A 56,685-nucleotide genomic window follows, 5' to 3' on the forward strand; every position below is an offset into this window, starting at 1 on the left:
TAGGCGAGCGCGACTTGTCCCGCTCGTATCGGTAACCCTGTTCCACCTTGTAGTCCGGCACGACCGGCTTCCCGGTGGTGAGTGCGATCCGGTCAACGGCGTCGACCATCGCCGAGAAGGGCAGGTTGAGCACGCTCGTTGACGCCTTCGAGGCCGAGCGCCGTCGTATCGAGCGCGACCTGCACGACGGCGCTCAACAGCGGCTCGTCAGCCTCACCTTGCAGCTCGGCCTCGCCCGGCTCGATGTCCCGCCCGGGTCGCCCGCGAGCCGTAGTGTCACGGACGCCCACGAACAGGCGAAACAGCTCATGATCGAGTTACGGGAGCTCATTCGTGGTATTCACCCCCGGGTCCTCACCGACCGAGGGCTGTCGGTGGCGATCAGAGAGATCACCGACCAGTTCCATCTCCCGGTGACGGTGAGCGTCGACGTACCCGAACGGCCTGTCGGCCACATTGAGGGAACGGCCTACTTCGTGATCTGAGGCGCTAACGAACGTCACCAAGCACAGCGGAGCGACCTCGGCGAGCGTCACCGTCCGCCACGAGAGCGAACTACTCATCGTGGAAGTCGAGGACAACGGGACGGGCGGGGCGGACCCACAGCGCGGTACCGGCCTGACCGGCCTGGCCGACAGGGTGGCCGTCATGGACGGAAGAATGCTCCTGTCGAGCCCGGTCGGCGGTCCGACGACCCTACGTGTGGAGCTTCCGTGCCAGCTGAACGAACCATGATCCGGGTAGTGCTTGCCGAGGACGGCGTACTGCTCCGGGAAAGGCTCTCAGGACTGCTCCGCAGGTTCGGGTTCGAGGTCGTCGCCGCAGTCGACAACGCCGCGGCGCTCAAGACGGCCGTCTCCGAGCATGCGCCGGATCTTGTGTTGACCGACATCCGGATGCCTCCCGGGTACACGGACGAAGGGCTGCGCGCCGCCGTCGAGCTCCGCCGCGCCGACCCGTCACTGGCCGTGGTCGCGCTCAGTCAGTACGTCGAGCTGAGCTACGCCTCCGACCTCCTCGACTCCGGCGATGGCAAAGGAGTCGGCTATCTCCTCAAGGACCGGGTGGTCGATGTCGAGGAGTTCGTTGCCCTGCTGCGTCAAGTGGTCAGTGGAGAGACGGTGGTTGATCCACAGGTCGTACGCCAGCTACTACGGCGCCAACGTGCCCCGTTGTCCAGACTCTCCGCCCGGGAACGCGAGGTCCTCGGATTCATCGCCGAGGGACACTCCAACACCGCGATCGCGCGCATGCTCGTCGTCTCCGAAGCCACGGTGAGCAAACACGTCGGCAGCATTCTCGCCAAACTCGACCTGCCTCCGGACGACGACACCAGCCGTAGAGTCCTTGCGGTACTGACGTATCTGCAGGACCGCTCTGACCGGTAGCTGAACGCCGTCGACATTCGACCAGAGCGAGAGGTGCGCCGCGTGATGCCCCTGGGGCATCACGCGGCGCACCGATCGCCGATCACGAAACGGCAGGTCAGCCAGGAAGATCCCCGGTGTAACGGTAGATGTTCCCGTTGGCGTTGACGCCCCAGACGGTGCCGTCGACGCCTGCCCCGATGTCGGTGAGCCCCCCGGGGATCTGCACCCACGGACTGCCGTCGTTGTTGGTGTAGCGGTAGATGTTCGCGCCCGCGTTCACGCCCCACACCGCTGTGCGGGAGCCCGCCGAGATCGCCTTCAGTCCACCGCTGACCTGCTTCCAGGGGCCGCCTTCCTGGTCACCGGTGTAACGGTAGATGTTCCCGGCGGAGTTGACGTGCCAGACGGTGCCGTCCGCGGCGGCGCCGATGTCGGTGCCCGCCCCCGGGATCTGCACCCACGGATTGCCGTCGTTGTTGGTGTAACGGTAGATGTTCCCGGCCGCGTTGACTCCCCACACGTTGGTCCTGGACCCCACCGAGATCCGTACCAACGCGCCGCTGATCTGCTTCCAGGGACCGCCTTCCTGGTCACCGATGTAGCGGTAGATATTGCCGTTGGCGTTGACACCCCAGACGGTGCCGTCGGCGCCGGCTCCGATGTCGGTGAGGCCACCGGGGATCTGCACCCACGGGCTGGCGTCGTTGTTGGTGTAGCGGTAGATGTTCCCGGCCGCGTTGACTCCCCACACGTTGGTCCTCGACCCCGCCGAGATCCGTACCAACGCGCCGCTGATGAGCTTCCAGTCAGCCATTCCGCGATTCCTCTCCGTTTGGGAACGCTGCACGCGAAAGCTGCCCAAATGGGCGGTTCTTCCTGTAAGCGAACTGCCCCGTGATCACACTTCTCGTCCGGAAAGCTACGTTTGCGGAAGTTGCCATGGCCCCAGGACTGGGACGGTATCGGCGCACCGGGCCGTGGAGACGACGCGAAACATGGTCGCCTCTGTGAGTCACGCGCGGACGGCACATTGACGTGCCGTCCGCGCAGGCGTTACGCGAACTACCCCTGACGTACGCGCAGCGCTCTGGTGAGGGCAGCCGCCATCTCCGTGCGGGCGCGGCGGGAGATCTCGGCGTCCGGGGCCACGTGGTCGAAGACGTGGAACGTCCCCGGGAAGTGGTGCAGTTCGACGGGTACGCCCGCGTCCAGCAGCCGCAAGGCATACTCGTTGCCCTCGTCGCGCAGGGGGTCGTGTTCGGCGGTGACGATGTAGGCGGGCGGCAGGCCGGAGAGGTCCTCGGCGCGGGCGGGTGCGGCGTATACCGACTCTGCGGTCGACTCGATGCCCGCTGGGATGTACAGGGGCCACATCTGGGCCGCGGCAGCCGCGTCGAAGGCGGGTACATCGGTGAAGGTGGCCGCCGAGCGGGTGCGCATACGGTCGTCCAGGGCCGGGCAGATGAGGAGTTGGAACGCGATGGACGGGCCACCTCGGTCGCGGGACAGCAGAGTCAGAGCGGCGGCGAGCCCACCGCCCGCGCTGCCGCCGACGACGGCGAGGCGGTCGGGGTCGACACCCAGCTCGGTGGCGTTCTTCACCGTCCAGCGCAGGACCTCGTAGCAGTCCTCCAGACCGGCGGGGAAGGGGTGTTCGGGGGCCAGCCGGTAGTCGACCGAGATCACGACGAAGCCGGTCCGCCGGGCGAGATCGAGGGCGCGCCGGTGTTCGCTGTCGACGCTGCCCATGACGAACCCACCACCATGCATGTCCACCAGAACCGGCGCGGGAACGGGGGCGGTTGCCGGGCGGTACAGGCGGACGCGCGGGCCGCTGGTCGCCAAGTCGGTGATCTGGACGGTGTCGTCGACCGGGAGCGTGGCGACTGCGGCTCGTGCGGCGGTGAGTGCGGCCTCGCGGACGGCAAGCGGGTCGGTGAAGTCGGTACGCGGCAACTGCGCGGCGATCTCGGTGAGTTCGGGGTCAAGCAGCATGATGTGCCTCCAAGCTTCGGTCTCGGTGGGTGCGACAAGCGGTCAGCGGGTTCAGCGGTTGCGAACGAGCAGGCCGGTGGCGAGTGTCAGGGCCAGGGCAGCCGCGGTCGTGAGGGCGGTGGCGTGGGTGTACGTGGTGAACGAAACGCCGGGCGAACCAGGGGCGTTGCCCAGTGCGCGGGCGAACAGTCCGCCGATCAGGGCGACGCCCGCGGCGTTGGCGGTCTGCGTGGCGGTGAGCAGCACACCGCTGGCTGCTCCGGCGTCGGCCGGGTCCACGCCGGCCAGTACCGTGCCGATCAGCGGCGCGGCGACCAACCCCTGCCCGGCACCCACCAGCGTCAACACCGGGAGCAACCAGGTGACTTGGGCTCCCTGGGGAACCGTCGGTACGACCACCAGTACCCCGGCTAGGCCGATCGCCATGAGGATCGTTCCGGTGCCCAGCGCGCCGAACCTCCGGCCCGTGAGGCTGGCCACCGCGAAGGCGATGCCCAGCGGGGCGAAGATCAGGCCGCTGCTCAACGGGCTCCGGCCGAGCCCGGACTGCAGGTGGTAGGCGAGCAGCAGGAAGAACCCGGCGTTGCCCGCGTAGAAGGCGAGTACGGTCAACAGGCCACGGAGAACGCTCCGTTGGGTGAGCAGTCGCATCGGGATCAGCGGGTTGCCCTGCCGCCGTTCGACCCGTACGAACACCGTCAGCAGGACTACTGCCGCTGCGAGACCGGCGGCGACGGTCGGCCAGCCCTGGTCCAGTACCGGCGGGAGGAGCAAGGCAACGAGCGCGAGCGCCAGCAGCCCGGCTCCGGGCAGGTCGAGCCGGGCTCGCGCGCCCCGGCTCTCCGGGACCGTGCGGGAGGCGACCACCAGCGCCACGGCCCCGATCGGGACGTTCACCACGAACGCCGAACGCCAGCCCAGATCAAGGGGGTTCCAGGAGAGCAGCGCGCCGCCGACGATCTGCCCGGCGATGGTGGCCACCCCGATCGTCGCTCCGTAGAGACCGAGCGCGGTCGCGCGCGCCGGGCCGGTGAAGGCGTGCTGGACGATCGACAGCACCTGCGGCAGCATCACGGCCGCGGCCAGCCCCTGCGCCACCCGGGTGGCGATCAGTACGCTCGCGGACGGCGCCGCCGCGCACGCCACCGAGGCGAGTACGAACAGGACGACGCCCACCAGGAACATCCGGCGGCGGCCGTACCGATCACCGAGCCGTCCGCCGGTCACCAGCCCGACCGCGTACGCGAGGGTGTACCCGGCCGACACGAACTGCACCTCGCCGAACGAGGCGTGGAGATCCTGCTGGATCGACGGCACCGACACGGTGACGACGCTGGCGTCCAACAGGCCCATGAACGTGGCGAGAAGCACCGCGGCGAGGGCGACCCAGCGTCGTGTCGAGGAGGCGTCGGCCGTGGTCGAGCAGGCGTCGTCCATGCGGGGAGGTTGTGTGGTCACTGCGGTCATGTGTCCATTCGGCCACCGCTGCCGCGGACGCGTCCAAGTCCGGGATCTTCGCCTGTGATAATCCACGGTGATCACAGGCGGCAGGAGTCCGCGGTGATCACAGAGAGCAGGAGGAGACGACATGGAACTGCGCCATCTCCGCTACTTCGTCGCGGTCGCCGAGGAGTTGCACTACGGGCGCGCGGCGCGGCGGCTCTACGTGGCCCAACCGGGGCTCAGTCAGCAGATCATGGCGTTCGAGAAGGAGTTGGGCACCGCGCTGTTCACACGCAACCGGCGCGGCGTGGCGCTCACCGATGCCGGGGCCGCGCTGCTGCCCGCCGCCCGGGACATCCTCGCCCGCGCCGAGGCCGCCGTGCAGATGACCCGTCGCTACGGCGCCGGGGAAGCGGGGCAGTTGACGATCAGCCTGACCCGTTCCGCGCCGCGCGGTATCGTCACCGAACTCCTGGACACCTTCCGCGCCGCCCACCCGGCCATAGAGGTGCGGGTCACCAGCGGCTTCACCGCGCATGACGAACAGCGGCTGAGGGAGCGCTCGATCGACGCGGCGCTGGTGCGGATGCTGGACGATCCGCGCGGCGACCTGGCCGATCGTACGGTCGGTGAGGAGGCGATCGTGGCGGCCGTCCCCAGCGCCGACCCACTGGCACGCAAGCGCCGCGTGCGCCGGGCCGATGTGACGGACCGCCCTCTGGTGTGGTGGCCGCGCGAGCACGGTCCGCGCATGTGGGACCGCATGCTCGACGAGGTGTTCGGGGAAGGTGTCCGTCCGCCCGTCGCCCGCTGGGAGCCGGAGGAGGAGCACATGCTCCATGCCGTCGCGCAAGGGCACGGCATCACCTTCATCACCGAGGGCAGGGCTGCCGCGCTCCACGTCCCGGGCATCGCGGTCAGGCGCTTCACCGACCCCGCCCCGACGGTGCCGATCACCCTGGCCTGGTCCCGCGACAACCCCAATCCCGCACTGCACCGCTTCCTGGAGCACACCGCCGACGACGACACCTGACACCCCATCGGCCGCGCGGCCACTCACCCCTCTCAGTGCACCAAGTCACCATCGCGGTACGGCTGTTCGGCCGGCGGATCGGTGAGGTGGTGTCCCTGCTCGCGGCGCGGGCGCAGGGGCCACCAGATGCCTCGGCCGAGGAGTGCGGCGAGTGCCGGTACCAGCAGCAGGGAGAGGACGAACGCCGAGAGCAGGATGCCGAGCGCTGTCGCGAAGCCGATCTGCTGGGTCGAGGGGTCCGCGTTGACGCCGAGGCTGCCGAAGGAGGCGGCGAGGACGATGCCCGCCGTCATGATGGCCGGGGCGGTGTGCCGTACGGCGCGGGCGACGGCGGCGCGGGCCGGGCCGGGATGTTCCATCTCCTCGCGGATACGGTCGCTGATCAGGATGTTGTAGTCCGTGCCGAGGGCGACGACGAAGAGGAACAGCACCAGAGGCAGAACGAAGTTGACGCCGGGCTTGTCGAGGAGGTGCTGGAAGAAGAACGTGGAGGCGCCGAGGGTGGCGGCGAAGCCGAGGCTGACGGCGATCATCAGGACGGCCGGGGCGAGGAGGCTGCGCAGCAACGCGAGCAGGATGAGGGCGATCAGCACGGCCGCGACGGGGAACACGATGGCCAGGTCGTGGTCGACGGCGGTGGACACATCCGCGAAGATCGCTGCCGTGCCGCCGACATGGGCTTCGGTGCCCGCGGGTGTGTGACGGGCGACGGTGTCACGGACTGGTCCTGCCACCAGGTGGCGGGCCTGTGCGCTCTGGGAGTCCGCGGTGAGGTAGAGGTCGATGCGGGCGGCGGTGCGGTCGTCGTTGAGCACGGTCGTGCCGACCTTCCCGACGCCCTTGACCTCGGCGAGCGCCGTGGGCAGGGCCGCCAGTCGCCCGGTGGTGAGGGGGCGATGGTCGGTGGCCTGGACGTAGACGGTGGCCGGGTCGGAGACCCCGGCGGGCAGGGCGCGGGTGATCTCGGCGGCGGTGGAGGCGGCGGCCGTCTTGTGGGCCCCGCCGCCCTGGCCGAAGTCCATCCGGATGCCGGTCAGTCCGGCGGTCAGCGCACCGAGCAGGGCGAGGCTCGCCACGATGACGGCCAGCGGGCGGCGGGCGACGAGGTCGCCCACGCGGGCGGACATGCCGGGGCGCGGCTCGTGCGCGAGGGCGCGGGAGGGCCAGAACATCTTGCGCCCGGTGACGGCGAGCAGCGCGGGCATCAGAGTCAGGCTGGACAGCAGCATCACGAGGACCGACACGGCGACGGCGGGGCCGAGCACCCGGAACTGCCCGAAGGTCGCGATGCCGAGGGTGGCGAAGGCGGCCACGATCGTCAGGGCGGCCGAGGTGATCGCGATGCCGACCCGAGCACTGACCTCGCCGGACACGGTACGGGCCGGCAGGTCCGGGCGTGCCCGGAGCTGTTCACGGAAGCGGAAGAGAAGGAAGAGGAAGTAGTCGACGCCGATGCCGATCAGGACGACGTTGATGATGCTCGGTGTGCCGGGGTCGAGCTTGATTCCGGTGAGCATCGCGACGCCGACGACGGCTCCCGACGCCGCGCCGCCGACCAGGGCGACCGCGAGGAGCGGCACGAAGGCCGCGAGCACACTGCGGAACACCAGGATGTTGATCAGTACGATCAACCCGATCATGAGGATCCCGACGACCATCGTGGTCGTCTCCTCGGCGTCAACCGTGTCGACCATGTCGGCCAGGCCACCGGTGAACCCGGTACGCAGGTCCTCCTCGGCGAACGCCTGTCGCGTGTCGTCGCGGACGGTCCGGTAGAGGTTCTGGAGGCCGGGGTCCGTGACGTTGCCGGTCAACTGGACGGACAGCAGCTCGAAGCTGCGGTCGGGCGCGACCATGGCGGGGCTGAACCGCGGGGTCTGGGAGTAGTCCTTGGCCAGGAAGGCGGGCCCGCCCTCGTCGGACTCGGGCATCGTCACGTGCCGTCGGCCCAGCTTCTCGGCGACGGCGCCGATCGTGCGCTCGTCCCCTCCGGTGAGGGGCTTGCCGTCGGTGCGGGCGACGAGGACGGTCACCGCGTTGGCGTCGGGATCGACCCCGAAGCGTTCCTCGGCGATCTTCAGCGCGGCGGCGGAGTCGTAGGTCGAGGGCAGGAAGTCCCCGGCCTGGCTCTGGGTGGCGCGGAACAGCAGCGCCTGGCCGAGGCCGCTGAGGAAGATGCCCACCACCGCCCACAGGGCGATGACCTTCCAGGGGTTCCGGGTGGAGAACCCGGTCAGGGCGCGGATCACATTGTCCTCCGGCAGTGAGTGGAGCGCCGCGATTGCGGCCATGTCCAGCTCATCAGCGGGTCGCGCGGGAATCGTCCGAGCGACGGACGAGAAGCGGCGTGGGAGCGGGGTCCGGGCCGCGGCGCCGACCAGGACCCTGGTCCCAGACCGGGGTCGGCTCCTGGTCCTGGGAGCGGGGGCGGGTGGACCCGATGGGAGACTGGTGCCCGAAAGGCGACGTTCGCCCATCACGGCATTGCCCATCAGGCATTGACCATCACGGCATTGACCATCACGGCGGTGCCCATCACGGCGTCGCCCGTCGAGGCACGTACCGGTGCCGTCACCGGCACCGTTCGAGGAGGACCGTCATGCCGACACAGGGCCGCCCTGACCCCGCCGGGACACCCGAGGGCCGACCCGGCGATGACGCGCTGCCGTGGACGCGTAACGACGCGCTGGTCGCGGTCGGCTCGGCGGCTGTGGACCTGGTCGCCTTCGGCCTCGGCGCCCACACCTTGTTGGGGCGTGTCCCCGCTGTCGGGTACGTACCCCTGATCCTGTCCGCTCTGCCCCTGCTTTTCCGGCGTCGGGCCCCGGTGGCGGTGCTCGCGGCCGTCCTGCTGCTCGGACTGGTCCAGAACCTGAGCGTGCCCATGCCGCAGCACTTCAACGCCGCGCTGGTGGTGGCGCTCTACACGGTCGCACGCACGCGGGGCCCTCGCGTGACGGCGGGGGCGTCGCTCGCCTCGCTCGTGCTGCCGCTGGTGGCGCTGTCCTCCTGGCCCCTCCCGTCGATGCCCGAGATGATCGGCGCGGTGTCCGCCGTCGCGCTGGTGGTGGGCACCGCGCTGCTGATGAACCGCTGGCAGCGGGACAACGAAGCCAAACGGCAGTTGCTGGCCGACCGGGCGGTGGCCGCCGAACGGCGGCGTATCGCACGGGAGTTGCACGACATCGTGGCGCACCACATCACCACCATGCAGCTCATGGCCGGAGGTGCGCGGGCCAATCTGACGGCGGCCCCCGACCAGGCCAGGGACGCGCTGGTGACGCTGGAGGGGTCCGGCCGCATGGCCCTGCGCGAGATGCGTCAACTGCTGGACGTCCTGCGGGCCGGAGACGAGGCGGAGGAGGAACCGACCGCCCCGCAACCGGGCATCGCGGACCTGGAACGCCTCGTCGGCGAGTCCTGCCGCTCCGGCGTACCCACGGAGTTCGAGGTGCGGGGCGAACCGCGTACGGTGCCGTCGAGCGCCGGACTGACCGTGTTCCGGGTGGTGCAGGAGGCGCTGACGAACGCGCGTAAGTACGCGGCCGGGGCGCGGGCGGTCGTACGGCTGACGCGGCCCCGTCGACGTGACGGTGGAGGTGGCGGACGAGGGGCCGGGCGAGGGCTTCACCGGTGGCTCGGGATACGGTCTGGTCGGGATGCGGGAGCGGGTCGTCCTGCACGGGGGAACGCTGGAGGCGGGTCCGTCGGACGAGGGCGGGTTCCGGGTGCGGGCCCGACTGCCGTTGCCGGTGAGCGAGGGGGCGCTGCGATGAGGGGGGCACTGCGATGACAGGTACGGCGACGACGGATACGGCGGGCGGTGCGGAACCGATCCGGGTCCTGATCGCGGACGACCAGCCCCTGGTACGCCGCGGACTGGCGCTGATCCTCACGCCCGACCCCGCCTTCGAGGTGGTCGGCGAGGCGGAGAACGGCGCACAGGCGGTCGAGTCGGCGCACCGGCTGCGGCCCGACGTGGTCGTGATGGACATCCGTATGCCCGTACTGGACGGGGTCGCCGCGACCGACCGTCTCACGCGGGAGCTGCCCGGCTGCCGGGTCCTGGCGTTGAGCACGTTCGACATGGACGAGTACGTGGTGGCGGCGCTGCGCGCGGGCGCCTGCGGGTTCCTGCCCAAGGACATCTCCCCGGAGGAACTGGTCACGGCCGTGCGGGTGGTGCACACCGGGGAGGCCGCCGTCGCGCCCCGGCTGCTGACCCGGCTGATCTCCACGTACGTCAGGGCCCCGCAGCGCCCCGCACCGCCCTCCGCGACCCCCGACCTGCTCACACCGCGCGAGGTCGAGGTGTGGCGGCTGATGGCCACGGGGCTGGACAACGCGGAGCTCGCGGAGGCGCTGGACATCAGCGTCTCGACGGTGAAGAACCACATCACCGCCGTCTTCGGGAAGCTGGGGGTCCGCGACCGGGCGCAGGCGGTGATCGCCGCGTACGAGACGGGGTTGGTCGAGGTGGGACGGCGCGAGGGATGAACGCCGCCTGCGCGCGGTACGGAACCGGGGCGGAATCACCCCGGCCCGGGAACACCGCGGCGGCCCGCGGCGTTGATCTCGTCGGTAGAACGGAGGCCGTATCAGTGCACGGTGAGTACAAGGTCCCGGGCGGCAAGCTCGTCGTCGTGGACGCGGAGGTCGAGGACGGCGCGCTGCGCCACGTGCGCGTGGCGGGCGACTTCTTCCTGGAGCCGGACGAGGCGCTCGACGCCGTGAACCGCGCGCTGGAGGGCGCCCCTGCGGACACCGACGCGGCGGGGCTGGCCGCCCGCATCGACGCGTCGCTGCCCGAGGGCACGGTGATGTACGGGCTGACCTCGGAGGGCATCGGCATCGCGGTGCGCCGCGCCCTCGCACACGCCACCGACTGGACGGACTACGACTGGCAGTTGATCCACGAGGGCCCCCAGCCACCCGCGCTGCACATGGCGCTGGACGAGGTGCTGACCGCCGAGGTCGCGGCCGGGCGGCGCCCGCCGACGCTGCGCGTGTGGGAGTGGGGCGCCCCGGCGGTGATCATCGGCAGCTTCCAGTCGCTGCGCAACGAGGTGGATCCGCAGGGCGCGGCGCGCCACGGCATCGAGGTCGTGCGCCGGATCTCCGGGGGCGGCGCCATGTTCGTGGAGCCGGGCAACACGATCACGTACTCACTGTCCGTGCCCGAGGCGCTCGTGCACGGCCTGTCCTTCCAGGACAGTTACGCCTATCTCGACGACTGGGTGCTGGGCGCGCTGGGCGACATGGGGATCAAGGCCTGGTACCAGCCGCTGAACGACATCGCCACGGACCAGGGCAAGATCGCGGGCGCGGCCCAGAAGCGCGTCGTGGGACCGGGCGGCGGGCCCGGCGCGGTGCTGCACCATGTGACGATGTCGTACGACATCGACGCGGACAAGATGCTCGAAGTCCTGCGCATCGGGCGGGAGAAGCTGTCCGACAAGGGCACCAAGAGCGCGAAGAAGCGGGTGGATCCGCTGCGTCGGCAGACCGGCTTGGCGCGCGAGGCGGTCATCGGCCGGATGATCGAGTCGTTCCGCGGCCGGTACGGCCTCGCGCACGGCAAGGTGACGGACGCGGAACTGGCCCGCGCGCAGGAGTTGGCGCGCACGAAGTTCGGCTCGGCCGAGTGGACGGCCCGCGTGCCCTGATCACGGCCGCCGCCGGGTGAGGCCCGGCGGTTCCGGCTGGTGAAACAGGGCCGGATGCCGGGGAGTTGGGGCCGAGTGTCGCGAAGTCGGGCAGAGGAACTGGCGTACGATGCGCAGTGCGGGCTTCCACCGCACCATCCCCCATCGAGAAGTGCGCCGTGCGTTCTCTTCCTCTGCCACTCGCTGTGACCGTGCGTGTTCTGCCGGTTGTCGTCCTCGCTGTCTCGGGCTGGGCCCTGTCCTCGGAGACACCCGACCCGGCCCCGGCACCGCCCCCCGTCGGCGCGTCCGGACAGCAGCCCCAGAACACCCCGGCCGCCCCCGATCCGACGGTCTCGGCTTCGGCCGCGGCCAAGACGTACACCGTCGCCCCGGCCCCGTGCTCCGGGCTGTCCGAGAAGACGATCTCCTCCCTGGTCCCCGGCGCCAAGCCGGCCGGGAAGGAGATCCCTTCGACGGACAAGTCGCTGCGCCGCACCTGCTCCTGGCACGCGCTCAAGGGCTACGACTACCGCTGGCTCGACGTCTCCTTCGAGGTCATGGGCTCGGACGCGCAGGCACGGCAGTCCTACGAGGAGCGCACGGCGCGGAAGAGCGGCGGAGGGGCCGTGCCCGGTCTCGGTGACACGGCCTACTCCGTCGTGGATCTCACCACCGAGGACAAGCAGGAGACCCGCGAGGGGATGGTGCTGGCGCGCGCCTCCAACGCGCTCGTGGTCGTCACCTACAACGGCAGTGACTTCGAGACGAAGAAGGCGCCGGGTACGGACGAAATCAACAGGGGGGCCATCAAGGCCGCCAAGGACGCGGTGGCCGCGCTCGGGGACGGCCGGAAGAGCTGACCGCCGCCCCCACACCCCGTCAGACCGTGGTCCGCTCCCGGCCGCGCAGCGGCATCAGCGCCAGGTAGAGCACCATCGACGTGCCCAGGCCCACCGCCCAGCCGTAGTCCGCCAGCGACTTGAGGGCGGGGACGGGGCGGCCGTCGATCAGCGGATGGAAGTCCGCGCCGCCGATGGCGAGTACGCCGCCCACCACGAAGGCCGCGACGGCGCACCAGTTCCAGCCGCCGTCGTACCAGTAACGGCCGCCCGCGCGGTACAGGTCGGTGAGGTCGAGGCGGGTGCGGCGCAGGATCCAGTAGTCGGCGATGAGGATGCCGGCGACCGTGCCGAGCAGGCCTCCCACCAGGCCGAGCCAGGTGAAGATGTAGCCCTGCGGGTCGGAGTACAGCTTCCACGGGCAGATGAGCACGGCCAGGACCGAGGTGATCAGGGCTCCGGCGCGGAAACTGACCTTCCTGGGCGCGACGTTGGAGAAGTCGAACGCGGGCGAGACGAGGTTGGCCGCGATGTTCACGGACAGGGTCGCGATCAGGACGGTGACCAGCGCGTAGAGCAGGCCGACCGTGTTGTCCGTCTTGGCGGCCAGTTGCACCGGGTCCCACACCGGCTCGCCGTACACGGCCTGGGAGCCGGAGGTGACCAGCACCGACAGGAACGCGAACAGGGTCATGGTGGTCGGCAGGCCGAGGGCCTGGCCCCAGGTCTGGGCGCGCTGGCTTCTGCCGTAGCGGGTGAAGTCCGGGATGTTGAGCGCCAGGGTGGACCAGAAGCCGATCATGCCCATGAGTGAGGGCGCGAACAGCTTCCAGAAGTCGGCGCCCCAGCCCAGCTTGGAGGGCTGGTCGAACAACGGGCCGAAGCCACCTGCCTTGTTGCTCATCCAGCCCAGCATCACGAAGGCGCCTACGAGCACGAAGGGCGCCGCCCAGTTCTCGAAGCGGCGGATGGTCTCCATGCCCCGGTAGATGATGGCGACCTGGATCGCCCAGAAGATCACGAAGGACAGCCACATGGTCCAGGCGTGGCCACCGATCTTCGAGGCGTTCGCCCAACTGTCGCCGATGAGCTTCCCGGCGAGGAAGTAGATCGCCTCACCGCCGATCCAGGTCTGGATGCCGAACCAGCCGCAGGCCACCAACGCCCGTACGACAGCGGGGAGGTTGGCGCCGCGCACGCCGAAGGAGGCGCGGACGAAGACAGGGAAGGGGATGCCGTACTTGGGCCCCGCGTGCCCGGTGAGCAGCATCGGCACCAGCACGATCAGATTGGCCAGGGCGATGACGAGCACCGCCTGCTTCCAGTCCATGCCGACGGCGATCAGTCCGGAGGCCAGGGTCCAGGAAGCCGTGTTGTGGGCCATGCCGACCCACAGCGCGGAGAAGTTGTAGGTGGTCCAGGTGCGCTTCCGTGCGGGGACGGGGAGCAGGTCCTCGTTGGCGTACGGGCCGGTCGGCGCGGCGGAGTCCGGGGCGATCTCCACGCGGCCGTCGGGGAGGGTGACCTGTGCGGACGGCGTGGAAGCCGTGGGTGCGGTGTCGGTCATGGGCAGGCCAATCAGGAGGCGGGGGTCGGGAATGGCCGTGCGGGTGGGGCCGATGGCCGGGTGCGCGGGAAGCGCCCTGGGGGACTCTCGTGAAGGCCCCCGGTCCCCTTCCCGGGGGAGCGGGAAGGGGACGAACGGGTGAGCGACGGGGTCTGAAGTTCCCTGTGCGGACTAGCCGTTGACGGCGGGGATGACCTGCGTCCCGTAGGCGTCGATGACGGCTTCCTGTGCGTCGTGCATGTCGTAGAGGGCGAACTGGTCGACGCCCAGCGCACGCAGTGCGGTCAGCTTCTCGATGTGCCGCTCGACGGGGCCGATGAGGCAGAACCGGTCGACGATCTCGTCGGGCACGAACGCGGTGTCGGGGTTGCCGCTGCGCCCGTGGTGGGCGTAGTCGTAGCCCTCACGGGCCTTGATGTAGTCGGTGAGTTCCTCGGGGACGGACGCGGAGTGCGCTCCGTACTTGCCGACCAGGTCGGCGACGTGGTTGCCGACCATGCCGCCGAACCAGCGGCACTGCTCGCGCGCGTGGGCGAGCGCCTCGGGCGAGTCGTCCTCGGTGACATAGGCCGGGGCGGCGACGCAGATCTTCACCTCGTCCGGGTCACGTCCGGCGGCCACAGCCGCCTCCTTGACGGCCTTGACCATGTATTCGGTCAGATACAGGTCGGCGAGTTGGAGGATGAAGCCGTCGGCCTCCTCGCCGGTCATCTTCAGGGCCTTGGGGCCGTACGCGGCCATCCAGACGGGGAGTTGGGCGCCCGGCTTGACCCAGGGGAACCTGACGACCGTACCGCCGAGGTCGGCCTCCTCGCCGCGGCCGAGCGCCCGGATGACCTTCATGGCCTCGCTGATACGGGCCAGGGTGTTGGGCTTGCGTCCGGCCACGCGCATCGCCGAGTCACCGCGGCCGATGCCGCACACCGTGCGGTTGCCGAACATGTCGTTGAGTGTGGCGAACGTGGAGGCCGTGACCTCCCAGGTGCGGGTGCCCGGGTTCGTCACCATGGGGCCGATGGTCAACTTCTCGGTGTGGGCGAGGATCTGACTGTAGATCACGAAGGGTTCCTGCCACAGCACACTGGAGTCGAAGGTCCAGCCGTAGCGGAAGCCGTTGCGCTCGGCGCGCTGCATCAGGTCGATGACCCGTGAGGCGGGCGGGTCGGTCTGGAGGACGAGTCCGAAGTCCATGGGCACCGCTCCTAGTTGAGGTACTGACAGGTGGAACGGGGGGTGTAGACACCGTGGCCCGCGCGTCCGGTGTACTCCCGCTCGGTGATGACGGGCTCGCCGCGCGAGAGGACCGTCTCGACCCGGCCCGTCGTGCGCTTGCCCTCGTACGCCGAGTAGTCGACGTTCATGTGGTGGGTGTCGGCGGACATGATCTGCTCGGCGTGCGGGTCGTAGATGACGACGTCGGCGTCCGCGCCGGGGGCGATGGTGCCCTTCTTCGGGTACATGCCGAACATCCGGGCCGGAGTGGCGCAGGCGATCTCGATCCAGCGGCGGCGCGAGATGTGTCCGTCGACCACGGCCTGGTGGAGCAGGTCCATACGGTTCTCGACGCCCGGCATCCCGTTGGGGATCTTCGAGAAGTCGCCCCGGCCCAGCTCCTTCTGACCCGAGAAGCAGAAGGGGCAGTGGTCGGTGGAGACCACCTGGAGGTCGTTGGTGCGCAGCCCCTTCCACAGCGCGGCCTGGTGCTCCTTGGGCCGCAGCGGGGTCGAGCACACGTACTTGGCGCCTTCGAAGTCCGGCTCGGCGAGGTTGTCGGTGGACAGGAAGAGGTACTGGGGGCAGGTCTCGCCGAAGACGTTCAGTCCCTCGTCGCGGGCTCTGGCCAACTCGGCGAGCGCCTCCTGCGCCGAGACATGCACCACGTACAGCGGGGCCCCGGCGACCTGCGCGAGCCTGATGGCGCGGTGGGTGGCCTCGGCCTCCAGCAGGGCCTTGCGGACCTCGCCGTGGTAGCGCGGGTCCCGCTCGCCGCGCGCCAGTGCCTGCTCGACGAGGACGTCGATCGCGATGCCGTTCTCGGCGTGCATCATGATCAGGCCGCCGTTCTCGGCGGAGCGCTGCATGGCGCGCAGGATCTGACCGTCGTCGCTGTAGAAGACCCCGGGGTAGGCCATGAACTGCTTGAAGGAGGTGACCCCCTCCTCGATCAGCAGGTCCATCTCCTTGAGGGTCTCCGGGTTCACATCGGAGACGATCATGTGGAAGGCGTAGTCGATCGCGCAGTTGCCCTCCGCCTTGTCGTGCCAGGCGTCCAGGCCCTCACGCAGGGTGCGGCCCACGCTCTGCACGGCGAAGTCGACGATCGTGGTCGTCCCGCCCCAGGCGGCGGCCCGGGTGCCGGTCTCGAAGGTGTCGGCGGCGAAGGTGCCGCCGAACGGCATCTCCATATGGGTGTGGGCGTCGACACCGCCCGGGATCACGTACTTGCCGGTGGCGTCGATGATCCTCCCCCACCCTTCGGGCGGGGGTGCCCCCATCTCGCTTCGCTCGGCCGTGAAGGCCTCGGCGGCCGGTGTGCCGGAGGCGGCGAGGGCGGCGATGCGGCCGTCCTCGATCAGGACGTCGGCGTGGATCTCGTCGGACGCGGTGATGACGAGGCCACCGCGAATGACCGTACGGCTGCTCATACGTGCACGCTCCGCTGGGTTGTAGTCAAGAGTGCGGGTCGTCTGTGGCTGGTCGCGCCGTTCCCCGCGCCCCTGCGAGGGCTTCGCCCTTGCAGGGGCGCGGAGCCTCCTATGTCTACGGTGCGGTCAGCGGGGAGTACGCGCCCGGCGCGCGGTCGCGGTAGAACTGCCACCGGTCGCGTACCTCGCGGAGCTTGGCCAAGTCCAGGTCGCGGACGAGGAGTTCGCTCTCCTTGTCGCCGGCCACCTCGCCGACGAACTGCGCTTCCGGGTCCACGAAGTACGAGGTGCCGTAGAAGTCGTTGTCGCCGAGTTCCTCGACACCCACGCGGTTGATCGCGCCGACGAAGTACTCGTTGGCCACGGCCGCGGCCGGCTGCTCCAACTGCCAGAGATAGCCGGACAGTCCGCGCGAGGTGGCCGACGGGTTGAAGACGATCTCCGCGCCCGCGAGACCGAGGGCGCGCCAGCCCTCGGGGAAGTGGCGGTCGTAGCAGATGTAGACGCCGATCCGCCCGGCCTTGGTGTCGAAGACGGGCCAACCGCTGTTGCCGGGACGGAAGTAGAACTTCTCCCAGAACCCCTTGACCTGGGGGATGTGGGTCTTGCGGTACTTGCCGAGGTAGGAGCCGTCCGCGTCGATCACCGCGGCGGTGTTGTAGAGGACGCCGGGCTGCTCCTCCTCGTACATGGGCAGCACGAGCACGATGCCGTGCTCCTTCGCCAGCGCCTGGAAGCGCTTGACGGTGGGGCCGTCCGGGATCTGCTCGGCGTACTCGTAGAACGCCGGGTCCTGGACCTGGCAGAAGTACGGCCCGTAGAACAGCTCCTGGAAGCACAGGACATGAGCGCCTTGGGCCGCCGCGTCGCGGACCGCCTGCTCGTGAACCTGGATCATCGATTCCTTGTCGCCGGTCCAGGCAGTCTGGAAGACGGCGGCACGAACCACTCTGCTCATCGGGACCTCCGGTAGCTCGGTGTGTCGTGAGAGCCTGGCTACGACCCAGCGTCGGATCAGCCCGTGGCGTCTGGTGCGTGCGATCGCAAGGCGCCGAGCCGCCCTCGTGGCGGCGCCACGTGGGCGGCTCGGCAACGCGGCTGGGGGTCCCCCCCTGCTCGCAGAGCTTGGGGGAGTGCGTGCCAGACGCCACGGGCCCGGCGGGGGGTCGTAGCCAGGCTCTGAGCTTAGGAAGTCCGCCTGCCTGCTGTGAGTTGCACCGTGTCACGTCTGCGGGCCGTTGCCGTTCCACGGTGTCACCCCTGTTGGGCGTCGTGGGCGAGGAGCGCGATGTGGACGGAGGCGGCCTGTTCGAAGTCGTCGAGGTCGACGCCGAGACGGGTGCGGATGGCCTCCAGACGGCGGTAGAGGGCGGGCCTGCTGACGTGATGGAGCTGGGCGGTACGGGACTTGTTGCGGCCGGTGGCCAGGTAGGTCCGCAGCACGGCCAGCAGGTCCGGCTCCGCGTCGGATCCGCACAGCAGTCCGTCCAACTCCCGCTCGGCGAAGGCCTGGACATGCGGGTCGTCGCGCAACAGCCGGATCAGACCGCGCAGATGGACGTCCCTGAGGCGTACGACGACGGGCAGGTCCAGGGCGGCGCCGTGCTCGGCGACGGCGTCGGCCACATGCCGCGCCTCGCGCAGCCCGGCGGGGACGTCCTCCCAGACGGTGCGCGCGTCCGCGGCGGCGACCACCGGCGTGCCTTTCGCCGTCTCCTTCCGCAGCCGGGTGGCGAAGTGCGCGGCCAGCGCCTGCGCGTCCTGGTCGCGGGCGAGGCTGAGCAGCAACGCCGTCGCCCTGTCGTCGAGTTGGGCCACGAGTCCGGGCAGTCCGAGCAGGCGCAGGACGCGGTCGAGGACGACCGGGTCGCCGTCGCGTACGACGAGGGGGACGAAGGCACGGCGGTTCACGGGAAGCCCGGCCGCGCGGACCCGCGGCAGCAGTCGGCGGGCCGGGACGACCCCGGTGACGAGGTCGGTCAGCAGGCTCTGTGCGGACTGCTCCTCCCAGGAGTGCACCGCGGTGCCGAGCATCCGGTGCAACACGAGGGCCTCGGCGGCGCGTTCGGCGAGCAGCCGTCCGACGGGGCTGTCGCCGCGGTAGCCGCACAGCACGATCCGGCCCCAGTGCTCGCCGCGTCCGCCCAGTTCGGCACGGACCCAGCCGTCGCCCTCGCCACCGCCCGCCTGCCGGGCGATGCGCTCCCAGTCACGCAGCACGTCGTCGACCGCGGGCCGCTCCCCCGCCGTGGCGAGCACCCGGTGGGCCAGGTTGGTGAGGATCACGGGACAGCCGGCGTGCACGGCGATCTCGTCGAGCAGTCGCTGGAGCGGGGCGCCCGCGGTGATGATCCCGGTCAGCGCGGTGCGTACGGACTCCGACAGGCTCACCGTCGCGAACTTCCGCCGTACGAGCCGGGATTGGACCTCCTCGGTCAGCTCGGCGAAGGGGAAGGGCCGGTGCAGGACCACCATGGGAAGGCCGTAGCGCTCGGCGGCCCGGCGCATCACGTCGGGGGGTGCGGGGAAGGCGCGGCCGAGCCCGAGGACGACGGCCGCGGCCTCCGCGCGGTGCAGGGAGCGGATGTACTCGGCCTGCTTGTCCTCGTCGCCCGCGAGCAGCACCCCGGTGGTGAGGACCATCTCGCCGCCGCTGAGCATCACGCCGACATCGGCGGCCTCGGCGACGTGCACCCAGCGCACGGGCCGGTCGAGATGTCCCGCCCCAGCCACCACCTCGGGCTCTCCGGCGAGCACCCGCTCCAGGGTGAGGACCTGGCGTATCGACAGGGCGGGTTCCAAGGCGGTGGTCATGGCTAACGTCCCCTCTGCTCGGGTCAGACAGGCCTTAGGACACCTCGGGTCGGAGCTGCTCGCGGCTTGGACACTCGTGTCGCTACTGGACGCTTCTGAGGGCGTGTTCGAGGATCGCGGCGCCTTCCTCGGCCTCCGCGACGGTGAGCGTGAGCGGTGGGGCGATGCGCAGCGCGCTGGTGTCGTGGCCGCCGCCCTTGCCGATCAGCAGCCCTCCCGCACGGGCGGCCTCGATCACGGCGGACGCCGCCTCCGGGTGGGCCTGGTCGGTGCCGGGACGCACCAGTTCGATGCCGATCATCAGGCCGCGCCCGCGTACTTCGCGTACGACGGGGAGCTGGGCGGCGACGGCGCGCAGCCGTTCGATGAGCAGTCCGCCGACGCGGCGCGCGTTGCCCTGAAGGTCGTGTTCGAGGAGGTAGGTGAGGTTGGCGAGGCCCGCCGCCATCGTGATCTGGGTGCCGCCGAAGGTCGAAATGCTGTTGGCGTCCAGGCAGTTCATGATGTCCGCGCGGGCGACGACACCGCCGATGGACATGCCGTTGCCGATGCCCTTGGCGAAGGTGAGGATGTCGGGCGGGCCCGAGGCGCCGTGTGCCTGCCAGCCCCAGAAGTGGTCGCCGGTCCGACCCCAGCCGGTCTGCACCTCGTCCGAGATCCACAGGATGCCGCGGTCCTGGAGGACGTCGTGGAAGGCCGCGTACAGCCCGTCGGGCGGCGAGGTGAAGCCGCCGACGCCCTGGATGGGCTCGGCGATCAGCGCGGCGGGCGGGCGGACGTGCCCGAGCAAGTCGGTGAGGTCCTCGACGCAGGACGAGATGAACTCGTCGTCGTCGAGGTGCGCGAACGGGCCCCGGGTGCGGACGCCACCGTGGACGTACAGGGTCTGCAGCGGGGACAGGGAGGTCGGGGACCAACTGCGGTTGCCGGTGATGCCGACGGCGCTGAAGGAGCGGCCGTGGTAGCTGTTGCGCATCGCCAGGATCTGGTTGCTGCGCCGGTACGTCGTCGCCAGCAGCAGCGCGGTGTCGTTGGCCTCGGTGCCGGAGGTCGTGAAGAAGACGCGGGCGTCGGGGATGTTGCTCAACCGGGCGATGCGCTCGGCGAGTTCGACCATGGTCCGGTTGAGGTAGAGGGTCGAGGTGTGCAGGATGCGTCCGGCCTGCTCGGTCACGGCCTTGGTGACCTCGGGCAGGGCGTGCGCGGTCATCGTGGTGAGGATCCCGCCGAAGAAGTCCAGGTACTTGTTGCCGTCGGCGTCCCAGACATGGCGGCCCTCGCCGTGGGTGATCTCGATGGGGTTCTCGTAGTACAGGGCGAGCCAGTCGGGCAGGACGGCCCGGTGGCGGGCGTGCAGATCGCTCACGGCTTCACCAGTCCTTCGTACGCGTCGGGGCGGCGGTCGCGGTAGAACGCCCACTGCTGCCGCACTTCTTCGATGAGGTCGAAGTCGAGGTCGCGGACGAGGAGTTCCTCCTCCTTGTCGGCCGCCACCTCCCCCACGAACTGTCCGCGGGGGTCGACGAAGTAGCTCGTGCCGTAGAAGTCGTTGTCGCCGTACTCCTCGCGGCCCACGCGGTTGATCGCGGCGATGAAGTACTCGTTGGCGACGGCCGCTGCGGGCTGCTCCAGTTGCCAGAGGTAGGCGGACAGACCACGTGAGGTGGCCGACGGGTTGTAGACCAACTGTGCTCCGTTCAGACCCAGTTGCCGCCAGCCCTCCGGGAAGTGGCGGTCGTAGCAGATGTAGACGCCGACCTTGCCGACCGCGGTGTCGAAGACCGGCCAGCCGAGGTTGCCCGGTTTGAAGTAGTACTTCTCCCAGAACCCCTTGAGCTGGGGGATGTGATGCTTGCGGTACTTGCCGAGGTAGCCGCCGTCGGCGTCGATCACGGCGGCGGTGTTGTAGTAGAAGCCGGACTGCTCGACCTCGAAGACCGGGACGACGATCACCATGCCGGTCTCGCGCGCCAGTTCCCGCATGCGGGTGACCGTGGGGCCGTCGGGCACGGGCTCGGCCCAGCGGTAGTGCTCGGGCTCCTGGACCTGACAGAAGTAGGGGGCGTTGAAGACTTCCTGGAAGCCGATGATCCTCGCGCCCTGCCGGGCCGCCTCGCGGGCGTGCTCCACATGCTTGGCGATCATGGATTCGCTGTCGCCGGTCCAGGTCGCCTGGACCAGCGCGGCGCGTACGACATGGGCCATGGTGCCGCTCCTTTGCCTGGTGTCCCTGGCAGGGGACGTCAGAGAGCCTCTACACCCATAGACACGGGCCAGAGAAGGCACGAACGTAAGCCCCCGGGGCGGCCTTGCCAAGACCATCGTCGGCAACCGGCGGAGTCGATCATGTTTCGTACCCCGGTGGACGAGTGGTCCGATGGGACGAGTGGTCCGATTGTCGGCGGGGCATGTCGGGTTGCCGACGGGTCACGTCCGCTTACGGACGAGTCACGTCCACTTGTCGGCGGGCCGCGACCGCGTGCGCGGAGCGGCCTCGGCTCACGCCGCGATCGGGGCGGTTGGTGCAGTCGGCGCAGTCGGCGCAGTCGGCGCGCACCGTCCGGCGAGTTCGTCCATGGACAGGCCGAGCGCCCGCGCCAGCGCGGCGACCGTGAAGAACGCCGGGGTGGGCGCGCGTCCGGTCTCGATCTTGCGGAGCGTCTCGGCGGAGATACCGGCACTCGCGGCGACGTCGGCCATGCTGCGGGCGCCGCGCGCCTCGCGCAGGCAGCGCCCGAGACGCTCGCCGCGTTCATGCTCTTCGGGGGTCAGCGGGGTGCGCACCATGCGCCCATTCTAATACCGGAGCCCGACCGGGGGCCCGGTATAGTAATTGGCGAATGAGCGGTATAGTAATTGGCATGGTGAAACTGAAGACGGACACGTCGATCGATGCGATGTACACGGCGGGCCAGGTGGTCGCCCAGGCCCTCACGGCGGTACGGAAGAGTGCGGACGTAGGCGTCTCGCTGCGCGAACTGGACGAGGTGGCACACCAGGTGCTGCGCGACGCGGACGCGGAGTCGCCGTTCCTCGGCTACCGCCCGAGCTTCGCCCCGTCGCCCTTCCCCGCGGTCATCTGCGCCTCGGTCAACGACGCGATCGTGCACGGCATCCCGGACGGCTACCGACTGCGCGAGGGCGACCTGGTCTCCATCGACTGCGGCGCCCAACTCGGCGGCTGGGCGGGCGACTCGGCGATCAGCTTCCTCGTCGGCCGAGCGAGCGCCGCCGATCTGCGGCTGGTCGAGACCGCGGAGCGGGCGCTCGCGGCGGGCATCGAGGCGGCCGTCGTCGGCAACCGCATCGGGGACATCGCGCACGCGATCGGCTCGGTGTGCCGGACCGCGGGGTACGGCATCATGGAGGACTTCGGCGGGCACGGCGTGGGCCGCCGTATGCACGAGGACCCGCCCGTCCCGAACGAGGGCCGCCCCGGACGCGGCCTCCGGCTGCGGCACGGCATGGTCCTGGCGATCGAGCCCATGCTCATCGGAGGCGGCACCGACGGGTACCACGCGGACGCCGATGGCTGGACCCTCCGTACGAACGACGGCTCCCGCGCGGCCCACACGGAACACACCGTGGCGATCACGGATTCGGGGCCGCGCATCCTGACGGAACGGCGCTGAGGTTCTTCAGAACCTGGATCAGAACCCGGATCAAGCCCCGGCTGAGGCTCTTCAGAGCCAGAAGACGACCGCGAGGGCGACCAGCACCCCGAGGGCGACGAGCCCGCCGAAGATCCCGGCGCCCGCGGCGATCTTCACACTGGTGGGCCGCTCCTCCCGCCAGCCCGCCTCCCGAGCGGCGCCCCGGATCAGCCGGTGGCCCTCGGCGGAGGAGAAGGTGTACTGCTCGCCGCCGACCGGGGTCCGGTACGACGTGGTGTACACGCTCCGGCCCGTGGACAGCGTCCTCCCCAGCCGCACCCCGCCGAGGCCCGCCTCGTACTCGACGGCACGGACGACATCCGTCAGCGTGAACACCCGTTCCTCCGGGCGCAGTTCGACGCGGTAGGTGTGCATCTGGGTGATCCGGCTGCGCGTCAACCGCTCCTGCCACTGCGGGACATCGATGTCCACGGTCAGCTCGAGCCCCCACTCCGTACGGCGCGTCCGATACGGCGTGCCCGCGGCGGCGGCCTCGATGCGGGCGGACAACTCCTCGGCGGCATCTGGGCCGTTGGATCCCCTCACAGGCACGCAGGGTAACAGCGTGGAGGTGGAGCGGCGCGACGGTCGGTGATCCCGGCCACGGGTCGCGGGCTGTGCCGGTGAGCGGCGGCCGACCGGCCGCCGCCCCCAGGGGCCCTCCTGAAGGTGCCCCCGGCAGGGGATCGTGCCATCGTGGTCTACGGGCGCCGCGCTCCCAGGGCCGCCTGTCCGGAGCTGCCCGGCCGGGAGATGTAACCGGGCCCGTCCGGGCTGCCCCCGCGTCGCGCCGGTACGTCGATCAGCGGAACGGATTGCCATGACCAGCGGGTTCAACGGTCCGCAGGGCTACGGCTCGGACCCCTTCGCAGAGTTCTTCTCCCGTATCTTCGGCACCGGGCCCCGTCCCGGTCCCCGCCAGATCGATCTCGGACGGCTGCTCAGCGAGCCGGCCCGGCAGCTCGTCGCCGGAGCTGCGCGGTACGCCATGGAGCACGGCAGCCGCGACCTCGACACCCAGCATCTGCTGCGCGCCGCGCTCTCCGCCGAACCGACCCGGAGCCTGCTCAGCCGCGCCGGAGCGGACCCCGACTCGATGGCGACGGAGATCGACGAGCGTTCCGGGCCGCCCCAGACCCCGCACCATCCGAGCGAGGCGCCGCAGCCGTCCTCGCTCTCGCTGACGCCCGCGGTCAAGCGCGCGCTGCTGGACGCGCACGAACTGGCCCGCGCGAGCGGCACCGGCTACATCGGCCCCGAGCATGTGCTCACCGCCCTGGCCGCGAACCCCGACTCCGCCGCCGGGCACATCCTGCACTCGGCCCACTTCGCGCCGCCCGCGAGGCCGCCCGAGGCGGGCGTTCACCCGGAGGCGCGTCCGGAGCGGGCACGTCCGCCGACGACCCCGACCCTGGACAAGTACGGCCGTGATCTGACCGACCTCGCGCGCCAGGGCCGGATCGACCCGGTGATCGGGCGGGACGACGAGATCGAGCAGACCATCGAGGTGCTGTCGCGCCGGGGCAAGAACAACCCGGTCCTGATCGGTGACGCGGGCGTCGGCAAGACCGCCATCGTGGAGGGGCTCGCGCAGCGCATCGCCGACGGCGACGTGCCCGACATCCTGCTGGGCCGCCGGGTCGTCGCGCTGGACCTGACGGGCGTGGTCGCCGGGACCCGTTACCGCGGGGACTTCGAGGAGCGGCTGAACAACATCGTCGGCGAGATCCGCGCCCACTCGGACGAGCTGATCGTCTTCATCGACGAGCTGCACACCGTCGTCGGCGCGGGCGGCGGCGGCACCGAGGGCGGGTCCATGGACGCGGGCAACATCCTCAAGCCCGCCCTGGCCCGCGGCGAACTGCACATCGTGGGCGCCACCACGCTGGTGGAGTACCGCCGTATCGAGAAGGACGCGGCGCTGGCCCGCCGCTTCCAGCCGATCCTGGTGCCCGAACCGACGGTCCCGGACGCCGTCGAGATCCTGCACGGACTGCGCGACCGCTACGAGGCCCACCACCAGGTGCGCTACACCGACGAGGCGCTCGTGGCCGCCGTGGAGCTGTCCGACCGCTATCTCACCGACCGGCATCTGCCGGACAAGGCGATCGACCTGATCGACCAGGCCGGGGCGCGGGTACGGCTGCGGGCGCGGACGAAGGGCACGGACGTACGGGCCATGGAGCGCGAGGTCGAGCAGCTCACCCGGGACAAGGACCAGGCGGTCACCGACGAGCAGTACGAGCAGGCCACCCAGTTGCGGGACCGCATCACCGAGCTGAAGACGCGGATCGAGCAGGCCTCCGGGGACACCGAGGCCGACGAGGGGCAGCACCTGATGGTCACCGCCGAGGCCGTCGCCGAGGTGGTGTCCCGGCTCACCGGCATCCCGGTCAGCCGCCTCACCGAGGAGGAGAAGAAGCGGCTGCTCGCCCTCGAGGAGCATCTGCGTCAGCGGGTCGTCGGACAGGAGGAGGCGGTCAGCGCGGTCGCCGACGCGGTACTGCGCTCGCGCGCCGGGCTCGGCAGTCCGGACCGGCCGATCGGCAGCTTCCTCTTCCTCGGTCCGACCGGCGTCGGCAAGACGGAACTGGCGCGCGCGCTCGCGGAGGTGCTGTTCGGCAGCGAGGAGCGCATGGTCCGGCTCGACATGAGCGAGTACCAGGAGCGGCACACCGTCAGCCGTCTCGTGGGCGCCCCGCCCGGATACGTCGGCCATGAGGAGGCCGGTCAGCTCACCGAGGTCGTACGACGGCATCCGTACTCGCTGCTGCTGCTCGACGAGGTCGAGAAGGCGCACCCCGATGTCTTCAACATCCTGCTCCAGGTCCTCGACGACGGTCGGCTCACCGACTCCCAGGGCCGGACGGTGGACTTCACCAGCACGGTCGTGGTGATGACGAGCAACCTCGGCTCCGAGGCGATCACCCGGCGCGGGGCGGGTATCGGGTTCGGGCCGGGCGGCGCGGAGGCGAACGAGGAGGCGCGGCGCGAGCAGATCCTGCGTCCGCTGCGCGAGCACTTCCGGCCCGAGTTCCTCAACCGCATCGACGAGATCGTGGTGTTCAGGCAACTGACGGCCGAGCAACTACGGCGTATCACCGATCTGTTGCTCGACCGGACGCGGCGGCGGCTGCATGCGCAGAACATCGACGTCACGTTCACCGAGGAGGCCGTCGACTGGCTGGCGCAGCGCGGCTTCCAACCGGAGTACGGCGCCCGTCCGCTGCGCCGCACCATTCAGCGGGAGGTCGACAACCAGCTCTCCCGGCTGCTGCTGGACGGCCGGATCGAGCGGCACAGCCGGATCGTGGTGGACGCCAAGGGTGGTCAACTGGCCTTCCGTACACAGCCGTCGGCGGCTGCGGAGGCGGGTGACGAGGCCGCCGCACCGGCCGAGCCGGGTGGTACCGCGTAGCCGGGTACGGACGGCCAGCGCACCGTCAGGACCACCGACTCCTCCTCCGCGATCCAGGAGTGGTCGACGCCGCGGCCCCACACGACGTAGTCGCCCTGCTGCTCCAAGAGGACGCTGCGGCCCGGGAGTTCGACGCGGAACCGGCCGCTGATGAGGACCAGGAGGGCGGTGCGCTCCTCGCCCCTCACCCACTGCGCGCGCTCGTCACCGGCGGGGTGGACACCCCACTTGATCTCCACGGCTTCGCTGTGGCGCGGATCGCCGGCGTCCTTGAAGTGACCGAGCAGCCAGCCCCGGTCCAGTGCCGCGTCCTTGCCCGCGTTGCCTACGTACACCGTGTCGTTCACGTCGTTCACGTCGTTCACGTCCTGGGACGCTAGCAGCCGCCCCGGTGGGCGCCGACGACGCCCGCCTCGTAGGCGACGATCACCGCCTGGGTCCGGTCCCGGGCGCCGGTCTTCGCCAGTACCGCCGCCACATGGGTCTTCACCGTGGCGGGGCCGACCTGCAGGCGCCGGGCGATCTCCGCGTTGGTCAGCCCGGCCGCCATGAGCCGCAGCACCTCGCCCTCGCGGCCGGTGAGCCGCGCCACCCAGGGCGGCGGCGCGGCGTGGGTGCGCGCATGTTTCTCGGCCAACGTCCGTACGGCGGAAGGGAAGAGCAGGGTGTCGCTGTGGGCGACCAGCCGTACGGACCGGACCAGTGTGTCGGCGTCCGTCCGCTTCAGCAGGAAGCCCGCGGCTCCGGCGCGCAGCGCGTCGTAGACGTAGGAGTCGTTCTCGAAGGTGGTGACGACGACGATCCGGGGCACCGGGTCGATGCGGGTGGCCAGGATCTGCTCGGTGGCCCGGATGCCGTCGATCTCGGGCATGCGGACGTCCATGAGGACCACGTCGGGCCGTGTCTCCCGGGTGACGGACACCGCCTCGGCCCCGGTCGCAGCCTCGCCGACGACGTCGATTCCGGGCTCGGCACGGAGGATGGCGCGCAAGGCGGTACGGACCATGCGCTCGTCGTCGGCGAGCACGATCCGGATGGGCGGTGAACTGCTCATACTGATCCCTCTGATCCCTCTGGTCCTTCTCGTCCCTCTGGTCCTTCTCGTCCCTCTGGTCCTTCTGGTCCCTTCATGGGCAGCCGTACGGACAGGCGCCATACCCCGTCGACGGGCCCCGCGTGCGTGATGCCGCCCAGCAGTCGGGCGCGGTCGGCGATGCCGCGCAGCCCGTGGCCGCCGCCGGGCCGGGCGCCGGGCGCGGCGGGCGCCGCCTCCATCGGGTTCTCGACAGTGATCTCCAACTGGCCTTCTGCGGCGACGAGTTGGACTGTGATCGGGACCTGTCCGCCCGCGCCCGCGTGCTTGAGCGCGTTGCTCAGCCCTTCCTGGACGATGCGGTAGGCCTCGCGAGAGATCATCGGCGGGAGGGACTCGGAATCGACTTCTATGCCGACGGTGATGTGCGCGCCGCTCGCGCGGGTGCGGCGCAGCAATCCGTCGAGGTCGGCCGCGAGCGTGGGCGCGGGGGCCTTGCCCGGCGTGTCGTCTGCGCGCAACACACCAAGTACGGCGTCGAGTTCGCCGACCGTGCGCCGGGTGGTGTCCTCGATCGCGGCGAGTGCCTCGCGTACGAACTCGGGATCGCTGTCGAGGACCCTGCGGGCGGCGCTCGCCTGGAGGGTGACGGCGCTGAGCGCATGGCCGACGGAGTCGTGCAGTTCACGGGCGAGCCGGTTGCGTACGGCGAGATCGGCGGCACGGGCCTCGGCGGCGGCCAGCCGGTCCTCGGGGCCGGGCCCGAGCAGGGCGGGCGCGCACCGGGCGAGCAGCGCACCGCAGCCCGCGGCGCAGGCGGCGAGCACGACCAGCATCATGGCACCCGCGACCGGCGCGAGCGCCAACGCCCAGGGTTCCTGGAGGACTTGGAGCAAGTCACGGCGCATGTCGCGCAGTCCGGGGAAGACCGGGATCACGATCAGTACCGCCGCGAACGGTGGCAGCGACAAGGTCATGCCCGAGACGATCCCGCCGAGGCCGAGGTGCAACGTGAACCAGGCCGCACACCGCCCCTTCGCGGCCCGGGTCCGCGCGGGCCCGTCGGCCAGGCCGTCGCCGTCCACACCGCACAGCGCACGCACCGCCGCCACCGACATGGGACGGGTCAGCGGGAAGGGAGAGGTGAGCGCGGCGAGCGGCAACGCTACGGCGAACGAGGCGAGTTGGAGAGGGAAGGTGGTGAACACGTCCTCTGAACCCTGCACCGCGCCGACGATCACCGTACCGACGAGGAAGTACGGCATGGCGAGCGCGCCGCCCAGGATCAGATGGACCCAGCGGCGGCGTGCCACGTGGCCGAAGAGCGGCCGGAGCAGTCGCTTCACGCGGCCCGCTTCGTCGCAAGGTCCTCGGTCGCACGCCCGGCCGAGACCCCGGCCGAGGCCCCGGTCGAGCTCCCGGCTGAGCGCCCGGCGGCGAAGCGGGCGACCAGGGCGGCCACGAGGAAGCCGACGAGCATCTGACCGGCATAGGTGAGGTGCATCAGCGTCGTGGGCCGGTCTGCGGAGTCCGCCACGGCGGTCAGCGAGGCCAGTACGAGCCAGCCGCCCCAGCAGGCCAGGACACCCGAGCCGACCCACGCGAGTGCGAGCGCCGCCGCCACCGGCACCCTGCGCGCACGGCGGAAGGCGAGCAGACAGGCGCCGAGCACGGCGGCCAGGGCGAAGCAGACGAAGGTGGCTTCGAGGACGTAGAAGTCGGTGTCCCGGTCGGCCACGCGGCCCGCGTTGAGTCCGGCGGTGCTGCCGCACGCCCACATCATGTGTGTCACGAGGGGGAACAGGGCGAGGACGCATGCCGTGACGGCGCCCGTCTGCCGCGCCGACGCACCCGATTCATCCGGCAGTTCCCCCATCCGCCCCCGCCACACGTGTCCCCAGCGGTCACGGGCGTAGAGCAGGAACAGCGTACCGAGGGCCAGTCCTTGCACGATGAAGCCGGTGTAGACGACCCCGAACACCCACGCGTGGAGGAACGGTTCGCTGCCGCTCCCGGACGGCTCGCTCACCGTACCGTCGAGGCCGCGCAGGAGCAGATGGAGCGGGAAGCCGGTCATGATCGGCACGAGCAGCCCGGTGGCCACCCACACCGGGAACACCAAGGTCCAGGCGGGCACGCGCAGCCCCCAGGGGCGGGTGAGCAGCACCGCCAGCAGGATCACGGCGGCGTCCATCAGCACGGTGAGGCTGTTGACGGCGGCCATCCTCGCCCGGTGCTCCAGCAGCGGGCTGCCGGACGGGATACCGACGTGACTGCCGGAGATCCAGGCGACCTTGAGGCCGAGGTACGGCAGACAGGAGGCGACAGCCACGGAACACAGCACACGGCGGGGCGACTTGATCATGCCACCACGCTCCCCGGCGAGCGCCCGCGGGACATCCTGCACCGTGATGAGCCGTCTCCGCCGCGCGGCGGAGACAGGTGTCCGACTAGGTGGCCTGGAGGAACCTGCGCAGGATGAGGCGGAGGGTGGCCACCTGCTCGGTCGGGTCGAATCCCGGGGTCGTGGCCGCGCTGGTGTAGAGCGTGGCGATCAGGGCCAGGACCCAGGTCGCGGTGTCGTTCGGGTCCAGGCCGGGGTCGATCTGACCGGCGTCGGCGGCCTTCGTCAGGAGGGCGGCGATGGCCGCGTGCTCGTCGGCGTTGCCTCGGCTGAGCAGCGCGTCGAGTTCGGCGTCGCGGTACGCCTGGACCATCGCCTCCATCACCAGCGGTGGGGCCAGGGGCTCCGCCGCCGGGGCGGCGAGGAAGTCCACGAGTTCCATCAGCGCGTCCCAGGGGTCGTCGGCGGCCAGCGCCTGCGCCAGGCGTTCGGCCTTGTCCTCTCCGTCGTCCTCGAACACGGCGAAGAAGATGGCCCGCTTGTTGGGGAAGTAGTGGAAGAGGTTGCCCGCGCTCATGCCCGCGGCCTTGCAGATCTCGGCGGTCGTGGTGCGCTCGAAGCCCTTCTCGGCGAACAGGGATGCCGCGACGCCGAGGATGTGCCGTCGACGTGCCTGATGCTTGGCCGGGTCGACCGTCCTCATGGCGTCCTTCCTGACTGAGCCCCGACTGAGTTCTGCCTGACCGGGCCCTGCCTGACTGGATCCTGCCTGACCGGGTCCTGAGGACATCACCTTACCCAACCACCTCCATTAATAGACCGAGCACTCGGTTTATGGTTAGCCTCGTAGTCATGACCCACCCTCCTAGGGAAGGAACAGCCATGCCCCCTGCCCGAAAGCACCCACTGCCGCGCAGACTCGCCCCGGTAGTGGGCCTGTTCGTGCTGTCGCCGATCTGCGCCGAGTACCTCATCGGCTACGACCAGATCGTCGGCCACCCCTGGGAGCTGCTGACCGGTCTGCTCTTACTCGCCCCGCTCTACGGCGCACCCGCGCTGCTGATCCGCGAGTTCACCCGCCGAACCGGGCGCGGCTGGCCGACGATGCTGCTGCTGAGCGCGGCATTCGGCCTGATCCTGGCGGGACTTGTCGATCAGAGCCTGTTCAACCCGGACTTCTTCGATGACCCGTCCTGGGCCCAGGAGCGCACACCCACCCTCGTCCCCGCCCTGGGCATCAGCGTCGGCCACGTACTGAACTTCCTTGCCGGGCACGTGATCTGGAGCTTCGCCGCACCGATCGCGGTGGTCGAGGCATGTGCCCCGGACCGGGCGGACGAGCCGTGGCTGGGCAAGGTCGGTACGAGCGTGGTCGTCGTGCTGTATCTGTCGGCGGCCCTGGTGTTCCACCACGAACTCACCCGCAACTTCTCCGCTTCCCCGGCGCAGTTGGGTATCACGGCTGCGATCGTGCTCGCTCTGGCCGTGGCCGCCTTCGCCCTACCGCGCCACCGCTCGCCCCTCGCCGAGCGGGCACCCTCCCCCTGGTTGCTTGCAGGCGCCGCTGTCATCCTCCTGACGGCCCATCAACTGGTGCCGTCCACCTGGCTGGGCAGCGCCATGGACGTACTCGTGCTCGTCTCACTCGGCGGCCTGCTGTGGTGGTGGTCGGCCCGGAAGCAGTGGAACCGCCTGCACACCCTGGCCGTGGGCGGCGCCGCCCTGGTGGTCAACGCCGCGCTGTCCTTCGTCGTCGACCCCCTCGGTCAGGTGTCCTACACCGCCAAGTACGCCGCCAACACGGTCCTGATGCTGATGGTTCTGGCCCTGCTCGCATGGGCCCGACACCGCGTACGCGCGGCGGCGTCCACCACACCCGCCCCACAGCCGCTCCGCTAGCCTTGCTGCCACGTGCCGACTCGTTCCGGAACGGCCGGAACTGCCGGAACTGCCGGAACGGCCGGGAAGAGATACCGGGAAGAGATACATCGTGACTGTTCTGATCGCCGGTGGAGCCGGTTACATCGGAAGTACCGTGGCCTCGGCCTGTATGGACGAGGGGATCACCCCGGTGATCCTCGACAGCCTCGTCAGCGGCCGTAGAGAGTTCACCGACGGGCGGGCCTTCTACGAGGGTGACATCCGCGACGGCGCCCTGATCGACCGGATCTTCTCCGAACACCCGGACATCTCCGCCGTGGTGCACTGCGCGGCGCTGATCGTGGTTCCGGAGTCCGTCGCGGACCCCATCGGCTACTACGAGGCGAACGTCACCAAGAGCCTGGACTTCGTCCGGCATCTCCGCAGGAACGGCTGCGACCGCCTCGTCTTCAGTTCCTCGGCCTCCATCTACCGGGCCGACGACGGCTCCTCGGTCGACGAGGACTCACCCCTGGGACCGCAGAGCCCGTACGCCCGGACCAAGGCCATGTGCGAGGAGATGTTCGCGGACATCGCCGCGGCCGGACAGATGCGCGTACTGTCGCTGCGCTACTTCAACCCCATCGGGGCGGACCCGAAGATGCGTACGGGGCTTCAACTCAAGCGCCCGAGCCATGCGTTGGGGAAGATGATCCAGGCGTACCAGGAGGGCACGGCCTTCCCCGTCACCGGGACCCACTACCCCACACGCGACGGCACGGGCATCCGGGACTACGTGCACGTCTGGGATCTGGCCGCGGCCCATCTCGCGGCGATCGACCGCTTCGACGCCCTTCTCACGGAGGCGCGGCCGTCGCTGGCGATCAACCTGGGCACGGGCTCGGGCACGACCGTACGGGAGTTGTGCGCGGCCTTCGACCGGGTCGCCGACACCCCGCTCGTCACCGTGGACGCGGAGCCGCGCCCCGGTGACGTCGCCGGCGCCTGCACCAAGAGCGACCGGGCCCGGCAACTCCTCGGCTGGACCCCGAAGTTCTCCCTTGAGGAGGGCATCCGGGCCTCCCTGGACTGGATCCGGGTACGCGACGAGATGCTGAAGGACTGACTCCCTTCCTGCACCCTGCCCTCGACGCGAGGTCGCTCACGTAGGAATGAACCCCGGCCACCAGGCCGGGACATTCCCCGGACACACGGGTGCGGGACAGGAGTCCACCGTGGGAATCCCCAGGAGCGCCCCCGCGCGGAAGTCCGTCCGCCAGAGTCCGGGCTTCCGCACCTCCGGTACCGGGCTACCCCCTCTCAGCCCGTCAGCCCGTCGGATCCACGACCATCGCCGAGCCACCGCCACGGCGTACCGTCTCGGCTGCCGCCAGCCACTTGCCGTTCGGGAGTCGCTGGACGCCGGTGGTCGCGCCGATCTCGGGGTTCGGGGTGAAGGAGTGGCCGATCGCCTCCAGTCGGCCGCGGAGCGCGCTGTCGTAGAGGGCGGGTTCGAGTTCTGTCTTCGCCGCGTTGCGCTGGCTGGCGCGGGGCGCGGCGATCGCGTCGACCAGGGGCAGATGCCGGTCGAGGAAGCCGGTCAGGGTCTGGAGCACGGTGGTGATGATGGTCGCGCCGCCGGGCGAACCGAGCGCGACGACCGGGCGGCCCTGCTGGTCGAGGACGATCGTCGGGGAGATCGAGGAGCGCGGGCGCTTGCCCGGACCGGGCAGGTTCGGGTCGTGGACGGCCGGGTTCGCGGGGGCGAAGGAGAAGTCCGTCAGCTCGTTGTTGAGCAGGAAGCCACGGCCCGGGACGGTGATGCCGCTGCCGCCGGTCTGCTCGATGGTGAGCGTGTAGGAGACGATGTCGCCCCACTTGTCGGCGACCGTCAGATGCGTGGTGTTCTCGCCCTCGTACGTAGTCGGGGCCGCCGTGCCCCCGGTGCCGCAGCGCACCGGATGGCGCGGGTCGCCCGGCGCCAGCGGACTGGTCAGTACCGCGTCGTTCTTGATCAGGCAGGCGCGTGAGTCGGCGAACTTCTGCGACAGCAGTTCCTTCGCCGGTACGTCCTCGAAGGCCGGGTCGCCCACCCAGCGCCCGCGGTCCGCGAACGCGATACGGCCGGCCTCGATGAAGTGGTGCAGGTACTGCGCCTCGCTCGCCTTCGAAAGGTCGGTCTTCTCCAGGATGTTGAGCGCCTCACCGACGGTCGTACCGCCGGACGAGGAGGGGGCTATGGAGTAGACGTCGAGACCGCGGTAGGACGTCTTCGTGGGCGCCTGGAGCTTGGCCCGGTAGGCCGCGAGGTCGCGTGCGGACAGCTTGCCGGGGCGGGCGTTCCAGCCCGAACGCGGGTCCACCGGCGGCTTGTTCACGGTGGCGACGATGTCCTTGCCGAGGTCGCCGTGGTAGATCGCGCCGATGCCCTTCTTGCCCAGCTCCTCGTAACTGCGGGCGAGATCGGGGTTCTTGAAGGTCGAGCCGACGACCGGGAGCGCGCCGTGGGGCAGGAAGAGCTTGGCGGTGTCCGGGAAGGAGCGGAAGCGGGTCTCGTTGGCGGCGGTCTGCGAGCGGAAGGTGTCGTCGACGGTGAACCCGTCGCGCGCGAGCCGCTCGGCCGGCTTGAGGACCGTGCCCAGCCGCTTGCTGCCCCACGCGTCCAGGGCCTTCTGCCAGGTGGCGGGCGTGCCCGGGGTGCCGACGCTCAGCCCGCTGGTGACGGCGTCGTCGAAGGCGAGGGGCTTGCCGTTCTCCAGGAACAGCCCGGAGTCCGCGGTCAGCGGCGCGGTCTCGCGGCCGTCGATGGTGCGCACCGTACGGGACTTGGCGTCGTAGTAGACGAAGTAGCCGCCCCCGCCGATGCCGGAGGAGTACGGCTCGGTGACGCCGAGCGCGGCGGCCGTGGCGACGGCCGCGTCCACCGCGTTGCCGCCCTTCTTCAGTACCTCGATACCGGCGGCGGTGGCGTCCGCGTCGACGCTCGCCACGGCGCCGCCGTATCCGACGGCCACCGGCGCCTTCGCCGGGGTCCGGGCGGACGACGGCGGCGCCGCTCCCACCGACACCACGGCGGTCGTGACCGCCAGCACCGCGAGACTCCGTGCGACAGGGTGACGCATTCGTACCTCCAGTCGACGTCCGTCCACGCAGCGTAACCGCATTGCCGGGGTCACGACAGTCCGTGCCGAACAGAGGCCGCACAGAGGCAGCACAGAGGTGCACTAGCATGCGCGCCCATGAACGACGACGTACTCAACATCATCCTGGGTCTGGTGGCCACGGGCATCAGCGCCGGGCTGGGCTGGATATCCCGGACCTACCTGTGGAACCGCAAGCTCCGCCGTCAGCAGGCGTTCCTCGGACTGCCGGAGAACGCGGAGTCCCTGCTCGTCGTCAACCGCGACCCGTCCACCTCCGAACCGGCCGTGCACCGCTTCGATGTGTTCGCCCTGCTGGAACTGGCCGCACTGATCAAGGACTGCGGGGCCCATATGCAGATGGTGACCCAGGACAACGTCCAGCAGAGCTTCGGGGAGCGCACCGAGTTCTGTGTGGGCGGGCCCGGTTCGAACCGGCGCATGCTGGCCCATATGGCGGCGATGCTGCCCGGTGTGCGGGTCAACGTCGCCCCGGATCCGGGTCCTGACCAGGGCGCCTTCCAGATCGGCAGTGAGCGCTATCGCATGGAGCCCGGTGTCGCGGAGTACGTGATGCTGGCCCGGCTCACCGCGGGCGAGCGGCGCGAGGCGCGCCCGGTGTTCCTCTTCTGCGGGCAGCGGGCGATCACCAACCAGGCGGCGACGCGCTATCTCGCCCGCAACCATGAGCGGTTGGCCCGCAAGTACGGCGCCAACTCCTTCGTGCTGCTGCTGAAGGTCGTCAACTCGCAGGCGTACGGGCCCGATGTGGTCGAGCTGGTCTCGGATGTGACACGGGCGGCACAGGCGCCGCTGCCGACCGCCACTTCCCGCACGTCGCACCGCGCACCCTGAACTCCCCCTCTCCTTCCTTCCTCTCACACGGGTGTCGTGCGGGGTGCCGCATCCCGGATGTCGGCTCGCGTAGACGTCGCTGATGCCGTGCTCGGCCATGAGACCGACCGCCCAGCGCGCTGGTGGTCAGGCGGTGTCGGACTGGTCCTGCGCCAGGTAGGCCGGGAGGTCCACCCGCCGGGTCACGTTCAACTTCCGGTAGACGCGGGTCAGATGCTGTTCGACCGTGCTGACAGTAACGCAGAGCCGACGCGCTACCTGACGGTTGGTCAACCCACGGGCGGCCAGCGCCGCGACCCGCCGCTCGGCGTCGGACAGCCGGGCGACGTCCTCGCCGCCCGGCAGTTCCAGTTCGGGGGGAACCGGCTTGGCCTTGAGCCTGCTGCGTCCGGGCAGGCTCTCCTCGGCCAACGGGTACGCGCCGCAGGCCCAGGCCATGTCACTGGCGAGGCGCGCGGTCATCCTGGCCCGGTCGTTCTCGCCCATGGACTGCTGGTGGCGGCTCATGCAAGCCAGGGCGCGGGCGTGTTCGAGCCGGTCGCCGCTCTCGTGCAGCAGGTCGACCGCCTCCGCGTGGAAGCGTTCGGCCTGCTGCCCGTCCACGGCCTCGGCCAGCACGCGCAGGGTCAGCCCCCGGGTGCGGATGTGCCCGGGGCGCAGCAGGGCGAGCTGCGACTCGGCGAGCACCCGGGCCTTCTGCCGGTTGCCAAGCCGCAGGTAGACCTCGGCGGCGGAGGTGCGCCAGGGCACGATGGAGGGCTGGTCGAGGTTCCAGCTCCCCAGCAGTTCGCCGCAGAGCATGAACTCGCCGAGCGCGGCGTGCAGTCGGCCGGTGGCCAGCCAGTAGCGGCCCCTGGCGTGCATGTACTCCACGCCGGGCCGGGAGTCGAACATCGTGTCCGGCACAGGCTGCCGCAGCACCCGCTCGGCCTGTTCGTAGGCGCCGACCTCGGTGCAGGCGAGCAGCAGGGAGGAGAGCGGTGCGCCGACGACGAGCCCCCAGCTCTCCGGCTGGGCGTGGGAGAGCGCCCGTTCGGTCCGGGAGCGGGCCGTGGGCAGGTCGCCGCAGCGCAGCGCGACCAGCCCCCGGATGGCGGCGAAGACGGCCTCCCAGCCGGGTGACCGGCGTTCCACCGCTGCGGCCAGCAGCTCGTCCGACCAGCGCAGGGCGCGGTCCAGCCGATCGGCGTAGACGAGGGCGAGCAGGGCCGCCTCCACCGCCTCGTACGTCTCCTCCGACAGCCGACTGCTCTGGAGGATCTGCTCGGCCTGCGCGACGCTCGCGTCGTCGGGGCCGCGGTGCAGCACCCGACTCTGGGCCTGGAGGGCGGTGTAGCGGGCGGCGAGGCGGACCTGGACGGGGCCGCGGTCGATGTCGGCCTCCGGAGGCAGGGACTCCAGGAGCGGGGGGCAGAGTCCGGCCAACCACATCCGGGTCATGGCCAGCTCCAGGTTCTCGGACTCGGAGCCGACCCGCAGTTTGGAGAGCGCGTCGGCCGCCTCGGGCAGCCGCCCGTACCAGACCAGGCAGCGGATGAGCGGGAGGACGGGCTGGCCGGGTTCCAGGCCGCTGCCGAGGAGCTGGTCGAAGAGCGTGAGAGCCCGGGTGGTCATGTTCGGGTTGCGCCGCCAGGACGCCGCCACCAGGTGAGGGGCGAGGCGGGCCAGTTCGGCGTTGTCGGTACTGGAGCGCACGGCGAGTTCCAGGAACCGGAAGGCGTCGTCGAGCCGGTCTTCGAAGAGGGCCTGCTGCGCTCCGCGCTCCAGCAGGGGCAGCGTCCAGGTGCCGTTGGTGAGGTCGCCCGCGAGGAGGTGGCGGGCCACCACGTGCTCCTCCGCACCGGCCTGGTACAGCAGCTCGGCTGCGGCGCCGTGCATGGCGGCCAGGTCGGCGGTCGGCAGCTCCTGGAGGGCGGCTTCGCCGATCGCCGGATGCCGCAGGGCGCCGTCGCCGTCCAGCAGGCCGATGGCGGCCAGTTCCTGAAGGTCGCGTTCGACGGTCTGGCCGGTGGCCCCGGTGAGCCGTTCGAGTAAGGCCGGGTCGGCGTGGCCGAGGACCGCCAGCCAGCGCGCGGTCTCCAGGACGCCGCCCTCGGTGCGGTGCAGGCAGTCGAGGACGGCGTGGGCGAAGGCGCCGCCAGGTATCGGCGCGTCGTCGTCAAGGGCGGGGAAGCTCGCGCTGCGGGCGGCGTCCCGGTCCTGGATGAGGGCGCGGACCAGGAGCGGATTTCCACCGGTCGCCGCGTGGTAGGCCGGGGCCAGGCGTCGGGCGCTCGCCGATTCGTAGTGGGCGGTGAGGACGCTCTCGATGCCGCTGGGAGGCAGCCCGGCCAGCCACATGTTCCGGCAGTGCCGCTGGCGTATCAGTTCGGCTCTGAAGGAGCGGTAGTCGGCGTGGTCGGCGCGCGTGTAAGAGCGTTCGGTGACGACGAACCCGGTGCCGTCCTGGTCGGAGTGGGCGACGCAGTGCCGCAGGAAACGCAGGGACGCGGTGTCGGCCAGCATCACGTCGTCGATGACGAGCAGCGGTTTCCGGCGCACCGCACCACGCAGCCAGTCGTGGAGGGTGTACGTCTCGTCCGCCTCCAGGGTGACGCGGCCGTGCGCGGCCCGCTCCGTCACGGCGTCCAGCACCGCCCGCGCGGGGGCGGTGTCGACGTCGCCGCCCTCGGCACTGCGCACCAATTGACCCACCACCCCCAGCGGCAGGTCTCGCTCGCCTGGCAGGGCGCGCGCCGCCCATACCGGGACGTTCCGCTCGGCCGCGAGCCGTAGGAGTTCCCTCAGCAGTTCCGTCTTCCCGCTGCCGGCCGGCCCCGAGATCACGGCCAGCGCGCCCTCCCTGGCGGAGGAAGCGTCAAGTACCGCCCTTAAATGGGCTGTTTCCGTCTCGCGCTCCACCAGATACAAATCCGAGCACCCCCACTCGTCCAGGTGCCGACCTCTTCGGCGCTCCCGTTGATCACTCTAACCAGCTCTTGTGACAACGCAGAGTGCCGATTCAGTCTCCGAGTGACCGCCTCCGATCGAAAGTCACCGACCTGGCCTGGCGTTTCGGTGGGTGCGGGGCCCGTCTGCGGGGCGCGTTCAGTAGGGCCCGACGAACCCCTTCATGACGTGTTCCATCCGGGGCCCGTTTCCGGGCTCCTCACCCAGGAGTTCGAGACAGGCGTGGAGCACGGACTCGGCCCCGGGGTTGAACGCCTCCTCCAGCGGCCAGGACACCGGCGCCGGGCAATCGGCCAGGGTGACGCGGCGTACCGGGGCGCGCAGCATCCCGGGGTCGTGTTCGGCGACCACCGCCGCCACTTCGGCCGCGAGCCCGTACCGGGCCCAGCTGGTGTCGGCGACCACCAGGCGTCCCGTGCGGGCGACGGACTCCAGGATCAGGGCGTCGTCCAGCGGGCGGATGCTGCGCACGTCGACCACTTCGGCGCGCACCCCGCGCAGTGCCAGCGCGTCGGCGGCCCGCTCGGCCTCGTGGACCATCAGCGAAGCGGCGACGACGGTGACGTCGGTGCCGGCGCGGGCGATCCGGCCCTTGCCGAAGGGCACGGTGAAGGGTTCCTCGGACACCTCGCCGGTCAGCTCGTACAGGCCCCGGTTCTCCAGGATGACGACCGGGTCCTCGGACCGCAGGGCGTTCATCAGCAGTCCCTTGGCGTCGGACGGGGAGGCCGGGGTGACGACGTACAGGCCGGGGAAGTGGCCGAAGAGGGACTGAAGGCTCTGCGAGTGGGTGGCGCCCTGGCCCCAGCCGCGGCCCACGATGCCGCGCATGACCACCGGCGCGCCGCCCCGGTCGCCGAACATGTAGCGCCACTTGGCGGCCAGATTGAAGATGCCGTCCATGGCCAGGAACATGAAGTCGTCGCGGGTGTGGACGACCAAGGGGCGCATGCCCGTGGTGGCGGCGCCCACGGCAATGCCCGCGAAGGCGTTCTCGCCGTTGGGGATGTCCCTGACCCTGGCGGGTCCGAAACGGGCGAAGGCGTCCGTGGTGGTGCCGTAGACGCCCTTGTGGTCGTCGACACCCTGGCCCGCGACCACGATGCGGGGGTCCGCCTCCATGGCCTGGACGGTGGCCTCGCCGATGGCCTGAAAGTAGGCGATCTTGCGCATTGGCTGTTTCTCTCTCCTGGCCTGCGGCCGGTTCGGTCAGGTGGCGTAGGTGCCGGTGAGCAGGTCGGAGACGGCGGGGAAGGGGCTCGCCTTCGCCGCGTCGATCGCCGCGTTCACCTCGGCGCGGGCCTGTCGGGTCCAGGTCGCGACCCGGGCGTCGATGCCGGGGTCGGTGGCGCGCAGTGCCTCGGTGGCGCGGCGGACGGGGCAGCGCCGCATCCAGGACTCCACGTCGGCGGCGGGGCGCACGCCCTGTTCGTGGTCCCGGTTCGGGCCGACGTGCTCGCGCCAGCGGTAGGTGTCCAGTTCCAGGAAGTACGGCCCCCGGCCCTCGCGGCAGTGGCGCACCGCCTCGCGTGCGGCCTCGTGGACGGCGACGACGTCGTTGCCGTCGAGGCGGCGGGCGGTGATGCCGTAGCCGCGGGCCCGGTCGGTGATGCTGTGGCCCGCGGGCTGCCGGGCGGCGAGCCCGGAGGAGAGGGAGTACTGGTTGTTCTCACATACGTAGAGCACCGGGAGCCGGTGCAGGGAGGCGAAGTTGAGCGACTCGTGGAAGACGCCCTCCTCGGAGGCGCCGTCGCCGAAGAAGGTGACGGCGATCCGGCCCAGCCGTCCCTCGGTGCGGTCGAAGGGTTCGGCGAAGGTCCAGGCGGCGCCGGTGGCGACGGCGATCATCTCGCCGAGGATCGCGGAGGACGCGCCGAACCCGGCCTCGAGGTCGGTGAGGTGGACCGAGCCTCCGCGACCGGCCGCGCATCCGGTCCGCCGTCCGTAGAGTTCGGCGACCATGGCGTCGAGGTCGCCGCCCTTGGCGAGGTACTGGGCGTGGCAGCGGTGACCGCCGTAGACGAGGTCCTCGCGGCGCAGCGCGGCGCACACACCCACGGCGGTCGCCTCCTGGCCGATGGAGAAGTGCACGGGGGTGCGCATCTCCTGCTCGTCGCGGTAGACGTCGCCGATGGTCTCCTCGGCGACGCGGATGCGCACCATGGCGTGCAGCAGGTCGGCGAGGTCGGCCGGGCCGTCGTCCTGGCGCGGCGTCCGGGGCTGTTCCACGGGGCTCATACGGCGGGCTCCTGCGCGGCGGCGCGTGCCGTGCTCCACTGCACGGGCAGCGCCTTGAGACCGCGGATCATCATGTTGGGGTACCAGACCAGGGCGTCCGGGTCCGCGCCGAGCCCGAGGTCGGGGAAGCGCTCCAACAGGGAGCCGACGGCGATCTGGGCCTCCAGGCGGGCCAGCGGGGCGCCGGCGCAGTGGTGCAGACCGTACCCGAAGGCGAGGTGCCCGCGGGCGTCGCGGCGGACGTCGAAGCGGCTCGGTTCGGGGAAGCGCGCGGGGCAGCGGTCGGCGTCGGCGAGGACGACGAGCACGGAGTCGCCCGCGGGGACGACGGTGCCGCCCAGGTCCACGGGCTCGGTCGGGAAGCGGTAGGTGGCGGTCTCCACCGGGCCCTCATAGCGCAGCATCTCCTCGACGGCGCCCTCCAGGAGCGTCATGTCGGAGCGCAGGGCGCCCAGTTGATCGGGGTGAGTGAGCAGGGCGTGCACACCGTTGCCGATCAGGTTGACGGTGGTCTCGTGCCCGGCGATCAGCAGGATGAAGGCCATGCCGACCAATTCCTCGGACGACAGTTTCGAGCCGTCCTCCTCACTGGTGCGCACGAGTGCGCTGAGCAGGTCGTCGTCCGGCTGCCGGCGCTTGTCGGCGATGAGTCCGGTGAGGTACTCCGTCATCCCGGTGAGGGCGCGGTCCCGGTCGTCGGCGCCCTCGGGGAAGACCAGTGTGTCGGTCCAGCCGCGGAAGGCCGAGCGGTCCTGCTCGGGCACGCCGAGCAGTTCGCAGATCACCGTGATCGGCAGGGGCCAGGCCAGGGCCTCGATCAGGTCGGCCCGGCCGTCGGGGCTCAGACTCATCGCGTCCAGGAGATCGTCGACGATCTGCTGGATGCGCGGGCGCATCCGTTCGATACGGCGCGCGGTGAACTCGCGGGCCACGAGCTTGCGAAGCCGGGTGTGACGCGGCGGGTCGGACTCCAGCATGTTGCCCGCGACCTCGGCCTCGGCGTCGTTCAGCATGGTGGAGGAGTTCACCCAGTCCTTGCTGAAGCGGGGGTCGGTGAGCACCGCGCGGGCCTGCTCGTGCCCCACCACCAGCCAGACGTCCTCCCCGTCGGGCGTGTGCACCTTGTGCACGGGGCCCTGGGACCGCATGCGGGCGTACGTCGGGTAGGGGTCGAGGGTGAACCGGTCACCCAGGGCGGCCAGATCGAGCACCGGGGCAGGCACCGCCGCCCCCTCTCCAGCATTCACTGTGCACTCCTATGGTGGGAGTTCTTCTGGAAACGTCACGCATTCGCTCGCCGGGTGCGGACCTTGGAGCAGACCGGCAACTCCCGTATTCCCGGGCGGCATTCAAGCATCATCACAAGGCGACTCCGGAAGGAATACTTTGCGGCCGGATGTGATCTGAAGCACACAGGGCTCTCTTGTCGGGCCGTGGGACGCGGATTAGAGTCCCTCGGGAATCGACCGCCACGTCCTGACGTCACGGTGGAGCAACAGAGACCTCGTTCGGGGCTCCCGGACCGGCAAGCAATTCGTGACGGCGGCCCGGAGGGAATATCCTTGAAAAGCGATTTAGCCGACCTCGCGTTCTTCGGCGGCCCTGCCGCTTTCGACCGGCCGCTCCTCGTGGGGCGGCCCAACCGCATCGACCGGGCGAAGCTCTACGAACGGCTCGACCGCGCCCTGGACAGCGGGTGGCTGTCCAACGGTGGTCCGCTGGTGCAGGAGTTCGAGCAGCGGGTGGCGGAGCTGGCCGGCGTACGGCACGCCGTGGCCACCTGTAACGCCACCGTCGCCCTCCAACTGCTGGTGCACGGCGCGGGGCTGACCGGCGAAGTGATCATGCCGTCGATGACGTTCGCCGCCACCGCGCACGCGGTGAGCTGGCTCGGCCTCACCCCGGTCTTCGCGGACATCGACCCGCACACCGGCACTCTCGACCCGGAGCGGGCGGCGGCTGCCGTCACCTCCCGCACCTCGGCGCTGCTCGGCGTGCACCTGTGGGGCCGGCCCTGCGCGCCCGACGGCCTGCGCAAGGTCGCCGACGAGCATGGGCTGCCCCTGTTCTTCGACGCCGCACACGCCCTGGGCTGCGCGGTGGACGGCAGGCCGGCGGGCAGCCTCGGCGACGCGGAGGTCTTCAGCTTCCACGCCACCAAGGCGGTCAACGCCTTCGAGGGCGGCGCGGTGGTGACCGACGACGCCGAGTTCGCCGCCCGGGTGCGCGCCCTGCACAACTTCGGCGCGGGGCTGTCCGGCGCCGGCCCCGCAGGCGGCACCAACGCCAAGATGAGCGAGGCCGCCGCCGCGATGGGCCTGACCTCGCTGGAGGCGTTCCCTGAGGTCGTCGTGTGCAACCGGCGCAACCACGCGGCCTACCGGGCGGAACTGGCGGACCTGCCCGGTGTCCGGGTGGCCGACCACGACAGCCACGGCATCAACAACCACCAGTACGTCGTCATCGAGATCGACGCCGAGACCGCCGGGTTCCACCGCGACGTGCTGCGGGACGTGCTGCTCGCCGAGCATGTGCACACCCGGGCCTACTTCTCCCCTGCCTGCCACCAGTTGGAGCCCTACCGGCGGTCGCGGCACGCGCCGCTCCCGCACACCGAGCACATGGCCGAGCGGGTGCTCGCCCTGCCGACCGGCACCTCGGTCGGCGACGACGAGATCCGCCGGATCGGCGAGGTCATACGGCTTTGCGCGCGCCAGGGGCCCGACCTGACCGCCCGGTACCGCGCCACGCCCCCGTCCCCCGCCGTCGCGACGCCCACGATTGGACGCACCCGATGACCGCCCCCGCCCCCGTCCCGACCGCTGCGCTCCAGAGCTGCGCGCACCCCGGCGCCGATCTGGCGGCAGCGGCCCACGCCGTCCGGCATGCCCTGGCCTCCAACGCACTCATCCCGGTCGACGAAGCCGACGACGCCGCCCGCCACCTGCTGAAACTCGCCGTCCGCTACGGCAACGAGCCGTTCACCCCGCTGGAGCGGGCGCGCGCGGAACTGGGCGTCGACCGGGAGGCGTTCAGTCGTCTGCTGGGCCTGTTCGGCCGGCTGCCCGAGCTGCGCGCCGCCGTCGAGTCGGGGCCCGCCGGAAAGTACTGGCAGAACACCGTGCTGCCGCTGGAGCGGCGTGGCATCTTCGACGCCGCCCTGGAGCGCAGGCCCGTCTTCCCGTACAGCGTCGGCCTGTACCCGGGCCCCACCTGTATGTTCCGCTGCCACTTCTGTGTGCGGGTGACCGGCGCCCGCTACGATCCGTCCACGCTGGAGTCCGGCAACCGGATGTTCCGTTCGGTGCTGGACGAGATACCGCCGGGCAACCCGTACGCCATGTACTTCTCCGGTGGCCTGGAGCCCCTGACCAACCCCGGTCTGGGCGGTCTGGTCTCCCACGCCACCGGCCGCGGCCTGCGGCCCACGGTGTACACCAACTCCTTCGCGCTCACCGAGCCGACCCTGAAGCGGCAGCCGGGGCTGTGGGACCTGCACGCCGTGCGCACATCGCTGTACGGGCTCGACGACGAGGAGTACGAGCAGACCACGGGCAAGCGGAACGCCTTCGGCCGGGTGCGTGCCAACCTCGCGCGCTTCCAGCGGCTGCGGGCGGAGCGGGAGTCGCAGGTCCGGCTGGGGTTCAGCTACATCGTGCTGCCCGGCCGGGCCCGCAGGCTGCTCGACCTGGTCGACTTCATCGCCGAGCTCGACGAGGCGGGCGACGGCCGGTCGGTGGACTTCGTCAACATCCGTGAGGACTACAGCGGCCGGGAGGACGGCCGGCTGCCGCAGGCCGAGCGGGCCGAACTCCAGGAGGCGCTGGCCGCCTTCGAAAAGCGGGTGCGCGCCCGCACCCCCGGGCTCGACGTGGACTACGGCTACGCGCTGGAGAGCCTGCGGGCGGGGGCCGACGCGGAACTCCTGCGGATCAGGCCCGCCACCATGCGGCCCACCGCGCACCCGCAGGTGTCGGTGCAGGTCGACCTGCTGGGCGACGTCTATCTGTATCGGGAGGCGGGCTTCCCCGACCTGCACGGCGCGCACCGCTACATCGCGGGCCGGGTCGGTCCTGGCACCACGCTGGAGCAGGTCGTCACCGAGTTCGTACAGAAGGGCGGCGAGGTGGCGGCGGCCGAGGGCGACGAGTACTTCATGGACGGCTTCGACCAGGTGGTGACCGCCCGGCTGAACCAGTTGGAGCAGGACACCGCGGACGGCTGGCAGAAGGCGCGGGGCTTCCTGCGCTGATCCGTACGCACACCGAGGGCCCGGCCGTACGGCCGGGCCCTCGGTGTTCTCCGCATCCCGTCCCCACGCTCGCCCACCCCTTGCAGGCGGAGTGGCACGCTCCCCCTGTACGGCCCCTAGCGACCCCTATTTCTGAAGTGCGACCCGTAATCCGGTCACCCACCCTGCTAAATTCCGGGAATGAAGGGAATAGTCCTGGCCGGTGGAAGCGGAACTCGACTGCATCCGGCGACCTCGGTAATCTCGAAACAGATTCTTCCGGTCTACAACAAGCCGATGATCTATTACCCGCTGTCCGTTCTGATGCTCAGCGGAATCCGGGAAATCCAAATCATCTCCACCCCCCAGCACATCGAACTCTTCACTTCCCTGCTCGGCGACGGAAGCTCCCTCGGCATCACGCTCGACTACGCCGTACAGAAGGAGCCCAAGGGAATCGCAGAAGCGTTCCTGGTGGGGTCCGACCACATCGGCGACGACCCCTGCGCGCTGATCCTGGGCGACAACATCTTCCACGGCCCCGGCCTGTACGCGCTCCTGCGCCGCAGCATCGCCCGCCTCGACGGCTGTGTGCTCTTCGGCTACCCGGTCAAGGACCCCGAGCGGTACGGGGTGGCCGAGGTGGATGCCGAGGGCAGGCTGACCGGCCTGACCGAGAAGCCGTCCGCGCCTCGCTCCGGCCTCGCCGTCACCGGCCTGTACTTCTACGACAACGAAGTCGTCGACATCGCCAAGAACATCCGGCCGTCGCCGCGCGGCGAACTGGAGATCACCGACGTCAACCGCGTCTACCTGGAGCAGGGCCGCGCCCATCTGGTCGATCTCGGCCGAGGCTTCGCCTGGCTGGACACCGGCACCCACGACTCGCTGCTCAAGGCGAGCCAGTACGTGCAGGTGCTGGAGGAGCGCCAGGGCGTGTGGATCGCGGGTCTGGAGGAGATCGCGTTCCGGATGGGCTTCATCGACGCCGACGCCTGCCACCGCTTGGGGCTGGGCCTGTCCCACACCGACTACGGCACGTACCTGATGGAGATCGCGGGCCGGGCCGCCCCGTGACCCGCCTGCCTCCACGACCGAACCCCCTCGACAGAAAAGGATGGCAGCAGTGCGGCTTCTGGTGACCGGAGGTGCGGGCTTCATCGGCTCACACTTCGTGCGGCAGCTACTCGCCGGGGCGTACCCGGATCTGGCGGCCGAGGAGGTGATCGTCGTGGACAGCCTCACCTATGCGGGCAGCAGGACCAACCTCGCTCCGGTGTCCGGCGACCCCCGTCTGCGCTTCGTGCACGGCGACGTCTGCGACGCGGACCTGCTGGCGCGCGCACTGCGCGGGGTGGAGGCCGTTGTGCACTTCGCGGCCGAGAGCCATGTGGACCGCTCCATCGCGGGCGCGTCCGTGTTCACCCGTACCAACGTGCTGGGCACACAGACCCTGTTGCAGTGCGCGCTGGACGCCGGAGTGGACCGGATGGTGCACGTCTCCACGGACGAGGTGTACGGGTCGATCGACACCGGCTCCTGGACCGAGGACTGCCCGCTGGAGCCCAACTCCCCCTACGCCGCCTCGAAGGCGGGCTCCGACCTGCTCGCCCGCGCCTACCACCGCACTCACGGCCTCGACGTGCGGGTGACCCGCTGCTGCAACAACTACGGACCCTACCAGCATCCGGAGAAGCTGATCCCGCTGTTCGTGACGAACCTGCTGGAGGGCGAGAAGCTGCCCCTGTACGGCGACGGCGGAAACGTCCGCGAGTGGGTGCACACGGACGACCACTGCCGCGGCATCGCGCTGGTGCTCGCCGGAGGCAGAGCGGGCGAGGTGTACCACATCGGCGGTGGCCGCGAGCTGAGCAACCGCGAACTGACCGGCCTGCTGCTGGAGTTCTTCGAGGCGGACTGGTCGTCGGTGCGTCCGGTGGCCGACCGCAAGGGGCACGACCTGCGCTACTCGCTGGACGGCGGGAAGATCGCGCGCGAGCTCGGCTACCGCCCGCGGGTGGACTTCGCCGAGGGCCTGGCGCGCACCGTGCGCTGGTACCGGGACAACCGGAACTGGTGGAAGCCGCTGAAGCCCGCGTCCCGGGCGGCCGGAGTCGGCTCGTGAGCCCCCGGGTGCCGTTCCTCGACCTCAGGGCCGCCCACGACGAGCTGCGGGCAGAGACGGACGCGGCCGTGGCCCGCGCGCTGAACTCGGGACGCTATCTACTCGGGCCCGAACTGGAGGCATTCGAGGGCGAGTTCGCCACTTACTGCGAGACCGCCCACTGCGTCGGCGTCAACAGTGGCCTTGACGCGCTGCATCTGGCGCTGCGAGGCCTGGGCATCGGGCCGGGCGACGAGGTGATCGTCCCCTCCCACACGTTCATCGCGAGCTGGCTGGCGGTCTCGGCGACGGGGGCCACCCCGGTTCCGGTGGAGCCGCACGAGAACCACCCCACGCTGAACCCGGTGCTGGTCGAGAAGGCGATCACGCCGCGCACCCGGGCCCTTCTGCCGGTGCACCTCTACGGCCACCCGGCGGACCTGGACGCCCTCGGCGAACTCGCCCGCCGACACGGCCTGCACCTGGTGGAGGACGCGGCGCAGGCGCACGGCGCCCGCTACCGGGGCAGGCGGGTCGGCGCGGGCTCCTCGGTGGTCGCCTTCAGCTTCTACCCGGGCAAGAACCTGGGCGCCTTCGGCGACGGCGGAGCGGTGGTGACCGGGGATCCGGAACTCGCCGAACGGCTGCGGATGCTGCGCAACTACGGCTCGCGGCAGAAGTACGCCCACGAGATCCAGGGCGGCAACTCCCGGCTGGACGAGGTCCAGGCGGCTGTGCTCCGGGTCCGGCTGACGCGCCTGGACGAGTGGAACGCGCGCCGGGCGACGCTCGCGGACATCTATCTCACAGAGCTTCGCGACGCCCCGGGCCTCACCCTGCCGGCGACCGCGCCGGACACGGAACCGGTCTGGCACCTGTTCACCGTGCGCACGCCGCGCCGCGACGCGCTGCGGGACCATCTGGCACGGTGCGGCATCGAGACGCTGACGCACTACCCGGTGCCGGTGCACCTCTCCCCCGCGTACGCCACTGCGGGCCACGAGGCCGGTTCGCTGCCGCTGGCCGAGAGAGTCGCCCGAGAGGTGCTGAGCCTGCCGATCGGCCCACATCTGGGCGCGGCACGGGCCCGGGAGGTGAGCGCGGCGGTGCGCGACTGGGCGGAGCACGCGGACTGATCCGTGGCCTCCGGCCGCCGCGCGACGGGCGGTGCCCGCCGCCTCGGTTCGAGGTGGCGGGCACCGCCTTTCGTCTGCCGGCAGGGACAACTGCCCTGCGTGGGCTGCTACTCGGCGATGTTCACCGTCACGCTGCCCTTGAGGTCGGCGGAGGACGTGCCGACCTGGAGGAGCCGGTCGCCGGTGCCGGTACGCCAGGCGTGCGAGGCGGTGTCCCAGTACTGGAGCTGGCGGCGGTCCACCTTCAGGGTCACCTGCTTCTGCTCACCGGGGGCGAGCGCGACCTTGGAGTAGCCGACCAGCTTCTTGACGGCCTGCGGCGCGGTCACGTCGGGACTGGCGCCGAGGTATGCCTGGACGACCTCCTGCCCGGCGCGCTGTCCGGTATTGCGCACGGTGAGCGTGACCTGGAGCCCGCCGTCGGCGGAGGGCTCCACGGTCGGCGCGCCGTACGTGTACGAGGTGTAGGAGAGCCCGTGCCCGAACGGGAACAGCGGGCGCACCTTCTCCTTGTCGAACCAGCGGTAGCCGACGTGGATGCCCTCGGTGTACTCCTGCTGGTTGTCGACGCCCGGGTAGCGCTTGGGGTCACCCGCGACCGCGTGCTGGTCCTCCCGGGCCGGGAAGCTCTGGGTGAGCTTGCCGCTCGGGTTGACGTCGCCGTACAGCAGGGCCGCGGTCGCCTCGGCGCCCGCCTGGCCCGGGTACCACATGTCCAGGACGGCCCGGGTCTTGTCCAGCCAGGGCATCAGCACGGACGAGCCGGCGTTCAGCACCACGACCGTGTTCGGGTTGGCGTCGGCGACCGCCGAGATCAGCTTGTCCTGGGTACCGGGCAGGGACAGCGAGGGGCGGTCGACGCCCTCGGTGCCGTCGTCGTAGGCGAAGACGACGGCGGTCTTCGCGTTCTTCGCGGCCGTGACGGCGCGCGCGATGCTCGCGTCGGCCGCCTCCGGGGTCACCCAGCCGAGGTCGACCGAGAGCGGCGTCGCGCTCATGGCGAAGCCCGTCATGCTGAGCTTGTGGGTGCCCTTGGCGAGCTTGAGCAGCGGACTGCTGACCTTGCCGTAGACCTGTCCGGCCTCGATGACGTGGTCGTCGAGGGTGACGGTGGCGTAGCCGCCGGTGGCACGGACGGCGATGCGGTACTCGCCGTCGGCGGGCACGGTCAGCGTGCCATCGTACAGGGTGCCGTTCTCCCCTGGTTCGAGCTGCTTGCCCTGCTTGAAGGCGGGGCTGAGGGCAGTGTCCGGGATCAGCGACCCGAAGATCTGCTCACCGGCCTCGTACGACACCTGGGCACCTGCGCCGGCGCGCCGGCGCAGGGTGTCCAGGGGCGCGGCAGCCGAGTCGGGCACCACATGGGCGCTGCCCAGTCCGGTGACCTTGGGGTCCTGGGCGGTGGGGCCGATGACGGCGAGGCTCGTGCCCGCGTCGCCGGTGAGCGGGAGCGCACCGTCCTGGTTGCGCAGGAGGACGGCGCCGTTCTCGGCGACCTTCTGCGAGACGGCCTGGGCGCCGGTCCGGTCGCGTTCGGGGCGGGCCGGGACGGTGCCGCCTACGAGTCCGAAGCGCTCCATCTGGCCGACGATGCGCTCCACCGAACGGTCGAGGACCGTCACCGGGATGGTGCCGTCCTGGACGGCCTTCTTCAGGGCCGCGCCGAAGTACGCGGGCTCGGGCTCGGGCGCGCCAGGCGGGATGTCGCCCGGTAGTTCGAGCCCCATCTCCATGTCGAGGCCCTTGGTGATGGAGTCGGTGCTCTGGGTGGCGAGCCAGTCGGACATCACCCAGCCCTGGAAGCCCCATTGGGCGCGGAGCACTCCGTTGAGAAGTTCGTCGTTGCCGCAGGACGGCTTGCCGTTGAGACCGTTGTAGGCGCACATGAAGGAGGCGGCCCCGGCCTTCGTGGAGGCCTCGAAGGCGGGCAACTCGATCTCGTGGAGCGTCTGTTCGTCGACCTTCGCGTTGACGCCGAAGCGGTTGTTCTCCTGGTTGTTGGCCGCGAAGTGCTTGGCCGTCGTCATCAGACCTTGGCTCTGGATGCCCTTGATCTGCGCGGCGGCGGTCCGCGAGGACACCAGGGGGTCCTCGCTGAAGGTCTCATAGTTCCTGCCGCCGTGCGGGACGCGGATGTTGTTCATCATGGGGCCGAGCACCATGTCCTGGCCCAGTGCGCGGCCATCGCGGCCCATGACCTTGCCGTAGCTGTCGGCCAGGGTGTCGTCGAAGGTGCTGGCCAGGGCGATCGGCGCGGGCAGCGCGGTGGCGGTGCCGCCGACCAGCCGGATGCCATTGGGGCCGTCGGCGGACCGCAGCTCGGCGATGCCCAGGCGCGGCACGCCTGGCAGGTAGCCGACGTTCTGCCGGGCCGGGTCCAGGTGCCAGTGCACGAAGGAGAGCTTCTCGTCGAGCGTCATGCGGGCGACGAGGTCCTCGACCGTACTGGTCTGTGCGGCGCCGTTCTCGGCCGGGCCGCCCGCGCCGGGGGCCGCGGCTGCGACGGTGGTGCCGGCGAGGAGGCTCGCGACGACGGCGAGCGTCAGCGTTCTGGCGCTTGCCCGGCGGCGTCGCGAGCCGGGTATTCGTAAACGTATCGTCACTGTTCTTCGCTTTCCTTGTTTCCTTGGGGGGTCTGTGGGGTCAGGCGGGGACGCCGACGAAGAGGCCGCGGCCGGACGGGCCGCCCTCCAGGTACTCGACGCGCAGCCCGGCCGTCTCGAACGCCTTCTCGTACTCGCCCTGGTGGAACAGGGTGATCAGGTGGACCTCGGAGAAGTGCCGTATGCCGAGTCCGGAGTCGGCGACGGTGAAGTGCTCCTCCAGACGGGTCGCGTTGCCCTCCCGCACCGAGTGCGAGACGCGGGCCACGGTCCGGTCGTCCTTGCGGACGACGTCGGCGGACACCCAGCCCTCGATGAACGTCTCGGGAAACCACCAGGGTTCGACGACGACCACGCCGCCCGGCGCCAGGTGGGCCGCGAACGTCCGCAGGGTGCCGTCGAGTTCGGCGGTGGTGCGCAGGTAGCCGACGGAGCTGAACATGCTGACCACCGCGTCGAACGTGCGCCCCAGCCGGAAGTCACGCATGTCTTCCTGGTGCAGGCGCACGTCGGGGATGCGGGAGCGGGCGTGGCGCAGCATGTCGGCGGAGAGTTCGAGCCCCTCGGCCTCGGCGAACTGCGCGACGAAGTGCTCCAGGTGGGTGCCGGTGCCGCAGGCCACGTCGAGGAGGGAGGCGGCGCCGGGGGTGCGGGAGCGTACCAGTTCGGCCATGGCGGCTGCCTCGGCCGCGTAGTCCTTGCCGCGGCCGAGGTAGAACAGGTCGTAGACATCGGCGTGGTCGACTTCGTACATGGGTTCCTACTTCGGTATGCCGGGGGCTGCGCCCCGGAGCGGGTCGGGGCCGGCGGGGACGCCCACCGGGGTGCTGCGGTGCCGGGCGGTGAGCCGTTCCAGTTCGGGAACCAGTCCGGCGGGGGTCGGATCGGCGCAGGTCTCCTCGCACAGCCGCTGTGCGGCGGCGGGGATCGCCGGGTCTTCGAGGATGCGGACGACGGCGTCGCGCACCGCCTGCGGGGTGAGTTCGGCCGGGGGCAGGAAGAAGCCGACGCCCTGCTCCTGGATGGCGCGCGCCTTGACGGGCGCGTCCCACAGCTCGGCGAGCATCACCTGCGGCACCGCGTTGACGACGGCCGTGGCGTAGGTGCCGGCGCCACCGTGGTGGACGATCGCGGAGCAGCTCGGCAGCAGGGCGTGCATGGGCACGAAGTCCACGAAGCGCGTGTGTTTCGGGTAGCTGCGGACTCCGGCGAGCTGCGAGGAGTCGAGGGTGGCGACGAGCTCGATGTCGAGGTCGGCGAGAGCCTCCAGGATGTCGCCCTGCTCGACGCCGTCGCCACCGAGCACCTCGCGCGCCGAGACTCCGAGGGTCAGGCACACCCGGGGCCGCTCGGGCGGCTCGCACAGCCAGTCCGGCACGATCGAGGTGCCGTTGTAGGGCACGTACCGCATGCCGACGGTGGGCAGGCCGGTGTCCAGGCGCAGGCTGGGCGGGGTCGGGTCGACGGTCCACTTGCCGGTGACCAGTTCCTCCGTGAAGGCGGGGCCCCTGTGGCGGGCGAGGGTCCACGTCAGCCACTCGGCGGTGGGGTCCTCGCGGTGCTCGGGCGGCTGCTGGTCGCGCAGCGCCACGAACTTGCGGCGTGCGCTGCCCATCACGTCGGGCCCCCAGAGCACCCGGGCGTGCGCGGCGCCGGTGACATGCGCGGCGACGGCCCCGGCGAAGGTGGTGGGTTCCCACAGCACCAGGTCGGGCTGCCAGGAGCGCGTGAACGCGACCAGGTCGTCGACCATCGTGTCGTTGTTGGCCAGCAGGTAGAAGTACGGGGTCAGGATGGCCTCGATACCGAGGGCGTGCTCCCAGTCCAGAGGTTCGGCGCGGGCCTCGTCGAAGGCGATCGCCGGGTGGTTGGGGCGGGGCTCGCCGGACATCCGCGCCCGGTACTCGTGGATGAGGTGGTCGGTGCCGACGGGCACCGCGGGCAGGCCGGACGCGGTGATGGTGTCGACGAGGGCGGGCTGGCTCGCCACCCGCACCTCGTGTCCGGCGGCGCGCAGCGCCCAGGCCAGCGGCACCAGGCCGTAGTAGTGCGTGTGGTGTGCGAACGAGGTCAGCAGTACGCGCATGGCATCGCTGTCCTTCCTCTGCGAAGGCGGGGGTACGGGCGAACGGCGTGGCGAGGGCTCAGGGAACGGCCTCCGCCGCGGATGCGGGGGCGGCGCGGCTCCAGGGCGTTCAGGTGGTCATCCGTACGCTCAGGGGCCCCCGGCTGACGGGGGTGCGGCGGGCCCGGAGCACCGGCCCGGCCTGGCGCAGCCCGGGAAAGCGGGTGGCGAGGGCGCGCAGGGCGGCCTGCGCCTGGAGACGGACCAGGGGGGCGACCGCGCCGTGGTGCCCGCTCTCGTGCAGGGCCAGGTGTGCGGCGGCGTTCTGCCTGCCCAGGTCGAACCGGTCCGGGTCGGCGAAGACCGAGGGGTCCCGGCCGGCCGCGGCGGTGAGGACGACGACGTGGGTGCCGGCCCGCAGCCGTCTGCCCGCCAGTTCCGTCTCGCGCAGCACGGTCCGGGCGTCCAACTGCACCGGTGGATCGTGCCGAAGCGTCTCTTCCACGGCGTGCGCGGCGAGTTCCGGCGTCTCGCACACCTGCCGCCACTGGGAGCGGTCGTCGAGGAGCGCCAGGACGGCGTTGCCGGCGAGGTGGGCCGCGGCGGTGACGCCGAGGGCGCACGACTGGGCCCGCAGCGGTCGTGCTCCGGTGCCGGGCGCCGGGTCGGGGAGGGCGGCCGACAGGGCGTCCAGTTCCGCCAGCCCGTCGAGTGCCGAGCGCACCTTCCACAGGGACTGCGGGGCGAGCAGGCTGTCGGGCAGCAGCCGGAGCCGTTCCGCGCAGGTGGCGAACTCCTGGCGCAGTTCCTCGGGGACGCCGAGCACGGCAGCGGTCGCGGCGGTCACCGCGGGCCGGACGAAGTCGCCCATCAGCTCGAAGTCCTGTCCCGTTGCCGGGCCGGGGACGCGGGTGCGCAGTACGTCCTGGTGGACGCGGTCCACGGTGGCGCGGTGCCGTTCCAGGGCCTCGGGGGCGAAGGTGCGGGCGCTCTCCTGGCTGAGCCGGGCACGGGCATCCGGGCCCAGCTCCAGTGGGCTTCCTTCGCCGTAGGCGAGCACCTGCTGGGGCACCGGGCGGCCGTCGGCCGTGGACAGGCCCAGGTCCGGCGAGCCGAGGGCCTGCGCCGCGAGGGCGTGGTCCGCGGTGACCCAACTACCGGTGGGACTGAAGGACAGCGGGCCGCGGGTGCGGACCCGCGCGTACTCCGGACAGGGGTCGTCGAGTTGGGCGCGCAGGACGACGGCGTACGGGTCGCCGTTCGCGGCGTGTATCCAGTGCAGCCCCCTGGTCTCGAGGAGGTGGTTGCCCAGTTCGCTGTCGGACGCGGTTCGTGCGGTCGTGCGCAGCGGGGGCTGGGTGATGGCGGTGGGGCCGTCCCCGTTCACCTCTGGTGCTGCTGCCATGGGTTCGCAGCTCCTCTCAGAAAGCCGGTCCGGGGCTCTGTGCCGGGTTCCTCACGGGTGACGAGCATGTGGTCGGAGATGTCGTTGCAGAGTTCGTGCCACAGGTCGTTCAGGTAGAAGTGGCCGCCGGGGTAGGCCCGCAGGCAGAAGGAGCCCCGGGTGAACTTGCGCCACTCGGCGACCTCCGCCAGCGGCGCCCTGGGGTCGCTGTCGCCCGTCAGCGCCATCACGGGGCATTCGAGCTTGAGGCCGGGCCGGTAGGTGTAGGTCTCGGCGGCCTTGTAGTCGCTGCGCAGGGCGGGGAGCACCATGCGCACCAGTTCCTCGTCGCGGAACACCCCGTCGTCGGTGCCGCTGAGCTGCTGGATCTCGGCGAGGAAGCTGCGGTCGTCGAGCTGGTGCACGGTGCGGTCCTGGGGGCGGGACGGAGCCCGCCGCCCGGAGACGTACAGGCCGTCGAGCCGTACGCCGTGCTTCTGTTCGAGGATGCGGGCGGCCTCGTAGGCGACGGAGGCGCCCAGGCTGTGCCCGAAGAGCGCCAGTCGGCCTTCCTGCCAATACGGCTCGGTGGCCCGCACCACGTGCTGGGCGAGTTCGTCGACGCTCTCCACACAGGGTTCGTTGCGCCTGTCCTGGCGACCGGGGTACTGCACGGCCAGCACTTCGATGGAGGGGTGAAGTTCCGCCGAGAAACGGAAGTAGTAGCTGGCCGAGCCACCGGCGTGGGGCAGACAGACCAGGTGCACGGTCCTGTCGGGCGACGGGTGGAATCGCCTGAGCCACAGTCCGCCGTCCTCCTGCCGAGCTCTGTCGTTCACTGGTTCCCCTTCTGCTTCTGTGCGGTGTGGCGAGCCTGGACGCCGGTGGTCTCGATGCCGTCCAGCCATGCGGCGACGGCCTGCGCGAGGGCGGGAGCGTGGTCCCGCATCATGGTGAAGTGGTCGCCCGGGACGTCCACCGCGGTGTGCGGCTGGTCCCACTGGGCGCGCCAGTCGCCGCGCTCCTCGGGCCATGCGCCCAGCGGTTCCTCGGCGCGGACCAGCAGCAGGGGCGCGCTGGTGGGGGCCGGCGGCCGTTCGCCCAGGAAGCGCGCGTACCGGCCCATGGCGAGCAGCTTGGACTCGGGCATCGGCTCCAGCTCGCCCGCGAAGAGCCCCTCGCCCAGGAGTTGACCCCATGCCTCGATGGGCGCCTGGTGGCCCGGCGGGTAGGGGTCGACCAGGACGACGCCGGCGGGCACCACTCCGTAGACCTCCTCCAGCCTGCCTGCCAGCGCGTGCGCGAGCAGTGCGCCGCCGGAGTGGCCGACGAGGACGAAGGGCTGACCGGCCGTCGACCGCAGCAGGGCGAGGGCCTGGGCGTCGAGCGCGGCTTCGAGGGTGGCGGGTAGCGGCACGGTGCGGATCCCGCTGCTGCCGTAGCCGGGCAGCGGCAGCGCGAGGAAGTCCCGTTGCCCGGAGAAGGAAGCGCTGAGCCGCATGAACTCCTGGGTGCCGCCGTTGGCGGCGGTGCCGGTGCAGCCGACGAGCAGGGCGCGGGACGCGGCCCGGCGCGGGTCGGCGGTGGCCGGGTCGGCGGTGGCGAGCCGGACCGGTTCGAGCGACTCCGGGCAGGCGTCGGGGGTCTCGAACTTCGGCTGGAAGGCGGATGCCACGGCAAGCACGTCGATGAACAGGTCGTACTGGTCATCGTTGACCGCCTGCCGGAAGAGGGCGCGGAACGGGCCGCCCGCGTCCGGTCCGAATCCGGAGGTGGCGAGGGCCGCCTCCTGAGTCTCGCCGAACTCCCAGTCCTGGCCGGCCAGTGCCACGCCCACACAGTCGGCCAGCGCACCGGGCGTGGGGTGCTCGAAGACCACGGTGGCGGGCAGGTCGAGTCCGGTGAGTGCGTTGATCCTGTTGCGGAGCTCCATGGCGGTCAGCGAGTCGAATCCCAGCTCGCGCAGGGGCCGGTCAAGGTCGATGTCCTCGGTGGCGCCGTGCCGGAGGACGGCGGCGACCTGCCTGAGCACCATGTCGCGCACCTCGCGGCGGCGCCCTGCCTCGTCCAGTTCGGCGAGCTTGGGGTTCCACGGTGTCTCGGGAGCGGTGCCGACGGTCTCCGTGAAGGCAGGCGAGCGACCGGGCAAAGCGGGGGCGATCCAGTAGTGGCGGTGTTGGAAGGCGTAGGTGGGGAGGTCGATGTGGGCGGTGGTGGCGGGAAGGAGGGTGCTCCAGTCCACCGGCAGGCCGTTCACCCAGGCTTCGGCGAGAGAGGTGACCAGACGGTGCCGGCCGCCCTGGTCCCGGCGCAGGGTA

Annotated in this window: 46 protein-coding genes and 1 pseudogene; 18 read left to right on the forward strand and 29 right to left on the reverse strand. The window is 70.8% G+C overall.

What is annotated here, in order from left to right; translation table 11 throughout:
• Positions 1 to 125: 125 nt before the first annotated feature.
• The 3 genes and pseudogenes from NGF19_RS31040 to NGF19_RS26705 all read left to right on the forward strand — a co-directional run bounded on the left by NGF19_RS31040 (position 126) and on the right by NGF19_RS26705 (position 1,388).
• Positions 126 to 485 carry a sensor histidine kinase gene (locus NGF19_RS31040; protein ID WP_308288558.1) on the forward strand — a complete coding sequence of 120 codons (360 nt, stop codon included), beginning with the start codon at positions 126 to 128 and terminating at the stop codon, positions 483 to 485.
• 55 nt (positions 486 to 540) lie between these two features.
• Positions 541 to 735: pseudogene (locus NGF19_RS31190) on the forward strand (sensor histidine kinase); the annotation flags it as partial.
• An 8-nt stretch (positions 736 to 743) separates the two neighbouring features.
• Positions 744 to 1,388: a response regulator gene (locus NGF19_RS26705; protein WP_308288560.1), complete on the forward strand. Its 645-nt coding sequence runs from the start codon at positions 744 to 746 to the stop codon at positions 1,386 to 1,388.
• 97 nt (positions 1,389 to 1,485) lie between these two features.
• On the opposite strand, the gene NGF19_RS26710 is transcribed toward NGF19_RS26705, so the two are convergent.
• The 3 genes from NGF19_RS26710 to NGF19_RS26720 all read right to left on the reverse strand — a co-directional run bounded on the left by NGF19_RS26710 (position 1,486) and on the right by NGF19_RS26720 (position 4,832).
• Positions 1,486 to 2,184 carry a tectonin domain-containing protein gene (locus NGF19_RS26710; protein ID WP_252428122.1) on the reverse strand — a complete coding sequence of 233 codons (699 nt, stop codon included), beginning with the start codon at positions 2,182 to 2,184 and terminating at the stop codon, positions 1,486 to 1,488.
• Positions 2,185 to 2,432: 248 nt separating this feature from the next.
• Complete coding sequence (locus tag NGF19_RS26715; RefSeq protein ID WP_252428123.1) at positions 2,433 to 3,365, reverse strand: alpha/beta hydrolase; 933 nt, start codon at positions 3,363 to 3,365, stop codon at positions 2,433 to 2,435.
• A gap of 51 nt (positions 3,366 to 3,416) precedes the next feature.
• Positions 3,417 to 4,832, reverse strand: a complete 1,416-nt coding sequence (locus tag NGF19_RS26720) for an MFS transporter (RefSeq protein ID WP_252428124.1) — start codon at positions 4,830 to 4,832, stop codon at positions 3,417 to 3,419.
• Positions 4,833 to 4,953: 121 nt separating this feature from the next.
• Here NGF19_RS26720 and NGF19_RS26725 point away from each other — a divergent pair, with 121 nt between their 5' ends.
• The gene (locus NGF19_RS26725; protein WP_252428125.1) at positions 4,954 to 5,841 is read left to right on the forward strand and encodes a LysR family transcriptional regulator; all 888 of its coding nucleotides are present in this window, start codon (positions 4,954 to 4,956) and stop codon (positions 5,839 to 5,841) included.
• A gap of 32 nt (positions 5,842 to 5,873) precedes the next feature.
• Here the strand turns inward: NGF19_RS26725 and NGF19_RS26730 are convergent, their stop codons facing one another.
• Positions 5,874 to 8,132, reverse strand: coding sequence for an MMPL family transporter (locus NGF19_RS26730; RefSeq protein WP_252428126.1), 2,259 nt, complete (start codon positions 8,130 to 8,132; stop codon positions 5,874 to 5,876).
• A 308-nt stretch (positions 8,133 to 8,440) separates the two neighbouring features.
• On the opposite strand from NGF19_RS26730, the gene NGF19_RS31305 reads away from it, so the two are divergent.
• From NGF19_RS31305 to NGF19_RS26750, 4 genes are all read left to right on the forward strand, one after another.
• Positions 8,441 to 9,634 (forward strand): sensor histidine kinase, encoded by a 1,194-nt coding sequence (locus tag NGF19_RS31305; protein WP_252428127.1) that lies wholly within the window; start codon positions 8,441 to 8,443, stop codon positions 9,632 to 9,634.
• The gene (locus NGF19_RS26740) at positions 9,631 to 10,338 is read left to right on the forward strand and encodes a response regulator (RefSeq protein WP_252428128.1); all 708 of its coding nucleotides are present in this window, start codon (positions 9,631 to 9,633) and stop codon (positions 10,336 to 10,338) included. The genes NGF19_RS31305 and NGF19_RS26740 overlap by 4 nt, the downstream gene beginning before the upstream one ends.
• Positions 10,339 to 10,442: 104 nt before the next feature.
• Entirely contained in the window at positions 10,443 to 11,507 is a 1,065-nt protein-coding gene (gene lplAB / locus NGF19_RS26745) for a lipoate-protein ligase LplAB (RefSeq protein ID WP_252428129.1), read from the forward strand.
• A 158-nt stretch (positions 11,508 to 11,665) separates the two neighbouring features.
• On the forward strand, positions 11,666 to 12,349 hold the full coding sequence (locus NGF19_RS26750) for a hypothetical protein (RefSeq protein WP_252428130.1): 684 nt from the start codon (positions 11,666 to 11,668) through the stop codon (positions 12,347 to 12,349).
• Between the two features lie 19 nt (positions 12,350 to 12,368).
• Here the strand turns inward: NGF19_RS26750 and NGF19_RS26755 are convergent, their stop codons facing one another.
• From NGF19_RS26755 to NGF19_RS26790, 8 genes are all read right to left on the reverse strand, one after another.
• Positions 12,369 to 13,895 carry an NCS1 family nucleobase:cation symporter-1 gene (locus NGF19_RS26755; RefSeq protein WP_252428131.1) on the reverse strand — a complete coding sequence of 509 codons (1,527 nt, stop codon included), beginning with the start codon at positions 13,893 to 13,895 and terminating at the stop codon, positions 12,369 to 12,371.
• A gap of 171 nt (positions 13,896 to 14,066) precedes the next feature.
• Positions 14,067 to 15,086 carry a TIGR03842 family LLM class F420-dependent oxidoreductase gene (locus NGF19_RS26760; protein WP_252428132.1) on the reverse strand — a complete coding sequence of 340 codons (1,020 nt, stop codon included), beginning with the start codon at positions 15,084 to 15,086 and terminating at the stop codon, positions 14,067 to 14,069.
• Positions 15,087 to 15,097: 11 nt separating this feature from the next.
• Entirely contained in the window at positions 15,098 to 16,540 is a 1,443-nt protein-coding gene (gene hydA / locus NGF19_RS26765; RefSeq protein ID WP_252428133.1) for a dihydropyrimidinase, read from the reverse strand.
• 115 nt (positions 16,541 to 16,655) lie between these two features.
• The gene (locus NGF19_RS26770) at positions 16,656 to 17,498 is read right to left on the reverse strand and encodes a nitrilase-related carbon-nitrogen hydrolase (protein ID WP_252428134.1); all 843 of its coding nucleotides are present in this window, start codon (positions 17,496 to 17,498) and stop codon (positions 16,656 to 16,658) included.
• Between the two features lie 296 nt (positions 17,499 to 17,794).
• The gene (locus NGF19_RS26775; protein ID WP_252428135.1) at positions 17,795 to 19,354 is read right to left on the reverse strand and encodes a PucR family transcriptional regulator; all 1,560 of its coding nucleotides are present in this window, start codon (positions 19,352 to 19,354) and stop codon (positions 17,795 to 17,797) included.
• Positions 19,355 to 19,436: 82 nt separating this feature from the next.
• Positions 19,437 to 20,720, reverse strand: a complete 1,284-nt coding sequence (locus tag NGF19_RS26780) for an aspartate aminotransferase family protein (protein WP_252428136.1) — start codon at positions 20,718 to 20,720, stop codon at positions 19,437 to 19,439.
• Entirely contained in the window at positions 20,717 to 21,559 is an 843-nt protein-coding gene (locus NGF19_RS26785; RefSeq protein WP_252428137.1) for a nitrilase-related carbon-nitrogen hydrolase, read from the reverse strand. The genes NGF19_RS26780 and NGF19_RS26785 overlap by 4 nt, the downstream gene beginning before the upstream one ends.
• A 294-nt stretch (positions 21,560 to 21,853) precedes the next feature.
• Positions 21,854 to 22,141, reverse strand: a complete 288-nt coding sequence (locus NGF19_RS26790) for a helix-turn-helix domain-containing protein (protein ID WP_252428138.1) — start codon at positions 22,139 to 22,141, stop codon at positions 21,854 to 21,856.
• Positions 22,142 to 22,215: 74 nt separating this feature from the next.
• Here NGF19_RS26790 and map point away from each other — a divergent pair, with 74 nt between their 5' ends.
• Positions 22,216 to 22,986, forward strand: a complete 771-nt coding sequence (map, locus tag NGF19_RS26795) for a type I methionyl aminopeptidase (RefSeq protein WP_252428139.1) — start codon at positions 22,216 to 22,218, stop codon at positions 22,984 to 22,986.
• Positions 22,987 to 23,037: 51 nt separating this feature from the next.
• Here the strand turns inward: map and NGF19_RS26800 are convergent, their stop codons facing one another.
• On the reverse strand, positions 23,038 to 23,553 hold the full coding sequence (locus tag NGF19_RS26800; protein WP_252428140.1) for a hypothetical protein: 516 nt from the start codon (positions 23,551 to 23,553) through the stop codon (positions 23,038 to 23,040).
• Positions 23,554 to 23,827: 274 nt separating this feature from the next.
• Between NGF19_RS26800 and NGF19_RS26805 the strand changes: the two genes are divergently transcribed.
• A complete protein-coding gene (locus NGF19_RS26805) occupies positions 23,828 to 26,425 on the forward strand; it encodes an ATP-dependent Clp protease ATP-binding subunit (RefSeq protein ID WP_289738118.1) in 2,598 nt (865 codons plus the stop codon).
• On the opposite strand, the gene NGF19_RS26810 is transcribed toward NGF19_RS26805, so the two are convergent.
• The 5 genes from NGF19_RS26810 to NGF19_RS26830 form a co-directional block, all read right to left on the reverse strand.
• Positions 26,338 to 26,772: a cupin domain-containing protein gene (locus NGF19_RS26810; RefSeq protein ID WP_252428165.1), complete on the reverse strand. Its 435-nt coding sequence runs from the start codon at positions 26,770 to 26,772 to the stop codon at positions 26,338 to 26,340. The genes NGF19_RS26805 and NGF19_RS26810 overlap by 88 nt on opposite strands.
• A 29-nt stretch (positions 26,773 to 26,801) precedes the next feature.
• Positions 26,802 to 27,479 (reverse strand): response regulator transcription factor, encoded by a 678-nt coding sequence (locus NGF19_RS26815; protein ID WP_252428141.1) that lies wholly within the window; start codon positions 27,477 to 27,479, stop codon positions 26,802 to 26,804.
• Positions 27,476 to 28,804: a sensor histidine kinase gene (locus NGF19_RS26820; RefSeq protein WP_252428142.1), complete on the reverse strand. Its 1,329-nt coding sequence runs from the start codon at positions 28,802 to 28,804 to the stop codon at positions 27,476 to 27,478. The genes NGF19_RS26815 and NGF19_RS26820 overlap by 4 nt, the downstream gene beginning before the upstream one ends.
• The gene (locus NGF19_RS26825; RefSeq protein ID WP_252428143.1) at positions 28,801 to 29,823 is read right to left on the reverse strand and encodes a hypothetical protein; all 1,023 of its coding nucleotides are present in this window, start codon (positions 29,821 to 29,823) and stop codon (positions 28,801 to 28,803) included. The genes NGF19_RS26820 and NGF19_RS26825 overlap by 4 nt, the downstream gene beginning before the upstream one ends.
• Before the next feature lie 85 nt (positions 29,824 to 29,908).
• Entirely contained in the window at positions 29,909 to 30,505 is a 597-nt protein-coding gene (locus NGF19_RS26830) for a TetR/AcrR family transcriptional regulator (RefSeq protein ID WP_252428144.1), read from the reverse strand.
• Between the two features lie 179 nt (positions 30,506 to 30,684).
• Here NGF19_RS26830 and NGF19_RS26835 point away from each other — a divergent pair, with 179 nt between their 5' ends.
• Together NGF19_RS26835 and galE are read left to right on the forward strand one after the other, a co-directional pair.
• Positions 30,685 to 31,701 (forward strand): AF_0692 family protein, encoded by a 1,017-nt coding sequence (locus NGF19_RS26835; RefSeq protein ID WP_252428145.1) that lies wholly within the window; start codon positions 30,685 to 30,687, stop codon positions 31,699 to 31,701.
• Between the two features lie 91 nt (positions 31,702 to 31,792).
• Positions 31,793 to 32,788: a UDP-glucose 4-epimerase GalE gene (galE, locus tag NGF19_RS26840; RefSeq protein ID WP_252428146.1), complete on the forward strand. Its 996-nt coding sequence runs from the start codon at positions 31,793 to 31,795 to the stop codon at positions 32,786 to 32,788.
• A gap of 202 nt (positions 32,789 to 32,990) precedes the next feature.
• On the opposite strand, the gene ggt is transcribed toward galE, so the two are convergent.
• Positions 32,991 to 34,784, reverse strand: a complete 1,794-nt coding sequence (gene ggt, locus NGF19_RS26845) for a gamma-glutamyltransferase (protein WP_252428147.1) — start codon at positions 34,782 to 34,784, stop codon at positions 32,991 to 32,993.
• 117 nt (positions 34,785 to 34,901) lie between these two features.
• Between ggt and NGF19_RS26850 the strand changes: the two genes are divergently transcribed.
• Complete coding sequence (locus tag NGF19_RS26850; RefSeq protein ID WP_252428148.1) at positions 34,902 to 35,657, forward strand: hypothetical protein; 756 nt, start codon at positions 34,902 to 34,904, stop codon at positions 35,655 to 35,657.
• A 126-nt stretch (positions 35,658 to 35,783) separates the two neighbouring features.
• On the opposite strand, the gene NGF19_RS26855 is transcribed toward NGF19_RS26850, so the two are convergent.
• The 4 genes from NGF19_RS26855 to NGF19_RS26870 form a co-directional block, all read right to left on the reverse strand.
• Entirely contained in the window at positions 35,784 to 38,558 is a 2,775-nt protein-coding gene (locus NGF19_RS26855) for an AAA family ATPase (RefSeq protein WP_252428149.1), read from the reverse strand.
• A gap of 186 nt (positions 38,559 to 38,744) precedes the next feature.
• Positions 38,745 to 39,779 (reverse strand): alpha-ketoacid dehydrogenase subunit beta, encoded by a 1,035-nt coding sequence (locus NGF19_RS26860; protein WP_252428150.1) that lies wholly within the window; start codon positions 39,777 to 39,779, stop codon positions 38,745 to 38,747.
• 36 nt (positions 39,780 to 39,815) lie between these two features.
• On the reverse strand, positions 39,816 to 40,844 hold the full coding sequence (locus tag NGF19_RS26865) for a thiamine pyrophosphate-dependent dehydrogenase E1 component subunit alpha (protein WP_252428151.1): 1,029 nt from the start codon (positions 40,842 to 40,844) through the stop codon (positions 39,816 to 39,818).
• Positions 40,841 to 42,067, reverse strand: a complete 1,227-nt coding sequence (locus NGF19_RS26870; RefSeq protein ID WP_252428152.1) for a cytochrome P450 family protein — start codon at positions 42,065 to 42,067, stop codon at positions 40,841 to 40,843. Before NGF19_RS26870 ends, NGF19_RS26865 begins: the two co-directional genes overlap by 4 nt.
• A 339-nt stretch (positions 42,068 to 42,406) precedes the next feature.
• Here NGF19_RS26870 and NGF19_RS26875 point away from each other — a divergent pair, with 339 nt between their 5' ends.
• The 5 genes from NGF19_RS26875 (at position 42,407) to NGF19_RS26895 (ending at position 48,315) form a co-directional block, all read left to right on the forward strand.
• Positions 42,407 to 43,642: a dTDP-4-dehydro-6-deoxyglucose aminotransferase gene (locus NGF19_RS26875; RefSeq protein WP_252428153.1), complete on the forward strand. Its 1,236-nt coding sequence runs from the start codon at positions 42,407 to 42,409 to the stop codon at positions 43,640 to 43,642.
• Positions 43,639 to 45,096, forward strand: a complete 1,458-nt coding sequence (gene desII, locus NGF19_RS26880) for a dTDP-4-amino-4,6-dideoxy-D-glucose ammonia-lyase (RefSeq protein ID WP_252428154.1) — start codon at positions 43,639 to 43,641, stop codon at positions 45,094 to 45,096. The genes NGF19_RS26875 and desII overlap by 4 nt, the downstream gene beginning before the upstream one ends.
• A 180-nt stretch (positions 45,097 to 45,276) precedes the next feature.
• Entirely contained in the window at positions 45,277 to 46,152 is an 876-nt protein-coding gene (rfbA, locus tag NGF19_RS26885; protein WP_252428155.1) for a glucose-1-phosphate thymidylyltransferase RfbA, read from the forward strand.
• A 40-nt stretch (positions 46,153 to 46,192) separates the two neighbouring features.
• Positions 46,193 to 47,200, forward strand: coding sequence for a dTDP-glucose 4,6-dehydratase (gene rfbB, locus NGF19_RS26890; RefSeq protein ID WP_252428156.1), 1,008 nt, complete (start codon positions 46,193 to 46,195; stop codon positions 47,198 to 47,200).
• A complete protein-coding gene (locus NGF19_RS26895; RefSeq protein WP_308288559.1) occupies positions 47,197 to 48,315 on the forward strand; it encodes a DegT/DnrJ/EryC1/StrS family aminotransferase in 1,119 nt (372 codons plus the stop codon). Before rfbB ends, NGF19_RS26895 begins: the two co-directional genes overlap by 4 nt.
• Positions 48,316 to 48,422: 107 nt before the next feature.
• Here NGF19_RS26895 and NGF19_RS26900 read toward each other — a convergent pair whose 3' ends face one another.
• From NGF19_RS26900 to NGF19_RS26925, 6 genes are all read right to left on the reverse strand, one after another.
• Complete coding sequence (locus NGF19_RS26900; RefSeq protein ID WP_252428157.1) at positions 48,423 to 50,918, reverse strand: beta-glucosidase H; 2,496 nt, start codon at positions 50,916 to 50,918, stop codon at positions 48,423 to 48,425.
• Between the two features lie 40 nt (positions 50,919 to 50,958).
• Complete coding sequence (locus tag NGF19_RS26905) at positions 50,959 to 51,672, reverse strand: class I SAM-dependent methyltransferase (protein ID WP_252428158.1); 714 nt, start codon at positions 51,670 to 51,672, stop codon at positions 50,959 to 50,961.
• A gap of 6 nt (positions 51,673 to 51,678) precedes the next feature.
• Complete coding sequence (locus NGF19_RS26910) at positions 51,679 to 53,004, reverse strand: activator-dependent family glycosyltransferase (protein ID WP_252428159.1); 1,326 nt, start codon at positions 53,002 to 53,004, stop codon at positions 51,679 to 51,681.
• A 109-nt stretch (positions 53,005 to 53,113) separates the two neighbouring features.
• A complete protein-coding gene (locus NGF19_RS26915; RefSeq protein WP_252428160.1) occupies positions 53,114 to 54,388 on the reverse strand; it encodes a cytochrome P450 family protein in 1,275 nt (424 codons plus the stop codon).
• On the reverse strand, positions 54,367 to 55,206 hold the full coding sequence (locus tag NGF19_RS26920; protein ID WP_252428161.1) for a thioesterase II family protein: 840 nt from the start codon (positions 55,204 to 55,206) through the stop codon (positions 54,367 to 54,369). The genes NGF19_RS26915 and NGF19_RS26920 overlap by 22 nt, the downstream gene beginning before the upstream one ends.
• Positions 55,203 to 56,685 (reverse strand): alpha/beta fold hydrolase (locus NGF19_RS26925; RefSeq protein ID WP_252428162.1); only part of this gene is annotated, 1,483 nt, incomplete at its 5' end. The genes NGF19_RS26925 and NGF19_RS26920, both read right to left, overlap by 4 nt.

This window comes from Streptomyces macrolidinus (assembly GCF_023887685.1).
In the GTDB taxonomy this organism is placed as follows: domain Bacteria; phylum Actinomycetota; class Actinomycetes; order Streptomycetales; family Streptomycetaceae; genus Streptomyces; species Streptomyces macrolidinus.

What these genes read in the sequence shown, in the direction of transcription:
- NGF19_RS26710 (WP_252428122.1), bottom strand. Translation starts at nt 2,184, where the DNA reads ATGGCTGACTGGAAGCTCATCAGCGGCGCGTTGGTACGGATCTCGGCG.
- NGF19_RS26715 (WP_252428123.1), bottom strand. Translation starts at nt 3,365, where the DNA reads ATGCTGCTTGACCCCGAACTCACCGAGATCGCCGCGCAGTTGCCGCGT.
- NGF19_RS26720 (WP_252428124.1), bottom strand. Translation starts at nt 4,832, where the DNA reads ATGACCGCAGTGACCACACAACCTCCCCGCATGGACGACGCCTGCTCG.
- NGF19_RS26725 (WP_252428125.1), top strand. Translation starts at nt 4,954, where the DNA reads ATGGAACTGCGCCATCTCCGCTACTTCGTCGCGGTCGCCGAGGAGTTG.
- NGF19_RS26730 (WP_252428126.1), bottom strand. Translation starts at nt 8,132, where the DNA reads ATGGCCGCAATCGCGGCGCTCCACTCACTGCCGGAGGACAATGTGATC.
- NGF19_RS31305 (WP_252428127.1), top strand. Translation starts at nt 8,441, where the DNA reads ATGCCGACACAGGGCCGCCCTGACCCCGCCGGGACACCCGAGGGCCGA.
- NGF19_RS26740 (WP_252428128.1), top strand. Translation starts at nt 9,631, where the DNA reads ATGACAGGTACGGCGACGACGGATACGGCGGGCGGTGCGGAACCGATC.
- NGF19_RS26755 (WP_252428131.1), bottom strand. Translation starts at nt 13,895, where the DNA reads ATGACCGACACCGCACCCACGGCTTCCACGCCGTCCGCACAGGTCACC.
- NGF19_RS26760 (WP_252428132.1), bottom strand. Translation starts at nt 15,086, where the DNA reads ATGGACTTCGGACTCGTCCTCCAGACCGACCCGCCCGCCTCACGGGTC.
- hydA (WP_252428133.1), bottom strand. Translation starts at nt 16,540, where the DNA reads ATGAGCAGCCGTACGGTCATTCGCGGTGGCCTCGTCATCACCGCGTCC.
- NGF19_RS26770 (WP_252428134.1), bottom strand. Translation starts at nt 17,498, where the DNA reads ATGAGCAGAGTGGTTCGTGCCGCCGTCTTCCAGACTGCCTGGACCGGC.
- NGF19_RS26775 (WP_252428135.1), bottom strand. Translation starts at nt 19,354, where the DNA reads ATGACCACCGCCTTGGAACCCGCCCTGTCGATACGCCAGGTCCTCACC.
- NGF19_RS26785 (WP_252428137.1), bottom strand. Translation starts at nt 21,559, where the DNA reads ATGGCCCATGTCGTACGCGCCGCGCTGGTCCAGGCGACCTGGACCGGC.
- NGF19_RS26790 (WP_252428138.1), bottom strand. Translation starts at nt 22,141, where the DNA reads ATGGTGCGCACCCCGCTGACCCCCGAAGAGCATGAACGCGGCGAGCGT.
- map (WP_252428139.1), top strand. Translation starts at nt 22,216, where the DNA reads ATGGTGAAACTGAAGACGGACACGTCGATCGATGCGATGTACACGGCG.
- NGF19_RS26805 (WP_289738118.1), top strand. Translation starts at nt 23,828, where the DNA reads ATGACCAGCGGGTTCAACGGTCCGCAGGGCTACGGCTCGGACCCCTTC.
- NGF19_RS26815 (WP_252428141.1), bottom strand. Translation starts at nt 27,479, where the DNA reads ATGAGCAGTTCACCGCCCATCCGGATCGTGCTCGCCGACGACGAGCGC.
- NGF19_RS26825 (WP_252428143.1), bottom strand. Translation starts at nt 29,823, where the DNA reads ATGATCAAGTCGCCCCGCCGTGTGCTGTGTTCCGTGGCTGTCGCCTCC.
- NGF19_RS26830 (WP_252428144.1), bottom strand. Translation starts at nt 30,505, where the DNA reads ATGAGGACGGTCGACCCGGCCAAGCATCAGGCACGTCGACGGCACATC.
- NGF19_RS26835 (WP_252428145.1), top strand. Translation starts at nt 30,685, where the DNA reads ATGCCCCCTGCCCGAAAGCACCCACTGCCGCGCAGACTCGCCCCGGTA.
- ggt (WP_252428147.1), bottom strand. Translation starts at nt 34,784, where the DNA reads ATGCGTCACCCTGTCGCACGGAGTCTCGCGGTGCTGGCGGTCACGACC.
- NGF19_RS26850 (WP_252428148.1), top strand. Translation starts at nt 34,902, where the DNA reads ATGAACGACGACGTACTCAACATCATCCTGGGTCTGGTGGCCACGGGC.
- NGF19_RS26860 (WP_252428150.1), bottom strand. Translation starts at nt 39,779, where the DNA reads ATGCGCAAGATCGCCTACTTTCAGGCCATCGGCGAGGCCACCGTCCAG.
- NGF19_RS26865 (WP_252428151.1), bottom strand. Translation starts at nt 40,844, where the DNA reads ATGAGCCCCGTGGAACAGCCCCGGACGCCGCGCCAGGACGACGGCCCG.
- desII (WP_252428154.1), top strand. Translation starts at nt 43,639, where the DNA reads ATGACCGCCCCCGCCCCCGTCCCGACCGCTGCGCTCCAGAGCTGCGCG.
- rfbA (WP_252428155.1), top strand. Translation starts at nt 45,277, where the DNA reads ATGAAGGGAATAGTCCTGGCCGGTGGAAGCGGAACTCGACTGCATCCG.
- rfbB (WP_252428156.1), top strand. Translation starts at nt 46,193, where the DNA reads ATGGCAGCAGTGCGGCTTCTGGTGACCGGAGGTGCGGGCTTCATCGGC.
- NGF19_RS26905 (WP_252428158.1), bottom strand. Translation starts at nt 51,672, where the DNA reads ATGTACGAAGTCGACCACGCCGATGTCTACGACCTGTTCTACCTCGGC.
- NGF19_RS26910 (WP_252428159.1), bottom strand. Translation starts at nt 53,004, where the DNA reads ATGCGCGTACTGCTGACCTCGTTCGCACACCACACGCACTACTACGGC.
- NGF19_RS26915 (WP_252428160.1), bottom strand. Translation starts at nt 54,388, where the DNA reads ATGGCAGCAGCACCAGAGGTGAACGGGGACGGCCCCACCGCCATCACC.